55 protein-coding genes, 2 tRNA genes and 1 pseudogene are annotated in these 56420 nt (G+C 53.8%); 36 read left to right on the top strand and 22 right to left on the bottom strand.

Annotated features, from left to right (window positions below; translation table 11 throughout):
- Positions 1-114: 114 nt before the first annotated feature.
- From WGC32_RS12785 to WGC32_RS12765, 5 genes and pseudogenes are all read left to right on the top strand, one after another.
- Positions 115-1974 (top strand): annotated as a pseudogene (locus WGC32_RS12785) (helicase-related protein); the annotation flags it as partial.
- A 1-nt stretch (position 1975) separates the two neighbouring features.
- A complete protein-coding gene (locus tag WGC32_RS12780) occupies positions 1976-2782 on the top strand; it encodes a DUF3848 domain-containing protein (protein ID WP_002578490.1) in 807 nt (268 codons plus the stop codon).
- Positions 2779-3123, top strand: a complete 345-nt coding sequence (locus WGC32_RS12775; RefSeq protein WP_002578491.1) for a plasmid mobilization protein — start codon at positions 2779-2781, stop codon at positions 3121-3123. Before WGC32_RS12780 ends, WGC32_RS12775 begins: the two co-directional genes overlap by 4 nt.
- A gap of 152 nt (positions 3124-3275) precedes the next feature.
- Positions 3276-3581 (top strand): hypothetical protein, encoded by a 306-nt coding sequence (locus WGC32_RS12770; RefSeq protein ID WP_002578492.1) that lies wholly within the window; start codon positions 3276-3278, stop codon positions 3579-3581.
- Complete coding sequence (locus WGC32_RS12765; RefSeq protein WP_002578493.1) at positions 3578-3889, top strand: CD1845 family protein; 312 nt, start codon at positions 3578-3580, stop codon at positions 3887-3889. Before WGC32_RS12770 ends, WGC32_RS12765 begins: the two co-directional genes overlap by 4 nt.
- Before the next feature lie 33 nt (positions 3890-3922).
- Here the strand turns inward: WGC32_RS12765 and WGC32_RS12760 are convergent, their stop codons facing one another.
- Positions 3923-4162, bottom strand: a complete 240-nt coding sequence (locus tag WGC32_RS12760) for a helix-turn-helix domain-containing protein (RefSeq protein WP_002578494.1) — start codon at positions 4160-4162, stop codon at positions 3923-3925.
- A gap of 120 nt (positions 4163-4282) precedes the next feature.
- Here WGC32_RS12760 and WGC32_RS12755 point away from each other — a divergent pair, with 120 nt between their 5' ends.
- From WGC32_RS12755 to WGC32_RS12730, 6 genes are all read left to right on the top strand, one after another.
- Positions 4283-4720: a hypothetical protein gene (locus WGC32_RS12755; protein WP_002578495.1), complete on the top strand. Its 438-nt coding sequence runs from the start codon at positions 4283-4285 to the stop codon at positions 4718-4720.
- Between the two features lie 136 nt (positions 4721-4856).
- A complete protein-coding gene (locus WGC32_RS12750) occupies positions 4857-5450 on the top strand; it encodes a type IV toxin-antitoxin system AbiEi family antitoxin domain-containing protein (protein WP_002578496.1) in 594 nt (197 codons plus the stop codon).
- Complete coding sequence (locus WGC32_RS12745) at positions 5447-6301, top strand: nucleotidyl transferase AbiEii/AbiGii toxin family protein (RefSeq protein WP_002578497.1); 855 nt, start codon at positions 5447-5449, stop codon at positions 6299-6301. The genes WGC32_RS12750 and WGC32_RS12745 overlap by 4 nt, the downstream gene beginning before the upstream one ends.
- Positions 6298-6630 (top strand): hypothetical protein, encoded by a 333-nt coding sequence (locus WGC32_RS12740; protein ID WP_002578498.1) that lies wholly within the window; start codon positions 6298-6300, stop codon positions 6628-6630. Before WGC32_RS12745 ends, WGC32_RS12740 begins: the two co-directional genes overlap by 4 nt.
- A gap of 55 nt (positions 6631-6685) precedes the next feature.
- A complete protein-coding gene (locus WGC32_RS12735) occupies positions 6686-8101 on the top strand; it encodes a relaxase/mobilization nuclease domain-containing protein (RefSeq protein ID WP_002578499.1) in 1416 nt (471 codons plus the stop codon).
- Positions 8102-8385: 284 nt separating this feature from the next.
- A complete protein-coding gene (locus WGC32_RS12730; protein WP_002576327.1) occupies positions 8386-8682 on the top strand; it encodes a hypothetical protein in 297 nt (98 codons plus the stop codon).
- Between the two features lie 80 nt (positions 8683-8762).
- Here WGC32_RS12730 and WGC32_RS12725 read toward each other — a convergent pair whose 3' ends face one another.
- Positions 8763-9122: a helix-turn-helix domain-containing protein gene (locus WGC32_RS12725; protein WP_425330774.1), complete on the bottom strand. Its 360-nt coding sequence runs from the start codon at positions 9120-9122 to the stop codon at positions 8763-8765.
- Positions 9123-9281: 159 nt separating this feature from the next.
- Between WGC32_RS12725 and WGC32_RS12720 the strand changes: the two genes are divergently transcribed.
- From WGC32_RS12720 to WGC32_RS12670, 11 genes are all read left to right on the top strand, one after another.
- Entirely contained in the window at positions 9282-9479 is a 198-nt protein-coding gene (locus WGC32_RS12720) for a helix-turn-helix domain-containing protein (RefSeq protein ID WP_009246557.1), read from the top strand.
- On the top strand, positions 9469-10083 hold the full coding sequence (gene bcrR, locus WGC32_RS12715; protein ID WP_342682413.1) for a bacitracin resistance transcriptional activator BcrR: 615 nt from the start codon (positions 9469-9471) through the stop codon (positions 10081-10083). Before WGC32_RS12720 ends, bcrR begins: the two co-directional genes overlap by 11 nt.
- Before the next feature lie 180 nt (positions 10084-10263).
- On the top strand, positions 10264-11181 hold the full coding sequence (bcrA, locus tag WGC32_RS12710) for a bacitracin ABC transporter ATP-binding protein BcrA (RefSeq protein WP_002576324.1): 918 nt from the start codon (positions 10264-10266) through the stop codon (positions 11179-11181).
- Positions 11174-11923: an ABC transporter permease gene (locus tag WGC32_RS12705; protein ID WP_002576323.1), complete on the top strand. Its 750-nt coding sequence runs from the start codon at positions 11174-11176 to the stop codon at positions 11921-11923. Before bcrA ends, WGC32_RS12705 begins: the two co-directional genes overlap by 8 nt.
- Positions 11923-12750, top strand: coding sequence for a bacitracin resistance undecaprenyl-diphosphatase BcrD (bcrD, locus tag WGC32_RS12700; RefSeq protein ID WP_002576322.1), 828 nt, complete (start codon positions 11923-11925; stop codon positions 12748-12750). Before WGC32_RS12705 ends, bcrD begins: the two co-directional genes overlap by 1 nt.
- Before the next feature lie 166 nt (positions 12751-12916).
- On the top strand, positions 12917-13387 hold the full coding sequence (locus WGC32_RS12695; RefSeq protein ID WP_002576321.1) for an RNA polymerase subunit sigma-73: 471 nt from the start codon (positions 12917-12919) through the stop codon (positions 13385-13387).
- 476 nt (positions 13388-13863) lie between these two features.
- Positions 13864-14094 (top strand): hypothetical protein, encoded by a 231-nt coding sequence (locus WGC32_RS12690; protein ID WP_002576320.1) that lies wholly within the window; start codon positions 13864-13866, stop codon positions 14092-14094.
- A gap of 84 nt (positions 14095-14178) precedes the next feature.
- The gene (locus WGC32_RS12685; protein WP_002576319.1) at positions 14179-15390 is read left to right on the top strand and encodes a tyrosine-type recombinase/integrase; all 1212 of its coding nucleotides are present in this window, start codon (positions 14179-14181) and stop codon (positions 15388-15390) included.
- Positions 15391-15535: 145 nt separating this feature from the next.
- On the top strand, positions 15536-16747 hold the full coding sequence (locus tag WGC32_RS12680) for a tyrosine-type recombinase/integrase (protein ID WP_002576318.1): 1212 nt from the start codon (positions 15536-15538) through the stop codon (positions 16745-16747).
- A gap of 705 nt (positions 16748-17452) precedes the next feature.
- Positions 17453-18034 carry a hypothetical protein gene (locus WGC32_RS12675; RefSeq protein ID WP_342682395.1) on the top strand — a complete coding sequence of 194 codons (582 nt, stop codon included), beginning with the start codon at positions 17453-17455 and terminating at the stop codon, positions 18032-18034.
- A 302-nt stretch (positions 18035-18336) separates the two neighbouring features.
- Positions 18337-19416, top strand: coding sequence for a G5 domain-containing protein (locus WGC32_RS12670; RefSeq protein WP_342682393.1), 1080 nt, complete (start codon positions 18337-18339; stop codon positions 19414-19416).
- A 61-nt stretch (positions 19417-19477) separates the two neighbouring features.
- Here WGC32_RS12670 and nifJ read toward each other — a convergent pair whose 3' ends face one another.
- Both nifJ and WGC32_RS12660 read right to left on the bottom strand, forming a co-directional pair.
- A complete protein-coding gene (gene nifJ / locus WGC32_RS12665) occupies positions 19478-23023 on the bottom strand; it encodes a pyruvate:ferredoxin (flavodoxin) oxidoreductase (RefSeq protein WP_342682392.1) in 3546 nt (1181 codons plus the stop codon).
- 694 nt (positions 23024-23717) lie between these two features.
- Positions 23718-24287, bottom strand: a complete 570-nt coding sequence (locus tag WGC32_RS12660; RefSeq protein ID WP_342682391.1) for an NAD(P)H-dependent oxidoreductase — start codon at positions 24285-24287, stop codon at positions 23718-23720.
- Between the two features lie 893 nt (positions 24288-25180).
- Here WGC32_RS12660 and WGC32_RS12655 point away from each other — a divergent pair.
- Positions 25181-26548, top strand: coding sequence for a CNNM domain-containing protein (locus WGC32_RS12655; RefSeq protein WP_191510366.1), 1368 nt, complete (start codon positions 25181-25183; stop codon positions 26546-26548).
- Positions 26549-26624: 76 nt separating this feature from the next.
- Here the strand turns inward: WGC32_RS12655 and WGC32_RS12650 are convergent, their stop codons facing one another.
- The 9 genes from WGC32_RS12650 to WGC32_RS12610 all read right to left on the bottom strand — a co-directional run bounded on the left by WGC32_RS12650 (position 26625) and on the right by WGC32_RS12610 (position 33860).
- Entirely contained in the window at positions 26625-26855 is a 231-nt protein-coding gene (locus WGC32_RS12650) for a PF20097 family protein (protein ID WP_342682390.1), read from the bottom strand.
- A gap of 24 nt (positions 26856-26879) precedes the next feature.
- Positions 26880-28049: a nitrilase-related carbon-nitrogen hydrolase gene (locus WGC32_RS12645; protein ID WP_342682388.1), complete on the bottom strand. Its 1170-nt coding sequence runs from the start codon at positions 28047-28049 to the stop codon at positions 26880-26882.
- On the bottom strand, positions 28046-28762 hold the full coding sequence (locus tag WGC32_RS12640; protein WP_342682386.1) for a hypothetical protein: 717 nt from the start codon (positions 28760-28762) through the stop codon (positions 28046-28048). The genes WGC32_RS12645 and WGC32_RS12640 overlap by 4 nt, the downstream gene beginning before the upstream one ends.
- A 264-nt stretch (positions 28763-29026) precedes the next feature.
- Positions 29027-29725, bottom strand: coding sequence for a PHP domain-containing protein (locus WGC32_RS12635; protein ID WP_342682421.1), 699 nt, complete (start codon positions 29723-29725; stop codon positions 29027-29029).
- A gap of 442 nt (positions 29726-30167) precedes the next feature.
- On the bottom strand, positions 30168-30515 hold the full coding sequence (locus tag WGC32_RS12630; RefSeq protein WP_342682384.1) for a DRTGG domain-containing protein: 348 nt from the start codon (positions 30513-30515) through the stop codon (positions 30168-30170).
- Entirely contained in the window at positions 30512-31843 is a 1332-nt protein-coding gene (locus WGC32_RS12625; protein WP_191510371.1) for a [Fe-Fe] hydrogenase large subunit C-terminal domain-containing protein, read from the bottom strand. Before WGC32_RS12625 ends, WGC32_RS12630 begins: the two co-directional genes overlap by 4 nt.
- 56 nt (positions 31844-31899) lie before the next feature.
- Positions 31900-32328 (bottom strand): ATP-binding protein, encoded by a 429-nt coding sequence (locus WGC32_RS12620; protein WP_191482939.1) that lies wholly within the window; start codon positions 32326-32328, stop codon positions 31900-31902.
- Positions 32325-32678 carry a DRTGG domain-containing protein gene (locus tag WGC32_RS12615; protein WP_191482938.1) on the bottom strand — a complete coding sequence of 118 codons (354 nt, stop codon included), beginning with the start codon at positions 32676-32678 and terminating at the stop codon, positions 32325-32327. Before WGC32_RS12615 ends, WGC32_RS12620 begins: the two co-directional genes overlap by 4 nt.
- A gap of 282 nt (positions 32679-32960) precedes the next feature.
- A complete protein-coding gene (locus WGC32_RS12610; protein ID WP_342682381.1) occupies positions 32961-33860 on the bottom strand; it encodes a M14 family metallopeptidase in 900 nt (299 codons plus the stop codon).
- A gap of 1566 nt (positions 33861-35426) precedes the next feature.
- On the opposite strand from WGC32_RS12610, the gene WGC32_RS12605 reads away from it, so the two are divergent.
- The 7 genes from WGC32_RS12605 (at position 35427) to WGC32_RS12575 (ending at position 41552) form a co-directional block, all read left to right on the top strand.
- On the top strand, positions 35427-35972 hold the full coding sequence (locus tag WGC32_RS12605; protein WP_191482936.1) for an NUDIX domain-containing protein: 546 nt from the start codon (positions 35427-35429) through the stop codon (positions 35970-35972).
- 20 nt (positions 35973-35992) lie between these two features.
- Positions 35993-36268: an XRE family transcriptional regulator gene (locus WGC32_RS12600; RefSeq protein ID WP_342682378.1), complete on the top strand. Its 276-nt coding sequence runs from the start codon at positions 35993-35995 to the stop codon at positions 36266-36268.
- A gap of 274 nt (positions 36269-36542) precedes the next feature.
- Positions 36543-37040 carry an NAD(P)H-dependent oxidoreductase subunit E gene (locus WGC32_RS12595; protein WP_191482935.1) on the top strand — a complete coding sequence of 166 codons (498 nt, stop codon included), beginning with the start codon at positions 36543-36545 and terminating at the stop codon, positions 37038-37040.
- A gap of 3 nt (positions 37041-37043) precedes the next feature.
- On the top strand, positions 37044-37601 hold the full coding sequence (locus WGC32_RS12590) for an ATP-binding protein (protein WP_191510373.1): 558 nt from the start codon (positions 37044-37046) through the stop codon (positions 37599-37601).
- Positions 37602-37982: a (2Fe-2S) ferredoxin domain-containing protein gene (locus WGC32_RS12585; RefSeq protein WP_191482933.1), complete on the top strand. Its 381-nt coding sequence runs from the start codon at positions 37602-37604 to the stop codon at positions 37980-37982.
- Positions 37983-38000: 18 nt separating this feature from the next.
- Positions 38001-39791: an NADH-quinone oxidoreductase subunit NuoF gene (gene nuoF / locus WGC32_RS12580; RefSeq protein WP_191510374.1), complete on the top strand. Its 1791-nt coding sequence runs from the start codon at positions 38001-38003 to the stop codon at positions 39789-39791.
- A gap of 21 nt (positions 39792-39812) precedes the next feature.
- A complete protein-coding gene (locus WGC32_RS12575; RefSeq protein WP_342682374.1) occupies positions 39813-41552 on the top strand; it encodes an NADH-dependent [FeFe] hydrogenase, group A6 in 1740 nt (579 codons plus the stop codon).
- Positions 41553-42364: 812 nt separating this feature from the next.
- On the opposite strand, the gene WGC32_RS12570 is transcribed toward WGC32_RS12575, so the two are convergent.
- Positions 42365-43321 carry a class B sortase gene (locus tag WGC32_RS12570; RefSeq protein WP_342682372.1) on the bottom strand — a complete coding sequence of 319 codons (957 nt, stop codon included), beginning with the start codon at positions 43319-43321 and terminating at the stop codon, positions 42365-42367.
- 290 nt (positions 43322-43611) lie between these two features.
- On the opposite strand from WGC32_RS12570, the gene WGC32_RS12565 reads away from it, so the two are divergent.
- Positions 43612-43767, top strand: a complete 156-nt coding sequence (locus WGC32_RS12565; protein ID WP_191482929.1) for a hypothetical protein — start codon at positions 43612-43614, stop codon at positions 43765-43767.
- 87 nt (positions 43768-43854) lie between these two features.
- Here WGC32_RS12565 and WGC32_RS12560 read toward each other — a convergent pair whose 3' ends face one another.
- The 7 genes from WGC32_RS12560 to WGC32_RS12530 form a co-directional block, all read right to left on the bottom strand.
- Complete coding sequence (locus tag WGC32_RS12560) at positions 43855-45600, bottom strand: sensor histidine kinase (protein ID WP_342682369.1); 1746 nt, start codon at positions 45598-45600, stop codon at positions 43855-43857.
- A gap of 44 nt (positions 45601-45644) precedes the next feature.
- Entirely contained in the window at positions 45645-46346 is a 702-nt protein-coding gene (locus WGC32_RS12555; RefSeq protein WP_191510649.1) for a winged helix-turn-helix domain-containing protein, read from the bottom strand.
- Between the two features lie 577 nt (positions 46347-46923).
- Positions 46924-47586: a phosphate signaling complex protein PhoU gene (gene phoU / locus WGC32_RS12550; protein ID WP_342682367.1), complete on the bottom strand. Its 663-nt coding sequence runs from the start codon at positions 47584-47586 to the stop codon at positions 46924-46926.
- Between the two features lie 89 nt (positions 47587-47675).
- Positions 47676-48431 carry a phosphate ABC transporter ATP-binding protein PstB gene (pstB, locus tag WGC32_RS12545; protein WP_191483152.1) on the bottom strand — a complete coding sequence of 252 codons (756 nt, stop codon included), beginning with the start codon at positions 48429-48431 and terminating at the stop codon, positions 47676-47678.
- Positions 48432-48716: 285 nt separating this feature from the next.
- Positions 48717-49574: a phosphate ABC transporter permease PstA gene (gene pstA / locus WGC32_RS12540; protein WP_191510648.1), complete on the bottom strand. Its 858-nt coding sequence runs from the start codon at positions 49572-49574 to the stop codon at positions 48717-48719.
- On the bottom strand, positions 49574-50509 hold the full coding sequence (pstC, locus tag WGC32_RS12535) for a phosphate ABC transporter permease subunit PstC (RefSeq protein ID WP_462933641.1): 936 nt from the start codon (positions 50507-50509) through the stop codon (positions 49574-49576). The genes pstA and pstC overlap by 1 nt, the downstream gene beginning before the upstream one ends.
- A 189-nt stretch (positions 50510-50698) precedes the next feature.
- Positions 50699-51580 (bottom strand): phosphate ABC transporter substrate-binding protein PstS family protein, encoded by an 882-nt coding sequence (locus WGC32_RS12530; protein ID WP_191483150.1) that lies wholly within the window; start codon positions 51578-51580, stop codon positions 50699-50701.
- 1420 nt (positions 51581-53000) lie between these two features.
- Between WGC32_RS12530 and WGC32_RS12525 the strand changes: the two genes are divergently transcribed.
- The 5 genes from WGC32_RS12525 to WGC32_RS12505 all read left to right on the top strand — a co-directional run bounded on the left by WGC32_RS12525 (position 53001) and on the right by WGC32_RS12505 (position 56013).
- The gene (locus tag WGC32_RS12525) at positions 53001-53471 is read left to right on the top strand and encodes a PH domain-containing protein (protein ID WP_191483149.1); all 471 of its coding nucleotides are present in this window, start codon (positions 53001-53003) and stop codon (positions 53469-53471) included.
- Positions 53471-55009 carry a PH domain-containing protein gene (locus WGC32_RS12520; RefSeq protein WP_342682364.1) on the top strand — a complete coding sequence of 513 codons (1539 nt, stop codon included), beginning with the start codon at positions 53471-53473 and terminating at the stop codon, positions 55007-55009. Before WGC32_RS12525 ends, WGC32_RS12520 begins: the two co-directional genes overlap by 1 nt.
- Positions 55010-55056: 47 nt before the next feature.
- Positions 55057-55133 (top strand) — tRNA-Met (locus WGC32_RS12515).
- A 27-nt stretch (positions 55134-55160) separates the two neighbouring features.
- A tRNA-Glu gene (locus WGC32_RS12510) sits at positions 55161-55235 on the top strand.
- Between the two features lie 205 nt (positions 55236-55440).
- Positions 55441-56013 (top strand): hypothetical protein, encoded by a 573-nt coding sequence (locus tag WGC32_RS12505; protein WP_191482398.1) that lies wholly within the window; start codon positions 55441-55443, stop codon positions 56011-56013.
- Between the two features lie 137 nt (positions 56014-56150).
- Here WGC32_RS12505 and WGC32_RS12500 read toward each other — a convergent pair.
- Positions 56151-56420: hypothetical protein (locus WGC32_RS12500; RefSeq protein WP_342682363.1), on the bottom strand; the 270-nt coding region annotated here is incomplete at its 5' end.

The raw sequence follows: 56420 nt of genomic DNA, 5'->3' as shown, positions 1-56420 counted from the left end.
TAAACTATGAAAGATGGCGAGCCGTGTACATCGAGAGGTGTAAGCACGGTTCTGGAGGGGGTTACGCCAAGACCACGGACGAAAGGAAGTATGGCGTGGCGTTTCCTACCTTATGAACTTTACACCATGCAGCGGTATCTCCAGTATGACCGCCTGCAAGAGCTGAACATGACCCACTTCGACTGCTGGGCCAGCCGCTTCGGAGAAACCGTCACGGCGCTGGAGCTGGCACCGGAAGGCACCGGCTACCGGGCAAGAACGAGATTCAGCAAGTTTTTCAACCTCCCGGAGCTGATGAACTTGTTCCGTGAAGTTGCCGACATCAAAACCGCCGATCAGCTGAACTTGCCCACCCCGGAGGTGGAATACCACAACATCGTGGCCCAGCCTACTGAACACCAAAAAGAGATGGTGCAGGTTCTCTCCGAGCGCGCCTCCAGGGTACACAGCGGCAGCGTTGACCCCTCAGAGGACAATATGCTCAAGATTACCGGCGATGGCCGCAAGCTGGGTCTGGACCAGCGTATCATCAACCAGCTGCTGCCGGATGAACCCGGCACCAAGGTCAATCAGTGTGTGGGTAATATCATGCAGATCTGGCGGGACGGCGAGGCTGACAAGCTGACCCAGCTGGTATTCTGCGACATTTCCACGCCCCAGGCAGCCCCCTCCAAAAAGGCAGCCAAACAGCTGGATAATCCCACACTTCATGCGCTGGAACAGGCTGTGCCGTTGGATGAGCCTGAGCCTGCCTTTACCATCTATGAGGACATCCGCCAGAAGCTCATCGCCCAGGGAATGCCCGCCGAGCAGATTGCTTTTATCCACGAAGCCAAGACCGAGGTGCAGAAGAAAGAACTGTTTTCCAAGGTTCGCACTGGGCAGGTGCGCGTCCTGCTGGGCAGCACCTCCAAAATGGGCGCTGGCACCAATGTGCAGGACCGGCTTGTGGCGCTCCATGACCTGGATTGTCCGTGGCGTCCGGGAGACCTTGCCCAGCGCAAGGGCCGTATCGAGCGCCAGGGCAACCAGAATCCGCTGGTCCATGTGTACCGCTATGTTACCGAGGGAACTTTCGATGCCTACCTGTGGCAGACGGTGGAGAACAAACAGAAATTCATTTCGCAAATCATGACCAGCAAAAGCCCGGTCCGCTCCTGCGATGATGTGGACGAAACGGCGCTGTCCTTTGCCGAGATCAAGGCCCTGTGCGCCGGAGACCCCCGTATCAAGGAGCGCATGGATTTGGATGTGGAGGTTGCGCGTCTGAAGCTGATGAAAGCTGACCATCAGAGCAAGCAGTACCGCCTGGAGGATCAGTTGCTCAAATACTTCCCCCAGGAAATCGAAACTAACAAGGGGTTTATTAAAGGCTTTGAAGCGGATCTGGAGACCCTGGCCGCCCATCCTCACCCGGAGGATGGCTTTGCTGGAATGGAGATCCGGGGCGATGTGCTGACTGACAAAGAAAACGCCGGTGCAGCCTTGCTAGACGCCTGTAAGGAGGTCAAAGGCTCCGAACCGGTGCAGATCGGCAGCTATCGGGGCTTTACTATGTCCGTGGAGTTTTCCGCTTGGAAACAGGAATATACGCTCCTGTTGAAAGGCCAGATGACCCACCGGGCAAGCCTCGGCACAGACCCGCGCGGAAACCTCACCCGTATCGACAATGCACTGGCTCAAATGCCTCAGCGTTTGGAAGCCGTGAAAAACCAGCTGGACAACCTTTACCAACAGCAGGCCGCAGCCAAAGAGGAAATCGGAAAGCCGTTTCCCTTTGAGGATGATCTGCGAGTCAAGTCCGCCCGTCTGGTGGAACTGGACACGCTGCTGAACATTGACGGCAAGGGCCATGCCCAGCCGGAAACTGTGGTTGCCAAGAGCGCACGGCCTTCGGTGCTGGACAGCTTGAAGCGCCCGGTGCCACCCCGTAGCCCTGAAAAGAAACCGAAACAACATGAGGAGGTGCGATAACATGAATACCAACGATCTGAATACGGCCCTTTATGAGAAGATGGCCGCTGAACAGGACAAATACCGGGACTGGCTGAAAAGCCAGCCCCCGGAGGAAATCCTGCACCATACCTATGAGTACACCGTCCGGGAGGACATTGTGATGGCGATGGAGGACTTGGAGCTGACCGATGCCCAGGCCCAGGCGCTTTTGGATTCGCCTACACCGCTGGCCGATGTGTACCGTCACTTTGAGAAGCTGGAGACCGGCTACATGGATGTGATCCGGGACAGCATTGAAAACCGAGCGGATGATGTGTGTAAGGTTTTGGAAGAACAGCGGTCCATCCCTCTCTATCTCCATTCTGCCGCCTATGCGTCCCAGCATGGGGAGATGGCACAATATAACCGCTCTTATCAGGCAAACTTTGACTGTAAAGAGGCCATTGAACACGCCATCAGCGCCCACTATGCGGATAACCGACTGGATACGGAGTCTGCGGTTAAGGCGGTGCTGGAAAAGTTCGGGTCGGAACGAGTACAGTTCATCCTTGCCAACACCATCCAGCATAAGGACAGCGACGGTCGCGTTTCCCGTGACAACAAAGCCTGGGCAAAGACCATTCCCATGCCGGAGGACAGCGGCACTTCGCGCCACTGTGCTTATCTGGTTGTGGATGAGGTCAATCTTGGTCTGACCGATCTGTTTACACGGCAGGCACGAAAAACGCTTCAGGAACCGGAGAAAGGCTCTGTCTTGCAAAAGCTCAAACAGGAGCCTACCACCCACAAGCCTGCTTTATCGAAGAAACAGGAGCCGGAACGATGAGCGCCAAAAAGCGTAAACGGGATGTGCCGGTCCTGTTTTGGGTTTCCGATGCGGAGATGGAAGCGATCCAGCAGAAAATGGCACAGTTCGGAACAAAAAACCTGAGCGCCTATCTGCGGAAGATGGCTGTGGACGGCTATGTGGTACAGCTGGACTTGCCGGAGCTGAAGGAACTGGTATCCCTGTTGCGCCGAAGCAGCAATAACCTGAACCAGCTCACCCGACGGGTACATGAAACGGGGCGGATTTATGATGCTGACCTGGAGGATATAGCCCAACGGCAGGAGCAGTTATGGGAGGGCGTGAAAGAAATCCTAACCCAGCTTTCCAGGCTTTCGTAACAGGGATATATGCCCCAACTGCGGAGGGAGGAACGGCGTTCTTTTCGCCGCGCCTTCCTCCGTTTTTTCTTTTGCCCATATCCTTGTCTTTTTGAAATGTTGGAAGGATAATATGGGTAGAAAACAGATTGCCGCAAAGGAGTTGAGAATAGATGAAAACCTTTGAGAAGGTGTTGGAGATTTTTCGTGAGTATTTGGACTGTGATCTAGAGGAAGAAGTCCTCCCTTGTCGAGAAGGTTATCTCCGCGTCACATGGAATGGAGATTCCCGCTACTGTGTGGATGGACTTCTCAGCCGGACACCGGACGAACTATTCGAGGTGCTGTTATCTGATTATCGCAGCTATGAGGAACTGCGGCTAACCAAAGGATGCCGAGAAGTGACGGAAGAAGATGAAAGACAGGCAGAAATTCTCTGTCAGAGCTTTCGGGAACGATGGAAGGAGGAAGAAAAATGAGGGCGATCTGGTTCATTCTGAAACTGCCGTTGAAGATTTTAATGGCTCCGGTGATTCTGTCGCTGACCCTGTTCGTCTGGATTTGTGTGGGGATTGTCTATGTCTCCGGTTTGGTGCTGGGGCTTATCAGCATGGTGGTTGCCCTGCTGGGTGTGGCAGTTCTGATTACTTACTCCTTGCAAAACGGCATTATCCTGCTGGTGATAGCATTTCTCATTAGTCCCTATGGTTTGCCAATGGCTGCAATCTGGCTACTGGGCAAGGTACAGGACTTGAAGTTTATCATTCAAGATTTGGTTTATGGATAATATGAAAACCTCCGACGAATTTCGTCGGAGGTTTTATGGTTCTAGGTTATCTTCTTGAAAAAGCGGCGATGCAAAAAAGGTATCTATCCCAATCCCCATTCCTTGGCACATCTCATGAATGATCCGTAGCTTAACCGAATCATACGAGCAGTTGATGACATTTCCAATCGTAGACTTGGGAACACCGCTTTTCATATACAGTTGATATTGTGTCATTTTTCTTTCATCTAGTAATTCTAACAGACGTTTGCTTACCGCCTCGTTTAGCTTCATTCTATACACCGCCCCTGTGACTGTACTATATTTAGTATATGGGCAGTTTTGCTAAAATTGGTCCCTGTACCTGTACTAATAGAGCTATTTGCAGTATGATGGTAATAGGGGTGCCATCGTATGAACGTAACTTTTTGTGGCCATTCGCAAATCACAAAGGCAGACAATATTGCGAATTGGCTTCGCAATGTAACACAAGACCTAATTGAGCAAGGAGCAACAACTTTTTATCTTGGAGGATATGGAGAGTTCGACAGTTTAGCAGCGTCTATTTTACGGGAACAAAAGAAAAAGTATCCGCAAATCGAGCTGGTTCTTGTATTGGCATATTTGAACACTGGCCGGGATGTTTCTGGCTATGACAGTACCGTGTATCCACCGCTGGAAAACGTACCGCGCCGTTTTTCGATTTCTCATAGAAATCGCTGGATGGTAGAGTCCGCCGATGTAGTGGTGGCCTATGTTCTCCATGATTGGGGCGGAGCAGCCACAACGTTACGGTGTGCCAAACAGAAAAAGAAGCAGATTATTTCATATCGTGATGAAATGGGCAGCTGAGGTTGTCTATTTTGCTGCCACTTCATATTTCCAAAACTGTTGAACGTTAAGCTGTCGGTAAAATTATGCCGAATTTTCATCACTTTACTTTTGAACTAATATTGCTTATAATATTAGTGTGAAAGGAAGTGGTACGGTGGGACAATTTGAACAGCTGGATCAGCTGCTGGAAACACAGGATGGGATGCTGCGAACAGCTCAAGTAGTATCTGCTGGTATTTCTAAGCCTGTTTTTTATGATTATGTGCACTCACGGGAATTGGAGCGGGTCGCGCATGGAATTTATCTTTCCAAGGATGCCTGGGTCGATGCCATGTACTTACTTCATCTGCGGGTCGAACAGGCAGTGTTTTCCCATGAGACAGCTTTATTTTTTCACGATCTGACAGACCGCGAGCCGCTGGAATATACGGTCACAGTCAAGACCGGATATAATCCCTCCAAGCTGAAAGCAGAGGGCGTACAGGTATTCACCATTAAGGCGGAACTGCATGGGGTGGGCCTGACAACGGCTCAGACACCATTTGGGCATACAGTTCCTGTCTATGACCTGGAGCGCACCATCTGCGACCTGCTCCGCAGCAGGAACAACATGGAGATGCAGACTTTTCAAGGGGCATTAAAGATGTATGCCAGAAGAAAAGACAAAGACCTGCGGACATTGATGCGGTATGCCGGTATGTTCCGGGTAGAAAAAATTCTGCGGCAGTATTTGGAGGTGCTTTTATGATAAAAACAGCAAGGCAGTTGAAGGATCTGATCCGCAATCTTTCCAGAAAAAAATCTGCGGACGCCCAGCTCTTGATGCGGAACTACATGATGGAGCGTTTTCTGGAGCGTATCTCCCTTTCTGAATATCGTGACAAATTTATTCTGAAAGGCGGTATGCTGGTAGCGGCTATGGTTGGTCTGGATGCCCGTTCCACGATGGATTTGGACGCTACTGTAAAAGGAGCCAATGTCAATGTGGAGGACATAGAGAATTTGATTTCCGCTATTGTGAGTGTCCCGCTTGATGATGGCGTCAAATTCCAGCTGAAAAGTATTTCGGAGATTATGGATGAGGCGGAATATCCGGGGATTCGCGTAAATATGACTACAACCTTTGACGGTGTGGTGACGCCTTTGAAGATTGACATTTCCACAGGGGATGCCATTACCCCCAGGGAGATCCGCTACTCTTTCAAGCTGATGCTGGAAGATCGCTCCATTGATATTTGGGCGTACAATCTGGAAACGGTTCTGGCCGAAAAGCTGGAAACGATCATTACCAGAACTACCACCAACACCCGCATGAGAGATTTCTATGACATTTATATTCTGGAACAGCTGCATGGGAATACATTGGACCCTCAGATTCTCCATGATGCGCTGCGGGCCACTGCTCACAAACGCGGGACAGAACGACATCTTGCAGAAGCTGCCGAAGTTTTTGAGGAAGTGGAGAACAGCTCGGTTATGCAGAAACTTTGGGAATCGTACCGCAAAAAATTTTCCTATGCGGCAGATCTGGAGTGGAACATCATCATGGGGGCGGTGCGCAGTTTATACGCTCTCAGTGAAAAGGAATCGAGCCTATGAAGAAGCACGGCCATTATTGTAAAGTCTGCGGAGAATATAAGGCTAATGAAAAATTTTCCGGCAAAGGTCATGCGGCGCACGTCTGTAAATCCTGTGCTTCTTTGCCGCCGGAGAAGCAAGCGGAGCAAATGACAATAAACCGCTTGCTGAATCTCCCATGGAGATTATCAAAGGAGCAGATTTCCTGGCTGAAGAACCGAATGAAAGATAAGCGCCGGGAAGTTCGTGCGCTGGCAAAAGAACAATACGAGATGAGGTTTCCTCCGAAGCGGTTAGAGGACATCGAGGACAATTTTGATTTTCTCGATGAGGACGATTTAATAGAATAACAAAAGCGGTCTGCACCATGCAGGCCGTTTCTTTTTTGGAAAGGAGGTCTCCCTTATGGCAACCACACGCATCATGCCGCTGCATATCGGCAAGGGTCGGACTGAGAGCCGTGCCATCAGCGATATTATTGACTATGTGGCAAATCCCCAAAAGACCGACAACGGAAAATTGATTACCAGCTATGGATGTGACAGCCGCACTGCTGATGCAGAGTTTCTGTTGGCAAAGCGGCAGTATATTGCCGCCACCGGACGAGTGCGCGGTACAGATGATGTGATCGCCTACCATGTGCGCCAGTCGTTCAGGCCCGGAGAGATCACACCGGAGGAAGCCAACCGGCTGGGCATAGAATTTGCCAGGCGGTTCACCAAAGGCAATCATTCCTTTGTGGTCTGCACCCACATCGACAAATCGCATATTCATAATCACATCATCTGGTCGGCGGTCAATATGGATTGTGACCGGAAGTTCCGTAACTTTTGGGGAAGCACCAGAGCTGTTCGACGTTTAAGTGACACCATTTGTATCGAGAACGGACTATCCATTGTGGAGAACCCCAAGCCCCACGGAAAAAGCTACAACAAGTGGCTGGGCGAACAAGCCAAGCCCTCCCATCGGGAACAGCTACGGGTGATGATTGACCGGGCGCTGGAGCAAAAGCCAGCAGACTTTGACACACTTCTGCAACTGCTTTCCGAGATGGGCTGCGAGGTATCTCGGCGCGGGAAAGCAATCCGCCTTAAAGCTCCCGGCTGGAAGAATGTAGCCCGTATGGATGACAAGCTGGGAGCCGGGTACAGCGAAACAGAAATCCGTGCGGTGCTGGCTGGAGAAAAGCAGCACACGCCCCGCAAGAAATCCACCGTGCAGCCGGAGCCACCCAAGGTCAATTTGCTGGTGGATATTCAGGCAAAATTGCAGGCCGGGAAAGGTGCTGGATATGCACGCTGGGCCAAGGTTTTTAACTTAAAACAGATGGCGCAGACCGTGAATTTTCTTACCGAACATCACCTACTGGACTATACAGAGCTGGAAGAAAAAGCGGTGGCGGCTACCGCCCATCACAATGAGCTGTCAGCGCAGATTAAGGCGACGGAGAAACGCATGGCAGAGATCGCCGTCCTGCGTACCCATATCGTTAATTATGCCAAGACCCGCGAGACCTATGTTGCCTATCGCAAGGCCGGTTATTCCCGAAAATTTCGGGAGGAACATGAGCAAGAAATTCTGCTCCATCAGGCGGCAAAAAATGCCTTTGATGAGATGGGAGTGAAGAAGCTGCCCAAGGTCAAAGACCTGCAATCTGAGTATGCCAAACTGCTGGAGGAAAAGAAGAAAACCTACGCCGAGTACCGGCGTTCCCGTGAGGAAATGCGGGAACTTTTGACGGCAAAGGCCAATGTGGATCGGCTGCTGAAAATGGATGAGGAACAGAAAAAAGAACAAGAAAAAGACCACGGCCAGCGGTAAGCCGGTCATGGTCATAAGCGTCCATCGGACGCGTAGCCGCAGAATGAAATTCTGCGTTCAAAGGGGCTTGGGGGCGCTGCCCTCAACAAGCAAAGCAGAGGGGGAAATCACGTCAGGATTTTTCCCTCTGTGGGCCGAGTGTATTAACACCGGCATTGCTTGCCACTTTTGTTCGCAAACAATATCCGTATCCTTTACACGATGATTTACTTTTATTATCATAGTCGTAATAAGTATATAAACTACTTACATATAAGCACCTAAAATATGAAAGGGCTGATAAAATGATGACCTTTGAAAAGGTTTTAGAAGTATTCAACGATTACCTAAATAAAGATAGTGTTTTGGAGGTGGTGAACACTAAGCGAGGATACACCGTTATGATTTGGGATGAAAAAGATGAGCAATGGTTTGGTGTGGAACATTGCAAAGCCCCCGAGCTTTTACGGGATGCCTTACTTGATGGCTATCGTGATTTTTTAGAGCAACAACTTACTCATAACCGCAGGAGTTTAACCGAAACAGAAATCTTAGATATTCAAAACCGATGTGAACAGCTTTATGATTTGTGTGGAGAATAAAAAAATAACCTAAAAAGTGCGATAGCCTGTGTAGGTGTCGCACTTTTTTCAGTTGGCTTGGCTTACGAAAACAGCGTTAATTATTCCGCAGTTTCTCTTGCCTTTTTCAAGCCTTGAGCCGTAGCTTCCATCACGATAAGCTCCTTTTCTTCCATATCATTCAACAGTACATCAACTTGTTTGCGGCGATTGTTGTCGCCATCTTCATTGCATGGAAAAAAGAACTGGTCTACAGAGATGTCAAGCAAGGTAGTAATGAGATAAAATTTGTTAAGCCTTGGGTGCTGCCCCCTGTTCTCTATATACATAATAGAGCGTGGCGTAAGGTCCACCAGTTGGGCAAGATATTCCTGTGTCCACCCTTTTGCTTCCCGAGCTTTTTTTATCGCTATACCTAACGGCTTAAAATCAAGTTTTCTTTCATCTTGGTACATTTTAATATCATCCTATATCATTGTACATTTCGGGTGATGATATTTGAACGAAGTATGATTTTATGTTTAGTAGTGTATAATTTCGTATTAGTGGAGAGAAACTTGCTATTATTCGTCATTCCGTATATAATAATTATATACTCTTTGCGAAAGGAAGTTGATATTATGAATTACATTTCTGTGAAAGCCGCTTCTGAAAAATGGGGCATATCGGAAAGACGGATACAAAAATTATGTGAGGAAAATCGCATTGACGGAACTGAAAAATTTGGTCGTGCATGGATGATACCAAAAGATGCAGAAAAACCCGTTGATGGACGTATGAAAACAAGGAACAAACAGGAGGAGAATCATGGAATTTAATGAAAAGCTACAACAGCTTAGGACTGGAAAGAACTTAACGCAGGAACAACTTGCGGAGCAATTATATGTATCAAGAACAGCCATTTCAAAATGGGAAAGCGGCAAGGGTTACCCTAACATTGAGTCGCTCAAGTGTATTTCTAAATTCTTTTCTGTGACCATAGATGAACTGCTATCGGGCGAAGAACTGATTACACTTGCCGAAACTGAAAATCGTTCCAACTTGAAAAAAATTTACAGTTTCATTTATGGAATATTAGATATGATGGCGGTTACTTTTATACTTTTGCCGTTGTATGGTAACCTTGTTGACGGATATATTTATTCTGTCAATCTACTTTCATTTACAGACACTACCCCAATATATCTTGCAATCTATTGGATTGTTTTTATTGTTTTGATTGCACTTGGGATAGCGAAACTGATGTGTGTTTGTTTTGAAAAGGAATCATGGAGCAACATAATCACAAAATGCTCTCTCGTGCTGAGTACGCTTTTTATCTGCTTCTTCGCTGTGGCAAGACAACCCTATGTAACCGCCCTTATGTTTCTGCTATTTGTTGCTAAAATATTTGTCTGGATAAAGCAAACCCAAACAAAGTAAAATGCCATAAACCCTTTAAAATAGGCTCTGACACGATAAGTGTCGGAGCTTTTTTCGTGCTGACATCTATTGTGTCGGCATTGTGACGGTAGATTTCTTGGCTTCTATGCAATACTCGTGGATAATAAGATTGTGGTCAGCGAAAACAAGAACAGCAACCCACGGAAAGGAGAATCAAATATGGATTATATCATTGAAACAGAAAATCTTACGAAGCGATACGGAACAGCCACCGTTGTCGATAAGGTAAATCTTCATGTGCCAAAGGGCAAAATTTATGGTTTGCTCGGCAGAAACGGAGCAGGCAAAACCACAGCAATGAAAATGATGTTGCAGCTTGCTTTCCCAACGGAGGGAACGGTACGCTTGTTTGGCACAAACTATAAGGAAAATATCCATACCCTTTATAGCAAAGTAGGCTCTATTATCGAAACACCGGGATTTTACAGTAATTTAACAGGGTATGAGAATTTGCAAATTCTCGCTAAACTGCGAGGGGGAGTATCTAAAAGTGGAGTAGAAAAAGCTCTTGAAGTTGTGGGGCTGCATAAGGAGAAAAGAAAAGTCTTTTCCGATTATTCCCTCGGAATGAAGCAACGGCTTGGTATTGCCGCCGCCATTATGCACGAGCCGGAGCTTTTAATACTTGACGAACCGATTAACGGACTTGACCCCATTGGAATAGTTGAAATACGCTCATTTTTATCTGAACTTAGTCACAATCATGGCATTACCATTTTTATCTCAAGCCATGTTTTAAGCGAGATTGAACAGATAGCAGATATTATCGGCGTTATGCACGAGGGGCATTTAGTAGAGGAAGTGAATATATCCGAGCTTCACAAAAGGAATCGAAAATACATTCAATTTGATTTATCTGACAGTGAGATAGCCGGAAAGATTTTAGAAAACCACTACCACATGACGGATTTTACAGTGCAGGACGGTACGGTGAGAATTTATGACTTTAGCCAAAGTGTTGGAGAAATCAATCGAGAATTTGCACGAAATGGACTGCTCGTGACAAGGATAAATGATAGTGAGGAAAACTTAGAGGACTACTTTTCTAAACTGATTGGAGGTGGCGGTATTGCTTAATCTTATTTCTTGTGAATTATTAAAACTAAAGCGTTCAAAAATGGTGCTAATTAGTGTGGCAGGGGTATTATCTACCCCACTTTTGATGTTAATAGAAGCCTTGCAAACACATTTTGATAAGCCGGAGATTATCTTTACCTTGTCTGACATATACAGCGACAGTGTACTGTATATCATGCTGCTGGTAAACATTATGATATATGTGGCAATTGCAGCTTACTTGTTTAGCAGAGAGTACACAGAAAGCACCCTCAAAACCATATTGCCCATACCCATTTCAAGGACAAAACTATTAATTGGAAAATTTTGCACCCTGCTTCTTTGGATTGTTATGCTAACCCTTGTAACATGGGCAGGTATATTTATCGTTTGTGGGCTATATGACGCTGTCTTTACATTGGAGGGATATAGCTTACTAGTGGCAATAGTATGGCTCCCCAAGTTTTTGTTTGGCAGTATCCTGATGTTTTTAACAGTTTCTCCTTTTGTGTTTGTTGCTATGAAAACAAAAGGATTTGTCGCCCCGATGATTGGCTCTGCCGTGATTGTCATGGGAAGTGCCGCACTTTCAAATCAAGAATGGGGAGCGTTGTATCCGTGGACAGCCACCTATTTCTTGGTGCAGGGTAAACTTCAGAGTACCGGCTATCCTACACTGCTGTCTGTATCTATTATTATTCTTGTATCAGCAGTTGGTTTTCTTATGACCTTTCATCATTTTAAAAAGGAGGATTTGAAATAATGGTACTTGATTTTATAGAAATTTTAAAAGTTATTTTTCTTGGAATTGTTGAGGGTATTACTGAGTGGCTACCTATCAGCAGCACAGGACATATGATTCTTGTGGACGAATTTATCACACTTAATATGAGCGAAGCATTTAAAGAAATGTTTTTTGTTGTTATTCAACTTGGAGCTATACTCGCAGTGGTTGTAATGTTTTGGAACAAGATGTTTCCCTTTCAATTTAAGAACAAAGCACAGTCAATTGTTAAAAAGGATACTTTCTCGTTGTGGTTCAAGGTTGCGGTAGCTTGTGTACCGTCAGCTATTATGGGGATTCTATTTGATGATTATTTGGATGCTTACCTCCAAACCCCCATTGTGATTTCAATCATGTTAATCTTTTATGGTTTGTTATTCATTCTCATAGAAAATTGGAATAAAAAGCGTACTCCTACTACTATGGCACTTTCTGACATCAGCTATAAAACAGCAATCTTGATAGGGGCATTTCAAGTGTTATCACTTATACCCGGCACATCACGGTCGGGAGCAACGATTATAGGTGCTTTACTCATAGGAGTTTCACGAGTGGCAGCAGCAGAGTTTACTTTTTTCCTCGCAGTACCTACTATGCTTGGAGCAAGTGCTTTTAAGCTGTTAAAATTCGGGTTTGAATTTACAAGTGCAGAACTGCTCGCTCTTGTTCTCGGTATGGCTGTGGCATTTGCGGTATCTGTCTTAGTAATTAAATTCCTAATGAACTTTATCAAAAAACATGATTTTAAGGTGTTTGGTTGGTATCGAATTGTGCTTGGTATACTTGTTGTACTTATAAAATCTTAATAATGCGTTTTCTTTGTGCGCGAATAAAATGCCAGTTGGTCCTTAAGATCAGCTGGCATTTTTGTTTCTGGGGATGGAAAACAACCCAGAGATTCTCGTTGTCGATCTCCTCCTGATTTTAGTTTGCATGGTGAATTTTGCAAATTGAATCTACAGGAGGTTAATAATGGGATTTAATTATGGATATGAGAAAAAGAAGTTTGATAGTAGATGGAAGCGTTTAGAAGTTGAGTATTGTGATGCAGGGATGAGCGAAGAACAGATTGCTGCCATGAAAGAATATGACTGGGCATGGTTTTGCAGTCAAAGGGTTTTTCAAAACCATACGCAACCAATACCTTGTGAACAATATGATGAAGTATGTGGTCAATCACAGCTGTTCCGAAAGTTTGCATCGTTATCTTATCAATGGGATGTTGATAAGATTGATCAAACGCGATATGGATGGTTGGCTTCGGTGGAAAACGAACAACTACTGTTGAGATTGAAGAAGCTGTCGAAGAAAGATTTGGAGCTATTGACATTACTTTTTGTGGATGGTTATCGTCAAATTGATGTAGCACGTCTTTGGCATTGTTCCAGAAGTGCTGTTGCACAAAGATTTAAAAAAATAAAAAAATTTTTGAATAACACTTAACAAATGAAGCGTATCAGTGCCTACCCATTGAGGGAAGAACATTCTCCCAATGTGGAGCTTGACAATTTCATAGACGGCATTTCCGGTACATAACCTATGTACGAGCGAATCAGGCACGCCGCGAAGATGGACAGCCCCAGGAGGTGATGAATAGGACTGTTCCGAGCGATCCACGTCAGCCTGATACCCGAAAGTGGCATTTCAGGGCGCGATGACTGCATAGGGGTTAAAGATACTTCCTCACGGCCTCCTAAAGACTTGGGGGGAACTCTGCGGCGCACGAGTAAAACGACGCTGTGGAGTTATGACAGCCGCGCCAGCGGAGACCGGAATGTCCCCATCGCCAGGGGTGCGTGGCAAATGTGGCGAGTAAATTTTTCAAAGTCAGATACCATGCGCTGGCAGCTTCGGTTGCCAGCGCATTCATGTGATTTTGAAAGCAACAACCACATCTTTGACAGAAAGGGGGACCACCTATGGAAAAATTGATTTCGCGGAAAGAGGCTGCCAAATTACTGGGGATTAGCATTGCCACTTTGGATGCAGCTCGAAACAGTGGGCTAATTTCCTATGTTCAGTATGTGCAAAATGGTTGCGTGTACTTTACAGATGCTGGCCTTCAGGAGTATATCGCAAAATGCACCCATCGTGCAAAGCCAGTGGAAAAAAGCGCTACATACCGCAAGCTGCGAAGTGTCCGAGCTTGAGCTGTTCCGTATCCTTGCTGGAACCTAATATGTCTGATAAAACAAAGGTACAGCGCTGGACATTATTCTTAGGAGGTGACGGAATTGGCAAAAAGAAAAAGGGCAATTCCTCAATATGGTACGGTCGTGCTTAACGGCATTGAATATTATAGAACCAGAGTCGAAGATTCGGATGGAAACAGAGTGGCGCTTTATGCAAAGACGCCCGAAAAGCTTTATGACAAGGAACTGGAGGCGTTAGAGCAGATTGACAGTACTACGTTTCGTCGAAGATCGCCTACGGTTGCTGAGTACTGTGAGAAGTGGCTGCTGATGCAGTCCGTCCATGTTCGGGCCACCACCTTGACAGATTATACCTCTAAGGTGCGGCGGCACATTATTGGAGGGCTGGGAGACAAGAGAATGGCTGATGTATCCCTGGATGACATCCAACTTGCCCTCGTACCTGTTTCCAAGAAGTCGGCTTCGGTTTATAAGTCTGTGGTGATTCTCTGCAAGTCCATTTTCCGGGCGGCCAAGGAGAGCCATGTGATTGACGAGGACCCGACCATATACCTGGATGCAAAGGGAGGAGTTCCCCAGGAAGAAAGACAGGCATTGACGGATGAACAGGTTGAGCGGCTTTTGGACACGATCCGGGATTTGCCGCCCTATGTATTTGTGATGATCGGTTTATATGCCGGTCTGCGCCGGGAAGAAATCCTGGCGCTGCAATGGGATTCTGTGTATCTGGATGCAGAGGCTCCGTACTTAACGGTACGGCGGGCATGGCACACAGAACATAACAGGCCGGTCATTCTTACCGAGCTAAAGACCAAAGCGGCACAAAGAAACATTCCTCTCCCGGTCTGTCTGGTTGAATGTCTGAAAGATGCAAAGAAAAAATCCACTTCGGATTATGTGATTGCCAATCGGGACGGTGATCCGCTATCCTATACACAGTTTAAGCGGCTGTGGCAGTATATTGTGACGCGGACTGCAAAGCCGAGAATGGCCAGAAAACTTGTGGACGGAAAGTATGTAAAATATATGCTTTACCCGAAACTTGGAGAAAAAGCCAGGAATAACGGCCATGTGGTATATAGCCTGGATTTTGAAGTGACACCGCATCAGCTGCGGCACACCTACATCACCAATCTGATTCATTCTTCGGTGGACCCCAAAACGGTACAATATTTGGCGGGCCATGAAAGCAGCAAAATCACGATGGACATTTACGCAAAGGTCAAATACAACAGGCCGGATGATCTTGTCAAAGCAATGGGCTGTGCCTTTGACTTATGGGACGCTGTGTAAGTTCCGAACAATTCAGAAAATGAAGTAAGAGCGAGACAAGGATGTCTCGCTCTTAGTTTTTCCTTGGCCGTATCTTTGATTCAATTTGAAATCTCTGATAAAAAGGAGGTGTAGATACATCACCACGCGAGAAAGGAAATTAATTATGGCAAAGAAGAAAAAAAACATACCTCAATATGGAACCGTCACACGAAAGGGTGTCCTGTATTACAGAACCCGGATTCTGGACGCAGACGGCAAGCAGGTGAGCTTGTATGGGACTACCTGCGAGGAACTGTACGATAAAGAGCAGGAGGCGAGACGCCAGGTAGCGGAGATCATCTTCCACCGGGAGCATCCTACTGTGGCCGAGTATTGTGAGAAGTGGCTGTTGATGCAATCCGCAAAAGTGTCGCCGGCTACACTGAAGGGCTACGCCTCCAATATGAAGAACTACATTATCAAGCCTTTGGGAGATATGTATATGGAGGAAGTAACAGCGGATGATATTCGTCTGGCGCTGATCCCATTGTCCAATAAGTCCGAGAGCCTGCACAATACGGTGAATATGCTCCTCAAGTGCATTTTTTACTCGGCAGAGCGGAGCCAGTTGCTGGAATACAATCCGTGTGAGGGGATTTCGGCAAAAGGAGGGAAACCGACCCAAAAGAAAGATTCGCTGACAGACCAGCAGGTGGAAGTGCTGCTGGAAACCGTCAAAGGACTTCCGCCGTATCTGTTTACCATGATCGGCTTATATGCCGGTCTGCGCCGAGAAGAAGCTCTCGCCTTGCAATGGGATTGTGTGTTCCTCGATGCACCCACTCCATATATCTCTGTGCGGCGCGCATGGCGATCAGAGCATAACAGACCGGTTATCTCTACAACGCTTAAGACGAAAGCAGCAAGAAGGGATATTCCCATTCCCAAATGCCTTGTGAATTGTCTGCGGGAAGCCAAGGCTGCCTCCAAATCGGAATATGTGATTGCCGATAGTGAGGGACAGCCCTTGTCATATTCGCAGTTCAAACGTGTCTGGCAGTACATCGTTGTTCGGTCTACCAAGGAGCGTACCTATTATAAGTATGTGAACGGACAGAGCATCAAGTACACTGTTCAGCCGAGTCTGGGAGGACATCAGAAAAACAATCCCAACATTGTGTATAGCCTGGACTTCGATGTGACACCGCACCTGCTGCGGCATACCTACATCACCAATCTTCTGTATGCAGGTGTTGACCCCAAGACGGTCCAGTACCTTGCCGGACATGAGAACAGCAAGACAACTATGGACATCTATGCAAGAGTAAAGTATAATAAACCAGAACAGCTATTCGATGTAGTAAATTCTGCATTTCATCAAGCTGTCCCCTCGTAAAAGTGGCCTGTTTTTTGGTTAAGGAATAGGACAACCGAGGGGCCGAGGCTCAAAAAAGCCCGGAATATCAAGGAAAATCATCGCTCAGACGATTGAAATACGGCCTCAAAGCCGCTCGTCGCGCTCCCCAGTTCTCCAAGAGATAATTACACATGGACATGGAAACAGGCTCCCTCTTTACGGAGCCTGTTTTTTTATGGGCGCGCCTAGCGGCGAGCAAACCGCGCCCTGGGTTTTATTCGAGACTTTGCCGCGACGCCCGCAACTATGTTGCGATTGAAACATCAGCGCGATATCCCCCGGCGGTAGCTGGGCCCCTTCCGGGGCGAGGCGGTGGGGACATCCTTTTGCGCCGTCGGCGCTGTGCCCGCCGCGCTCCCCAGTTCTCCAAGAGATAATTACACATGGACATGGAAACAGGCTCCCTCTCTGCGGAGCCTGTTTTTTTGCAGGCGCGCCTAGCGGCGAGCATGACGCGCCCCAAGTTTTATTCAAGACCTTGGCCGCGTAGCCCGCGAATAGGTCACTGACAGCGTCCATCCGCGGCTTGTTGCGGTGTCCAACCGCGGGGATCCGCCGCGGGGCCGGGAGCCCTGATGACGGGACATTCCCGCCCAAACAGCAGGGCGGCGGAGCTTTCCCCGGCACCGGGCATCACAAAACCGCAACAACCTCGCCCGTATTCTATGAGAAAGGGGTCTTTTCGTGGATAGATTTTTCGGTTCTGATATCGCGGTGCTGGGCTTTATCTTGGCCCTATGCGGGCTGGTCTGCCTCATCCTTGCGGTGACCCGCCGGGCCCATTCGCCCCGGATCGCTCTTTACAGCGGCGTCTTTCTGCTGCTCTTCGGGGGTGTGATATGGCTGTTGCCCCTGCTTGACATCCCCCAGCCGCTCCTCACCCGCCTCAGTTTCTTTTTTATCGGGATCGCCTTTGTGTCGATTGACCTGGTCAACTTTTACAAACGGCTGAAATGCACCGTCCCCTGGCAGGGGCAGTTTCTGGATGTCTCCACCTATGGAATGAGAAAGAGCGGCCTCTGCTATGGTTCCGCTGTCTTCCTCTACCAGGTGGACGACGTTTCCTATCAGCGGGCGAGCTTGGATAAGCGGACCTGGCTTGCTTTCCTCAAGTCCCCCTTCCTGAAAAAATTCGCGGCGGGCAACCAGTACCCCATCTATCTCAACCCAAACAATCCCCGCCACTTCGCCTTGTCCAGGCGGCCCCGCTTTGGCCTCTTCTTCATCTGCGGAGCCGCTCTCCTGGTGGGCTTCCTCTTTTCCTAGGCCGCGTTCCTCTTTTCTTTCCCTTGCGATGCCCTTTGCGGCGCCCCGGCCCTTTTGGACGGTTTTTTTCAATTTTTCCATCCGTAACAGGGGCCCGCCTCGCCGGTGGGAAACTTTTTTCACAACTGCACAAACTTTTCCAAGCCCTTCGACCCAGGTTGACAGAACCTGGGTTTTTTCATTCTTTGGCTTATATTTGACAAAAACTGGAAGCTTGCATATAATGGCAGCTAATCTGGTAAAAATAGAAAATGGACCCCGCAAACCTGGGGGCCGATGAATCTAAGCCAAAGGAGAATGATATGGACCGAATAACCCAAAAGATGCGGAAGGCCTGGGCCTTTGCCCGGGGGCGGCTCTGCGCCCTCTCTCTCTTTTCCGTGGTTTTTTGCTGTGTGCTCTACGCCCTCACCCTGCGGACCAACGCTGTCTATATTTGCGATGGGGAGGAAATCCGCCTCGCCGTCACCCTGCGGAACCACCCCGCCGAAATCCTTCAGGACGAAGGAATCCAAACCCTGCCGGTGGACCAGGTGAGCTTTACCGGCTTTGGCGGGGAAAGCACCCCTCAAATCGAGATCCAGCGGGCCTTCCCCGTCTCGGTGGAAGCGGACGGGCAGGTCCAGCAGCTACAGATGACCGGCGGCGATGTGGCCGACGCCCTGGAGGAGGCGGGGGTTACGCTGGAAGACCAGGATCTGGTCACCCCCCAGCCCCAGACCCCGCTGGAACAGGGGACAAACATCCAGGTCCAGCGGGTGGAAACCAAAACGGTGGAGGTCGCCGAGGAAATCCCCTTTGAGACGGTGGAGAAGGCCACCCCCCTCCTCGCCCCGGGAACGGTCCGGGTGACCCGTCAGGGCGCCCCTGGGGAAAGGGTTTGCACCTATGAAGAGACCTGGGTGGACGGGGCCCTTCAATCCCGGGAAAAGACCGGGGAGGAAGTGACCCTCCAACCGGTGGCCCAGACCGCCATGGTGGGCGCCGACGTGCCGGTGTCCTCCACCCCGGTGGCCACCGACGCCTGGGGACAGCCCTTGGAATACCAATGGGTCATGACCGGGGCGGTGGCCACCGCCTACTCCGCCCCGCCCGGCGCCTGGACCGCCAGCGGCCTGATGGCGGTGGAGGGGACGGTGGCGGTGGACCCGGAAGTGATCCCCTACGGCAGCCGGCTTTACATCGTCTCCTCCGACGGCAGCTTTGTCTACGGCTACGCGGTGGCGGCGGACACCGGTACCGCCATCATGGATGGCATCATCGACGTGGACCTGTTCTTTAACACCTATCTGGAAAGCTGCCTCTTCGGCAAGCGGACGGTGGACATCTATGTGTTGGAAACCCCCGCCCAGGAGGACGCCGCCCCGGAGGAAGCCGGCTGACCACATAAAAAAAGCCCGCGCGTAATGCGCGGGCTTTTTTCTGTATCTTGGGAAAGGGAACTTATTCGGCGTCGTACATTTTCTGGAGTTTGACCAGGTGGTTGTATTTCTCCACCGCGTTCTCCTCTGCTCTCTCGAAGAGGTTCTCTGCACGATCCGGGAAGGCACGGGTCAGGGAGTTGTAACGGACCTCACCCATGATGAAGTCTCTATAAGAAGCAGTGGGAGCCTTGCTATCCAGCTGGAAGGGATTCTTGCCCTCAGCGGACAGACGGGGATCGAAGCGGAACAGATGCCAGTAACCAGCGGCAACCGCTTTCTTCTCCTCGGTCTGGGCAATGCTCATGCCGCCCTTAATACCGTGGTTGATACAGGGAGCGTAGCAGATCAGCAGGGACGGACCATGATAGCTCTCCGCCTCGTGGAAGGCTTTGATGCACTGGTTCATGTCAGCGCCCTGAGCAACCTGAGCTACATAGACATAACCATAGGTCATGGCGATGCCAGCCAGGTCTTTCTTCTTGACCTCTTTACCAGCAGCGGCAAACTGTGCCACAGCGCCGGTGGGGGTGGACTTGGAGGACTGACCGCCGGTGTTGGAATAAACCTCGGTGTCGAAGACCAGGACGTTGACATCCTCGCCGGAAGCAAGGACATGATCCAGGCCGCCGAAGCCGATGTCGTATGCCCAGCCGTCGCCGCCCAGGATCCAGACGGATTTCTTCGCCAGGTAATCCTTGTCGGCCAGGACTGCTTTGCACTTATCGCAGTCGGCTTTCTCCAGCTCTGCAACCAGAGCCTCGGTGGCCGCTGCGTTGGCAGCGCCGTCATTGACGGTGGCCAGATAGTTGTCGCAGGCCTCTTTCAGAGCGCCGTCCACATTGGCGGCAATCTCCTCAACCTTGGCGATGAGGCTGTTGCGGATGGTGGTCTGTGCCAGGTACATGCCATAGCCGTACTCGGCGTTGTCCTCAAACAGGGAGTTGGCCCATGCGGGACCGAAGCCCTTCTTGTTGACAGTGTAAGGAGTGGAGGGAGAGGAACCGCCCCAGATGGAGGAGCATCCAGTTGCGTTGGCGATCATCATTCTGTCGCCGCACAGCTGGGTGGCCAGCTTGGCATAGGGGGTCTCGCCGCATCCTGCGCAGGCGCCGGAGAACTCAAGCAGGGGCTGCTTGAACTGGCTGCCCTTGACGGTGGTATCTTTGAACTTGGCGGCGACTTCCGGTTTCTCCGGCAGGTCGTAGCCGTATGCGAATCTCTCCTGCTCAGGCAGCTGAGAATCCAGGGATTTCATGGTCAGGGCCTTGTTGCCCTTCTTGCCCGGGCAGACGTTGACGCAGCTGCCGCAGCCGGTGCAGTCCAGAGCGGAAACGGTCATGGCGAACTGATAGCCAGGCATACCGGTCATGGCCACAGTCTTCATGCCCTCGGGAGCGTTCTTTGCCTCCTCCTCGGTCATGACAACCGGGCGGATGACCGCATGAGGACAAACATAAGAGCAGAAGTTGCACTGGATACAGTTTTCAGGATTCCACTCGGGTACATCCACAGCGATGCCGCGTTTCTCGTAAGCAGCGGAGCCCTGGGGGAATTCGCCGTTTACATGATCCTTAAAGGCGGAAACAGGCAGCTTGTCGCCTCTCTGGGCGTTGATGGCGTTCTGGATGTTGTTGACATAGTCTACCAGATCCTTGCGGCTGCCGGTAGCAACGTTCTCAACAGCGTCTCCATCCACAGCATTGGCCCAGTCAGCGGGAACGTCGACCTTCTTGACGTCCTGGACACCGCGCTCGATGGCGGCATGGTTCATAGCAACGATCTTCTCACCCTTCTTGGAGTAGGAAGCGGTTGCCGCGTCCTTCATATACTTCACAGCGTCATCGATGGGGATGATGTTGGCCAGTTTGAAGAAGGCTGCCTGCAGGACGGTGTTGATTCTGCCGCCCAGGCCGATCTCACGGCCGATGTCAATACCATCGATGGTGTAGAAGTTGATGTTGTGCTCTGCAATATAGCGTTTCTCTTTGGCGGGCATTCTCTTATTGATCTCGTCCATATCCCAGCCGCAGTTGAGCAGGAAGGTACCGCCGTCCTTCAGATCCTCTACCATATCGTATTTGCCGATGTAGGAAGGATTGTGGCAGGCGACAAAGTTTGCCTTGTTGATGAAGTAGGTGGACTTGATGGGCTTGTGGCCGAAACGCAGGTGAGAAATGGTCACGCCGCCGGATTTCTTGGAGTCATATGCAAAGTATGCCTGTGCATACATATCGGTGTGGTCGCCGATGATCTTGATGGAGTTCTTGTTGGCGCCGACGGTGCCGTCTGCACCCAGACCCCAGAACTTACAGGAGGTAGTGCCCTCCGGAGCGGTGTCGGGGTTCTCCACAACAGGCAGGGACAGGTTGGTGACATCATCCTCAATGCCGATGGTGAAGCGGGGCTTCTCCTGGGTCTCAGCATTTTTGTAAACAGAGATGATGTTGGCCGGAGTGGTGTCCTTGGAGCCCAAGCCGTAACGGCCGGTCATCACAGGGATGGTCTCGAACTTGGAGCCTTTCAGAGCTGCTACGACATCCAGATAGAGAGGCTCGCCGATGGAACCGGGCTCTTTGGTTCTGTCGAGGACGGAGATGTATTTAACCGTCTCAGGAATAGCAGCGATCAGGTGTTTCGCGGAGAAGGGGCGATACAGTCTGACCTTGACCAGGCCGTATTTGCCGCCGTTGGCGTTGAGGTAATCGATGGTCTCCTCGATGGTGTCGTTGACAGAACCCATAGCGATGATGATGTTCTCTGCATCGGGAGCGCCGTAATAGTTAAACAGCTGATAGTTGGTGCCGATCTTCTCGTTGACCTTCTTCATGTAGTCCTCAACGACCTCGGGCAGAGCGTCGTAGTAGGGGTTACATGCTTCTCTGTTCTGGAAGAAGACGTCCGGGTTCTGAGCGGAGCCCCGCAGTGCCGGATGGTTGGGGTTGAGGGCATGCTTTCTGAAGTCGGCGACAGCGTCCATATCCAGCATATCTGCCAGGTCTTCCTGATCCCACATCTCGATCTTCTGGATCTCGTGAGAGGTGCGGAAGCCGTCAAAGAAGTGCAGGAAAGGAACCTTGCCCTTGATGGCGGACAGATGCGCTACAGCGCCCAGGTCCATAACCTCCTGGGGGTTGGTGGAGCACAGCATTGCAAAACCGGTCTGACGGCATGCATAGATGTCGGAATGGTCGCCGAAGATGGACAGAGCGTGGCTGGCCAGCGCACGAGCGGAGCAGTGGATGACGCCGGGCAGCTGCTCACCAGCGATTTTATACATGTTGGGGATCATCAGGAGAAGTCCCTGAGAAGCGGTGTAGGTGGTGGTCAGGGCACCAGCCGCCAAAGAGCCGTGAACGGTACCTGCGGCGCCTGCCTCCGACTGCATCTCAACGACTTTGACCTTCTGGCCGAAGATGTTCTTCTTGCCCTCGGCACTCCATTTATCCGTGACCTCTGCCATAACAGAAGAGGGGGTGATGGGATAAATGGCCGCCAGATCGGTGAACGAATAGGATACGTACGCCGCGGCGTTGTTGCCATCCATGGTCTTCATTTTTCTTGCCATGTTTGTTTTCCTCCCTTTCGGATAGATACAGAATCGCCGGGTGGAAAAACCACCCCGCATCAGTTTAACCCTGTCCCCTGGGCCGGCAATGCCCCAGGACAAGGTCCACATGAAAAAAGCCTGAAAAGGCCCGCTTTCACTTGTGTCTGCTTCCCTCAAATTTTAGCATTTTTGGCCTATAAAGTAAAGTATGAAACTTATAATATTTTCCCCATTTTTGTGAAAACTTTTTCATTCATTGCCCGCGCGCCTGGCGGCGGGCAGGTCGCGCCCCCAGTTTTATTCGCGCCACTGCTGCATTGCTCGCGGCTATGTTGCGATTGACACATCAGCGCGCTCCTGCGGAGAGCAAGCCGCGCCCTAGGTTTTATTCGCGACACTGCTCGCGATGCCCGCGCGCCTGGCGGCGGGCAGGTCGCGCTCCAAGTCTTGTTTGAAACTTTGCCGCGGCACACGCGATTTTGTTGCGGACGACGCCACAGCGCGCTCCTGCGGAGAGCAAGCCGCGCCCTAGGTTTTATTCGCGACACTGCCGCGTTGCCCGCGCGCCTGCGGCGGGCAGGTCGCGCCTCTGGTTTTATTCGCGACATTGCCGCGGCACACGCAAATAGGTCTCGATTGGCGCCACAGCGCGACTTCCCCCACCGGCAGGCGCGATTTAGCTGCGGCGGCTTGCAGCTCTATTCGAAAAGCACTATAGGTCAGCAGCTTTTATCTCTTCCAGCGCCCTTTGAATGATGCTGTTAACATCAACGCCTTTAATATCAAGATTTTCCGCTTTAAAGCACAAGACATTTGATATCCCGTAAAAACTGCTGGCTAGAGTTTTTATGTAATCATATCCTTGCGTTTGGTTTGCAAAGGGGCCTCCTGATGTTGTTACATAAATCATCCTCTTGGCGTTACATGACCCTATCGATATCCCCTCTGGCGTATATTGAAATGTCAATCCAGCTATTGTTACATGTTCAAGATATACCTTCAAAATAGATGGGAAGGCTGAATCCCAGCAAGGTGCGGCAATTAGAATTTCATCTGCCCTTATAAATTGATTTGCATATTTAAATATTGGGGCTGAAAAATCCTTTTGCATAACAAGCTGGTCTCTTTTTTCCAAGTGTTCCCAATCAAGGGGATAAATATTTTCATGACAAAGATTTACTTCTTCTATTTCGCCATCTAACTTTTTTAGCACTTCTCGCGCCAGTAAAAGGGTGCGTGAAAGAGGTCTAATACAAGCGTTGATAAATAATATTTTTTTCATATCAGTCTTCCTTTCTAAGAAAACAATAAAAAGCCCTAATTAGTTTCACGATATACCTAAATATGGTGTATGTCAAGCTATCCGGGAAGGTGTCTAAACTAAGAATTCATGCAGAAATAGCAGGAGATTTTCCATACATTACTTCATACATAGCGCATGAGTCTTTGCCCTAGCGGGCGGCATGCCGCGCCCCGGATTTTATCTGCAACACTGTCGCGGCTCACGCGCGCCTACCGGCGTGGATGACGCGGCCCCTGCCGGGGCGGGACGACGCGCCCCAGGTTTTATCGATGACACTGTCGCGTCACCCGCGCGCCTAGCGGCGGGCAAAACGCGCTTTTGGTCTTGTCCGCGCCATTGCCGCGGCTCACGTGCGCCTACCGGCGTGGATGACGCGCTCACGGCCTAGCTAAAACCACTGTCCGCGATGCCCGCAATTACGTTGCGATTGACACATCAGCGCGACTTCCCCCGGCGGTAGCCGGCACGCCCCGGGTTTTATCTGCAACACTGCCGCGGCTCACGCGCACCTTGCGGCGGGCAAAACGCGCTTTTGGTTTTGTTTAGACGCTGTTCGCGATACACGCAACTAAGTTTACCCATTGCGTCTATCCGCGACTTCCCCCGGCGGTAGCCGGCGCGCCCCGGGTTTTATCTGCAACACTGTCGCGTCTCACGCGCCTTGCGGCGGGCAAAACGCGCCTCCAGTTTTATTCGCGCCATTGCCGCTTCGCTCGCGTTTTTGTCTCGAACGACGCCACAGCGCGGCTTGGGAGCGGGCACTGCCCGCCCACCGGTAGGTGGGGAAATTGACAGAGGTCTTGGGAGGGATGTATAATATAATTAATTGTACCCATAGATTCTTATTATTTTGAACACAAAGGAGTTTTATCATGGACCCCGACGGTAATTTCATGCTCCGCCTGGTCATCCTGCTGGCGGCCCTCTTTCTCAAGGCGTTTATCATGTGCAGCAAGACCTCCATTGTCCTGTTCCCGGACGCCCGGATCCGCAAGCTGTGCGACGAGGGCAACGAAAAGGCAAAGCGGATTGCCAAGCTGACCAGCGAGCCCACCAATTATGGGGACAGCACCCTGCTGCTCTCCCACTTTTTTACGGTGCTCATCACCATCCTCACCACCCTGACCGGATACCAGGCCCTCTGGCCCTGGCTCTCCTCCCTGGGGCTGTCCCAGGGACTTGCCAGCACCCTGCTGGCGGCGGCCATCGCCCTTGTCACCTGCTTTGTCGTCCTGGTGCTGGCCACCTACCTGCCCAAGAATATCGCCGGGAAAAACCCGGAGGGCGTGGCCCTTGCCACGGTGGGCCTGCTCACCCTCATCCTCCACATCGCCCGGCCCTTCCGGTTTGTGACGGTCAAGTTTTCCAACGCCTTCTCCAAGCTGCTGGGCTTTGACCCCAAGGGCCAGGAGGAGCTGGTCACCGAAGAGGAAATCCGGATGATGGTGGATGTGGGCAACGAAAAAGGGGTCATCGAGGAAAGCCAGAAGGAGATGATTAACAACATCTTCGAGTTTGACGACACCACGGCGGAGGAGATCATGACCCACCGCACCGAAATTTCCGCGGTGCCCATAGATTCCTCTCTGGATGAGGTGCTGGATGTGGCCATCACCGAAGGCTATTCCCGAATCCCGGTCTATCAGGAGGATATTGACAACATTGTGGGGGTCATCTATGTCAAAGACCTGCTCAAGCTGATCAGCGGCGGCAGCGCTCCGGAGTTCCACGTGGAACACTACCTGCGCCCCCTCTTCTTTGTCCCCGAATCCACCCGGTTAAAGGAGTTGTTCACCCAGTTCACCGAGCGGAGGATGCAGCTGGCTGTGGTGGTGGACGAATATGGCGGCACCTCCGGCATTGTCACCATGGAGGACGTGCTGGAATCCATTGTGGGCAATATCCAGGACGAGTATGACGACGAGGAGGAAGAGTTCTACCAGATCGACGACCACACCTGGTCCATTGACGGCGGCGCCGACCTGGACGATGTGGAAAAGAAGCTGGGGGTCAAGCTGGTGGAGGAGGACTCCGAGCTGGATGTGGATACCCTGGGCGGCCTGATCATCGACATGCTGGGCCGGATCCCTGGGGAGGAGGAAACCCCCTCGGTGGAGATCGATGGGGTGCGCTTTACCGCCACCAGCATCGCGGAGCGCCGGATCACCCGGGTCAAAGCCGTCCTTCTGCCCCCGCCCCCGCCGGAGGAGGCTCCGGATGAAAAAGAGGACGGGCGCTGATAAAAACAACGAAGGGTGGAGAAACCAAATGGTTTCTCCACCCTTTTCTTCTGCTTTGCACCCGCTGGGGCGGCGGTCAATAGTCGATGATGATCTTTCGGCACTTCCGGCAGCAATGGGCCTGGGGCCAGTTGGGGGGAACCTCCCACCGGTCTGGGGGCAGGAGGACGGCGTTCTTCTTTTCCAGGCTGCTTTTGGGCGGGATGACCGTCCATGGAGGGCGCTCCCCGCTGGGTAAAAAGTAGTTGCAGCCCCGGCTGATCAAACGGCCTTCCTCCATCTCGCCGCCGCAAAAGGGACATTTCATAGGCCAGAACCTCCTCGCGAACTCTTAGAGACTTGCCTCGTTTTCCACCGTCTCCTTCTCTTCCTCTGGGACCTCCTCCGGCAAAGGTTCCTCCTCTGCCGCTGGGGGCTGGGATCCTACCAGAGCGGCGCCGCGCTGGGGCGGGGCCATGGACAGGACCTGATAGCATTTGGGGGCGTTTTTCCGCAGAAGCCCCTCATTGGCGTCGTGGGTATAGATGTCCACCGCATATTCCAGCCGGGCATAGTCGATGGATTCGGTGAGGACCGCGTCATGCATATAGCTGTCGGCCTGGGCCAGCACCCCTGACAGGTCGTTGGTGGAAAGAAAGGGGGCATAGATTCCCGATTTGGCGTAAAGCTTTGTCTCAAAGGGCATCTCCCCTACCAGCACCGACTTGACGCCGTAAGCCCGGGCCTCCTGGACCCGCATCTCCAGCCCCACCTGGGCCGCGTAGGGATTATAGGGTCCCAGGGCCAGGTCGCAGTTGAGCAGGAGCCGGGCCCCCTTCCGGGCGGCGATATCCGCCACCTCAAAGTATTTGGCGTCGTCCCCTACAAGGACGGCCATGGAGCCGATTTCGGTATCCGCCACAGCGGTTTCCCGGCCGGAAGCCAGGCCCATCTTCCGCTCCAGGGCGGATAGAAAGATCTTGTCCTGGGTCAGGACCATGTAGCCGTACCGGTCAAAGAGGGTGGCCCGGTTATAAAGCCTGTCCTCCTCCATACAGAGGATGGAGCCGCCTAGGATATAGATGTCGTGGAGCCTTGCCAGCTCGGAGAATATGGTCAGGTAGACGTCGCCAATGACCCCGGAGAGCTCCTCCATGACGTCGGCGATCATCCCCAGGGCCTCCTCCAGGTCCTGGGCGGCGGCCAGCTCCCGGGACAGAGGTTTCCACACCGGCAGGGCCGACAGGAGCAGCATGCCGGTATACTCGGGGAAGACCACCAGCTGGGCCCCTTCCTCCCGGGCCTTCTGGACATAGGCGTTCATATCGGCGATATAGTCAAACAGCCCGGAATAGGTCTTGGCTGTCACGCTCATCGCCGCTACCTTGATGTCGGCAAGGTCAATATGTTTCAGGTTGCCGCTGGGCATCACTTCCAGGTTGTCAATCATCTCCAGCAGCTTTTTCGCCTTGGTTTTGGAAATAATCTTCTTTCGCGCCATGCGCAGGGAAAATCCCTTCATTCCTTCCCGCCCCCCATCAGATATTCCGCGTTGGTCCGCATAAAGCCGTGGGACAGGAAGCTGGGCAGCGGGGTGTCAAAGACGGCGGGCACAGCGGCCTCCACATCCACCTGGGCCGAGAGGGTCAGGGTGGGGGTGGGATAGACCACAAACCCGCTGCCGTCCTCGGTGGCGGCGCAGGGCGCGGTGACGCAGGCCCGCTTGTTGCTGGCGCTGGCCACCACCAGGCTGTGCTGCTGGGCCGTGTTCCAGGGGCCGGAGAGGATCCGGTTCCGGTTGTAATCCCGGTTCTGGAAGTACTGGGAGGACACCACCAGCTGGGCGCCCATGGCTTTCGCCATCCGCAGCAGATAGGGGTGGTAGATATCCACATCCACGCAGAGGAAGATGTTCCCCAGCTCGGTGGAGAAAATCTTCAGGCTCTCCGCCTTGCGGAAGTGGCCCAGGGCCAGGGAATTGAGATGGGTGGCCCGCTGGGCGCCCAGGATATTCCCCTCCCGGTCGATGATGGTCATGCACAGGTAGTCAAAGGCCGAAAACACCGCCGGCACCAGGTAGGTGCCGTATTTGATGGCATATTCCATGCACTGGGACAGGTAGTCCTTGGTGTCATATTCGGGTACATAGTCCTTCACCGGGGAAAAGACGGTCAAGTCGCTGGCCGGATCCGGTTTCTCAAAGGGCGGGACTATGGATATATGGATATTTTTCATGAAATCACTTCTTTTGTTCCCATGATTCCGGCCGGTTCCGGCCGGATGCCGTTTTGCCCTTTCCTGACTTTCCACGACAAAACGTTACAATGTAAATTATACTTGATTGCCCCCGGTATGGCAATAATTTTCCGGCAATATTTCCCACGCCAAAAGATGGAGTTCCTTCCTTTTTCTGCCACTGCCTCCCTGCCCTGCCCGCAAAAAAAGCCGTCCCCGGCCCAATGGCCGGTGACAGCCTCTTTTCTATGACGTCTCTCTTCTTTAGAGGGAAAATCCCCTTTTTAGCGCCTCAAAAAATTCCCCGGCGGTGAGGCCCCCCAGCTCCACCGAGTTTTCCCGCTCTGCAATGTCCCCCAGATAGTGGGCGTCGGAGCTGGTGACGCTGTTAATCTGCCGCAGGTAGTCGTGCTGTTCCCGCAGGGCGGGAAGCTTGGTCTTATCCTTGACCTCAAACAGGGGGAACTGCCACTCCGGCGGGAGAAAGCCCAGATTGGAGAGGAGGGAATAAGCGCTTTTGTCGATGTGGGCCGGATAAGCCACCCCGCCGAAGGATTCCACCAGCGGCCCCACCTCCATCACCGAAATGGAGGAGGCGTTGATGAGCAGCTTCTCCACATATCCGGTGATCTCGTCGTTTTCATCCATGATCCGCTGTTCCCCAAAGATCTCCGGCCGGTTCTTTACATCCGGGGAGTGGGCGTCTACATATCCATCAAAGGCCATGGCCTTTTCCAGGGTGTCGAACAGGCAGACCACATGAATTTCCTCGCTGGTGCAAAGCTCCATCCCCGGCAGCACAATCAGCGGATACTGGGCCGCCGCCTTCATCAGGGCGCCGCAGTTTTTCGCCGAGTTGTGGTCGGTCAGGGCAATGACATCCAGCTCCTTGAGGGCCGCCATCCCCGCGATGTTGTTGGGGGTCATGTCATTGTCCCCGCAGGGGGACAGGGCTGAATGAATATGCAGGTCATAATAGATCCGGTTGATGGCTTCTCCCTCCTTGCGGGCGGGCAGTGCCCGCTGCCACCGGCTACCGCCGGGGGATATCGCGTTTATGTTTCAATCGCAGCTCAGTTGCGGGCATCGCGGCAGTGTTACAAATTAAAACCCAAGGCGCGTCTTCCCGCCCCGGTAGGGGCCACCACCTACCGGTGGGGGATATCGCGCTGATGTGTCAATCGCAGCATGGTTGCGTGTGACGCGAACAGTGTTGCAAACGAGACTCGGGGCGCGACCTGCTGCCCGCTAGGCGCACCGGCGGGCAGTGCCCGCAGCCAGATCGCGTTGTGGTGTCATCGCAACATGGTTGCGGGCATCGCGGACAGTGGGTTTCCACTAGGCCGTGGGCGCGTCTTGCACGCCGCCAGGCGCGCGGGTAACGCGGCGGTGTTACAAACGTAACTTAGGGCGCGTCATCCCCCTGCGGTAGCTGGCGGTGGATGGTCAAAGCCGCCTCAAAAACGGGCAGTTCGGTGGCCAGCAGGCAGATATCCTGCTGCTGGGCCCGGGTTATACATGCCTCCTCCGGCTGGACCCCTTCGGCAAAGATGATACAGCTGACATCCGCCAGAGCCCCTACCGCCACCGAGTTGACATTGCCCATGACGGTGACCCAGGCGCCGTCCGCCGGGGCCCGCCCCATGGCAATAGAGAGCATATCGCAGCAGTAGACCTTGCTGATCTCCCGCTCAGGATCCCCGGGACAGAGGACCCCAAATCCTGATTGTTCCGTCAGTTCTTTGACTGTCATTCTTTCTCCTCCCTGCCTTTTTTGATGGTAAAGGGCGGCTCAATATAGCTTTTTTGATCCGCCATCTGCTCCAGAAACTCCTCCATCTGCTCCTTCATGTTAAAGATGCAGTCCTCTTCCTGGGCAAACCCCCTGACGACGTCCTCCGCCAGGGCCATACAGGAGGGAGCCCCGCAGGAGCCGCAGTCCAGGCCGTGGAGCCGGGAGACAATCTCCTCCATCTCGTTGAGCTTTTCCATGGCCTTGTTCATATCCTGATCCAGCTGGAGGGCGTTGCTCTTATCCAGCGGGGCGTCCCATTCCAGCTTGCTCATCCGCTCATCCCGCAGATGGTTGCAGGAGACGGGCAGATACTTCCGCAGCCGTTTGAGCTTGGCCTTGGCGATGTAGGGGTTTTCCACCGTCAGCACCCCGCCGACACAGCCGCCGCTGCAGGCGTTGAGCTCTACAAATTCCAGGCCGGAAAACCGCTCGTCCTCCAGATCCTCCAGCACCTTGATTACGTTTTCAATGCCGTCGGCGGCCAGGTAATTCTCGTTGATCAGCGCCGCCGCTTCTCCGCCGGAGCTGGCCCAGCCTACCCCGATCCGGCCGGCGTCCACCACCTTGTCCGACTGGTCCTCATCCTCCAGCTCCTTCATCAGGTGGATGAGCCGGGGATAGACCTCGCTCATGGCCACCGCCCCGTCCACATAGCTTTTCTGGGCGCCCAGGGGGTACCGGATGGCCGACACCTTGGCCGGACAGGGGGAGATGAAGATGGCCCCGATTTTTTCCATGGGCAGCCCGGTGAGGTTGGCCGCCTTTTTCTTGGCGATGCGGGCGGCCAGCTCAATGGGGGCGTGGAGGGGCAGGATGTTGGGGATCAGCTCGTGAAACCGCACCCGGATCAGCCGCACCACCGCCGGGCAGGCGGAACTGATCACCGGCAGCTTCAGCGCTCCCTGCTTCATCAGCTTCCGGGTGGCGTCGGAGACGATCTCCGCCGCGGCCGCCACCTCATACACCGCGTCGAAGCCCATCTTTAACAGGGCGTCCAGCACAATCTCCTTGTCGTCCAGGTTGTTAAACTGCCCGTACAGGGAGGGCGCCGGCAGAGCAATGGTATATTCATAATCGTCGATGATGGAAAGGCTGTCATAGACCGCTTTCTTGGCATGGTTGGGACAGACCCGGATACACTCTCCGCAGTCAATGCACCGCTCGGTGATGATATGGGCCTTTCCATCCCGAACCCGGATCGCTTCGGTGGGACACCGCTTGATGCAGTTGATGCAGCCTTTGCAGGCGTCGGTATCCAGGGTCACCGAATGAAATCTGTTTCCCATTCCTTCATGTCACTCCTCAAAGCCGTCCTGTGGGGACGGCGTAATCCTCCATAATCCTATGGCTGGACATAGACCCGCATGGTCACGGTGGTTCCTACCCCCACCTGGCTTTCCACCTTCATCTCATCGGTGTACTTTTTCATGTTGGGCAGCCCCATGCCGGCGCCAAAGCCCAAAGACCGGACATTGTCCGGCGCGGTGGAATAGCCTTCCTTCATGGCAAGGTCGATATCCGCAATGCCGGGACCGGTGTCCGCCAGCACCATATTCACATATTCCGGGGTGATCTCCACCGTGATCTCCCCGCCGTCGGCGTGGATGACCATGTTGATCTCCCCCTCGTACATGGCGATAGCCACCTTCCGGATGACGTCGGGAGCCACCCCCAGCTTTTTCAGCGCCTTTTTCACCGCGCTGGAGGCCTCTCCCGCCCGGGTAAAGTCATCGCCGGGGACGCTGTATTTCAAAATCACAGGCGCGCTCACGATATATCGCAACCTCCCTTAAGTCCGTTTTCATAGAGCAGGCCGCAGGCGGTGAACATCCGGTAGGGGGTGGCCATGAGGATGATATCCCGCTCTTTGGCCAATTCGATGATGGCGTCATCGGGCTGCTTGCCCCGGACAAAGATGATACATACCATATCCATCATATCAGCGGTGCGCACCACCTGGGGATTGACCAGGCCGGTGAGGAGCACCGACTGATCCTTGACAAAGGCCAAAACATCGCTCATCATATCGCTGCCACAGGCGGTATGCACTTCCCGGGAAAGTTCATCCTCTCCGCAGATGACCTGTGCTTTTAAAATCTTTTGTACATCTGAGACTGTCATAGGGACCCTCCTAGCTTGATAAAGTATCCATGGCGGTTTCCATAGGCAGGGCGCTCTCCCGCAGGCAAAACACCCTATTTTTTTGATTATACCATTTGCGGCGCCGACATAGCAACTATATTTCCTCCAAAGAGAGCCTCTGTTTTTGTATAAACTTTAAAAAACGGCGGAAAATCCGTCTCCTTCCCCCATTTCCCCGCCAACTTTCCGGAGGAGGCGCTTCTCTATGAAAATAAAAAAAGGCGGGAAATATTCCCGCCTCTTTTTTGGGCAAATTTATCCTTATAAAATCATGGCCAGGGTCATCATCTCCCGGATTTTCTCATAAATCGCCGGCGCGTCGGAGGGAGGCAGGGGATTTTTCCCCCGCCCTACCTCGATGGTAAAGCCCGGGCGCCGGTATTTCTGGATAAAGTAGTCCTTGAGCCCTCCGTGGGAGGCGATCCCCTCCGGCTCGGAGAGGGCATAGCCGCTGGAGGAGGCCAGGATCTGGGCCATCAGCTTGGACTGGATGGGGGTATGGGGCCCGTAGTGGTAATAGATCTCCTCCCCCTGGCTGTGGAAGCTGTAAAGGGTCTTGATATCAAAGGAGGAGATGATATGGGCGATGACTTTGACCTCCGGCTCGCTCATAGGCCGGTAGCCGCCAAACCGGGTGGGGGCGGGCTTGAGGATGCCGTAGGAAATCTCCATCTGCCGCAGCTTTTCCCAGCCGGCGTCAAAGTTGTGGTTGAGGTCCACGCCCCGGGCGTTGGCCTGCCATCTTTCAAAATGGCCGTCGCAGAGGTCATAAATCCGCTTGGCCAGGTGCAGACAGCCCCGGGCCCCATGCTGGGCGATTTCCACCCCATCGGGGTTGAGCATGGGGACAATGATCAGCCCCCTGCTCTCCTGCACCCTGCGGGGATCCACCCCGCAGATCTGGGTTCGGTTCTCCAGGGCCTCCATCAGCTCTTCGGCGAACATCATCAGCAGCGCTGAGGTGATGGATTCCAGCCCATGGGTGGCCCCCACCATCAGCGCCGACTGCCGCAGCTGTCCCATCCCCAGGGCGTAGATGCTCCGGCCCAGCACCGATTTGCCCATGACAAAGGCTTTGACAGGGCCCTCCGCCCCCTTGATCTTCTTTATTTTTTCTTCTAAATCCCCGTATCCAAAGGGGCGCGGGCCGTATTCTTCCATGGCTGAACACCTTTTCCTTTTATAGTCAGTATCATTTCTATGAAATCTCTTCCCCTTCTATTCACCCTTTCCCCTTTGTGCTATAATAGACCTAGCGGCCCCTACCGGGGCGCGCCTAGCGGCGGGCAGATCGCGCTCTGGGTTTTGTCGGTGACATTGCCGCGGCACACGCGGCCCTCGCGGGCGGCAAACTGCGCCCCGAGTCTCGTTTGCAACACTGTTTGCGTCACACGCAACCATGCTGCGATTGAAACCACAGCGCGATACCCTCCAGCGGTAGCTGGCTGGCTCTGCGCTCATGCCGCGGACCTGCGGTCAGCAAGTCGCGCCCACAGTTTTATCCGAGACACTGTTCGCGTTGCCCACGACTTTGTCTCGAATGACGCCACAGCGCGGTTTGGCAGCGGGCACTGCCCGCCATCCTTTTCTCTCAAGAAAAGGATGCAAAAGTGATCCAAGGGGTGCTCCCCTTGGATATCCCCCTAATGAGGCTCGCTGCTTTCCCAGCAGTATGGGCGGCCCCTTCCGGGGCGGGACAACGCGCTCACGGCCTAGCCAAAACCACTGCCGCGTCTCACGCGAATAGATCACTGTCAGCGCCCATCCGTGACACCCTCCAGCGGCAGCTGGCCCCGGGATGTTCCAAAAAATCGTCGGCTGCTGCCGAAACCGCCCACGCTCCTGCGGAGGGCATGACGCGCCCTGGGTTTTGTTCGCGGCATTGCCGCGTCACACGCGAATATGTCTCGAACGATGCCACAGCGCGGCTTGGGAGCGGGCACTGCCCGCCAGCGCGGTGTCCCCCACTGGCAGGTGGGTGGCTTCTGCGCTCATGCCGCGCGGGCACATCCTTTTCTCTCAAGAAAAGGATGCAAAAGTGATCCAAGGGGGCACCCCTTGGATATCCCCCTGATGGGGCTCGCTGCTTTCCCGGCAGTATGGGCGGCGATTTTTCTCCCAATCCCGGGGGCCAACACCACTGGATTCCCCCTGGATGTTCCAAAAAATCGTCGGCTACCGCCGAAACCGCCCACGCTCCTGCGGAGGGCAAGACGCGCTCCAATTCTCGTTCGAAACACTGCCGCGTCTCACGCGGCCCTAGCGGGCAGCAGGTCGCGCCCCGAGTCTCGTTTGCGACACTGTTCGCGTCACACGCGTTTTTGTTACCCATTGCGCCACAGCGCGATTTGGCCGCGGCGACTCGCCGCGCCTAGCGGCGGGCAAAACGCGCTCACGGCCTAGCCAAAACCACTGCCGCGTCTCACGCGGCCCTCGCGGGCGGCAAACTGCGCCCCGAGTCTCGTTTGCAACACTGTTCGCGTCACACGCAACTGAGCTGCGATTGACACATCAGCGCGATATCCCCCACCGGCAGGTGGCCCCTACCGGGGCAGGATGACGCACCCTAGGGTTTTGTTCGCGGCATTGCCGCGTCTCACGCGGCCCTCGCGGGCGGCAAACTGCGCCCCGAGTCTCGTTTGCAACACTGTTCGCGACACCCGCAACTGAGCTGCGATTGACACATCAGCGCGATAACCCCCACCGGCAGGTGGAAGGAGGAATATGATGAAAAATTTATATGAAGAAACCATCTCCAGTGAAATGATATATAAAGGAAAGGTCGTCAACCTGCGCCGGGATAAGGCCCGGCTCCAGAACGGGTCGGAGGTAACCCGGGAGGTGGTGGAGCATCCCGGCGGCGTGGCGGTGGCTGCCTTTGTAGGCGATGACCTGCTCATGGTGCGCCAGTTCCGCTACGCTCCGAAGAAGGTGCTGCTGGAGATCCCCGCCGGGAAGCTCAACTACGGGGAGGATCCCCTCCACTGCGGCAGGCGAGAGCTGGAGGAGGAAACCGGCTACCAGGCCGATGAGTTCATCTCCCTGGGAAAGATGCTCCCCACCTGCGCCTATGACGAGGAGGTCATCCATATGTACCTGGCGCGGGGCCTCCACAAGACCCATCAGCACCTGGATGAGGACGAGTTTTTAGATGTGGAACCCATCCCCTTCCAAAAGCTGGTGGACATGGTGCTGGCCAACGAAATCGAGGACGGCAAAACCCAGATCATGATCCTGAAACTGAAGCTGCTCAAGGATATGGGGAAACTGTAAGACAGATAAAGAGGGCTTTCATGTATAAAAACAAAGGGCGGGAGGGTTCCCATAACCTATGCGGTACAAAGGTGAAATACTACCGGAAACGGCTGCCAGGCCATCCCTCCCAGAATGCTTTTGCAAAAATGGCCCAGCTGGAGGGGCTGGATATCGACAAAAATACCGTCCAGCGGGTGGTAAGCGGCCAACGCTTTGTCACCGATATTGATATGAAGCTCTGCTTGATGATGAATAAAGGACGGCTTTGGCCGTCCTTTTTTTGTTCTGCGCTGGGGTCGTGTAAACATTCATAGGCGCCCTTCTTCCAGGGTCTGGAAACCGAAGGCGGCCGGCCCTTGGAAACACCACAAAAAAGATATACCTTTCATGGATTTGTGGGGAAATCTTCCTGGTTTTTGTCTATTTTCCATAGAATTTCGACCGGAGTTTGTGGGGGCGCCATATGGATTTTTATGAACCCCTATGATATAATTTTCATAATGCACCGGGTCTGCCTAAGGGGTTTGGGCCCTTTATCGTTAGGATTTTAACAAACCCGGCTACATCCGCTAAGGAGGTTAAACTTATATGGCTAAAAGCAATACGTCTGTTCCATTTAAGGGGACAAAAGAGCAGGAAGCCCAGCTGATGCAGGTCATCGCCGACCACAAAGAGCAGCCGGGCGCCCTGATGCCTGTGCTCCAGCAGGCCCAGGAAATCTACGGCTATCTTCCCTTGGAAGTCCAGGAGATGATCTCCCTGGGCCTGGATATCCCCCTGGAGGAGGTTTACGGCGTCGTCACCTTCTATTCCCAGTTCTCCCTGTATCCCAAGGGCCAGTACAAGATTTCCGTATGTCTTGGCACCGCCTGCTACGTCAAGGGTTCCGGCGACATCTATGACAAGCTCAGCCGCAGCCTCGGCATCAAAGGCGGAGAATGCACCCCGGACGGCAAGTTCTCCCTGGAGGCCTGCCGGTGCATCGGCGCCTGCGGTCTGGCTCCTGTCATGACCATCAACGACGACGTTTATGGCAGGCTGTCTGTGGACGAAATCGAAGGCATCCTGGCAAAATATCAGGACTAAGCCATGCAGGAATTGTCCTTAAACGTACTTGACATCGCCCAGAATTCGGTGGTGGCCAAGGCCACCCTCATCCGCATTGGGGTGGAGGAGGACACGGCGTCCCACCGGATGGTCATCACCATTGCCGACAACGGCTGCGGCATGGATGAGGAGACGGTGCGCCGGGTCATGGACCCTTTCTACACCACCCGCACCACCCGGAAGGTGGGGCTGGGCATTCCCTTTTACTCCATGCAGGCCAAGATGACCGGCGGCGACTTTTCCATCCAGTCCAAGGTGGGCGAGGGCACCACGGTGACCGCCGCCTTTGTGACAGACCACATCGACTGCCTGCCTCTCGGGGACATCAACGCCACCGTGGTCTCCCTGATCCAGTGCAACCCGGACATCGACTTTGTCTTTGCCCGGCGGATCGATGACCGGGAATTTGAGATGGACACCCGGGTTTTCCGGGAAGTATTGGAGGGGGTCCCCCTGAACACCCCCGAGGTCATCGCCTATATCGGCGAATATCTGGCCGAACAAACACAAATGATCCAAGGCGAAAGGAAGGAAGCGTAGATGAAAAGCTTAGCTGAGCTCAAAGCAATCAGAGATAAAATGCAGAATACCGTCGGCCTGCGCAAAGAAGACGCCGACGAGCAGGCCACCCGCGTGGTGGTGGGCATGGCCACCTGCGGCATCGCAGCCGGCGCCCGTCCGGTACTGGCCGCCTTTACCGACGAGGTTGCCAAGCGCAACCTGCACCATGTCATGGTCACCCAGACCGGCTGCATCGGCATCTGCCAGTACGAGCCTGTGGTGGAAATCATGGAGCCGGGCAAAGAAAAGGTCACCTATGTAAAGATGACCCCGGAGAAAGCGGTCCGGGTGGTCAACGACCATCTGGTCAACGGCAATGTGGTTACCGAGTACACCATCGGCGCCAGCGCCAAGGCATAAGAAGAAGGAGGAAATCAAATGTTTCGTTCTCATGTACTGGTCTGCGGCGGTACCGGCTGTACTTCCTCAGGCTCCGAGCAGATTGTTGCGACCCTGGAAAAGGAAATCGAGCGCAACGGTCTGAAAGATGAAGTCAAGGTCATCAAAACGGGATGCTTCGGCCTGTGCGCTTTAGGTCCCATTATGATCGTCTATCCCGAGGGCTCCTTCTACAGCATGGTCAAGCCCGAGGATATCCCCGAAATCGTCACCGAGCACCTGCTCAAGGGCCGTATTGTCAAACGCCTGCTCTATCAGGAGACGGTCCAGGACGACGACACCATCGAATCCCTCAACAACACCAATTTCTATAAAAAGCAGCACCGTGTAGCCCTGCGCAACTGCGGTGTCATCAACCCCGAGAATATCGACGAGTACATCGGCATGGACGGCTACCAGGCGCTGGGCAAGGTCCTCACCGAGATGACCCCGGAACAGGTCATCCAGGTCATCCTGGACTCCGGCCTGAGAGGCCGGGGCGGCGCCGGTTTCCCCACCGGCCGGAAATGGTCCTTTGCCAGAGCTTCGGTCAACGAGCAGAAATACGTCTGCTGTAACGCCGACGAGGGCGACCCCGGCGCGTTCATGGACCGTTCCGTTCTGGAAGGCGATCCCCATGCGGTTATCGAGGCTATGGCCATCGCCGGCTATGCCATCGGCGCCAACCAGGGTTACATCTATGTCCGGGCCGAGTACCCCATCGCCGTCAAGCGGCTGCAGATCGCCATTGACCAGGCCAGAGAATACGGGCTTTTGGGCAAGAACATCTTTGACACCGGCTTTGACTTCAACCTGGAGCTTCGTCTGGGCGCCGGCGCGTTCGTCTGCGGCGAGGAAACCGCGCTGATGACCTCCATTGAAGGCCACCGGGGCGAGCCCAGATGCCGTCCTCCCTTCCCGGCGGTCAAGGGCCTGTTCGGCAAGCCCACCGTCCTCAACAACGTTGAAACCTACGCCAACATCCCCCAGATCATCCTCAACGGCCCCGAATGGTTCGCCTCTATGGGCACCGAGAAGTCCAAGGGAACCAAGGTCTTCGCCCTGGGCGGCAAGATCAACAACACCGGCCTGGTGGAAGTCCCCATGGGCACCACCCTCAGAGAGATCGTCGAGGAGATCGGCGGCGGTATCCCGGGCGGCAAGAAGTTTAAAGCGGCCCAGACCGGCGGTCCTTCCGGCGGATGTATCCCGGCTGAGCATATTGATATTCCCATCGACTACGACAACCTGCTCTCCATCGGCTCCATGATGGGTTCCGGCGGCCTCATCGTCATGGACGAGGACACCTGTATGGTGGATATCGCCAAGTTCTTCCTGGAGTTTACTGTAGATGAGTCCTGCGGCAAATGTACCCCCTGCCGTGTGGGTACCAAACGGCTCTTAGAGATGCTGGATAAGATCACCAAGGGCAACGCTACCCTGGAGGATCTGGACAAACTGGAAGAGCTGTGCCACTACATCAAAGAAAACGCCCTGTGCGGCCTGGGCCAGACAGCGCCCAACCCGGTGCTCTCCACCCTCCACTATTTCCGGGATGAGTATGTCTCCCACATCGTGGACAAAAAATGTCCGGCCGGCGTCTGCAAGGCCCTCTTGAGCTACGAAATCGATCCCGCCAAGTGCAAAGGCTGTACCCTGTGCTCCAGAATCTGCCCGGCGTCCGCTATTTCCGGCGAGGTCAAGAAAGTACATACCATCGACAAACAGAAGTGCGTCAAGTGCGGCGCTTGTATGGAAAAATGCCGCTTCGGTGCAATCGTCAAGAAGTAAGAAAAGGAGTGTACCCAACCCATGGAGAATGTAAATATTAAAATCAACGGTATGCCCCTGTCCGTGCCCCAGGGCTCTACCATTCTTGAGGCTGCACGGTATGCGGGTATCCATATCCCCACCCTTTGCTATCTGAAGGATATCAACCAGATCGGCGCCTGCCGGATCTGTATGGTAGAGGTCAAAGGCGCCAGAAGCCTGGTGGCCTCCTGTGTCTACCCGGTCAACGAGGGGATGGAGATCTTCACCAACACCCCCAAGGTCCTGGAGTCCCGGAAGATGACCTTGGAGCTGATCCTCTCCACCCACAACAAGAAATGTCTTTCCTGCGTCCGCTCCGGCGACTGCGAGCTGCAGCGTCTCTCCAAGGAGTTCGGATGCGATGAAAACTACTTTATGGGCGAAAACGAAGTCTATCCCATCGATGACTCCGCGGCCCATATGGTGCGCGACAACTCCAAGTGCGTCCTCTGCCGCCGCTGCTCCGCCGCCTGCGCCAACCTGCAGGATATCGCGGTCATCGGCCCCAACGAGCGGGGATTCAAGACCCATATCGGATGCGCCTTTGAGAACAAGCTGGCCGACGTGGCCTGCATCTCCTGCGGACAGTGCATCGTAGCCTGCCCCACCGGCGCTTTGTATGAAAAAGACCAGACCGCCGATGTTTGGAAAGCCCTGGCTGATCCTTCCAAGACGGTCATTGTCAATACCGCTCCTTCCATCCGGGTCACCCTGGGCGAGAGCTTCGGCATGCCGGTAGGCACCAACGTCAAGGGCAAGATGGTAGCCGCTCTCCGGCGGCTGGGCTTTGCCGGTGTCTTTGACTGCGACGTAGGCGCTGACCTGACCATCATCGAGGAGGCAAACGAGCTCATCGAGCGGGTTCAGAACGGCGGAACCCTCCCCATGATTACCTCCTGCTCCCCCGGCTGGGTCAAATACTGTGAGCATTACTTCCCCGAGTTCATCCCCAACCTGTCCTCCTGCAAATCTCCCCAGCAGATGTTCGGCGCTGTGGCCAAGACCTGGTATGCAGAGAAGATGGGCATCGATCCCAAGGACCTGGTGGTTGTCTCCATCATGCCCTGTACCGCCAAGAAGTTTGAAACCGGCCGTGACAACGAGAGCGCCGCAGGCGTTCCCGATGTAGATATTGCCCTGACCACCCGGGAGCTGGCCCGGATGATTCAGCGGGCGGGCCTGGATTTTGCCAACCTGCCTGACGAGGACTTTGACGCGCCTCTGGGCATCACCACCGGCGCCGGCGCCATCTTCGGAGCCACCGGCGGCGTTATGGAAGCTGCCCTGCGCACTGCTGTGGAGAAGCTCACCGGCGAAGAGCTCCAGAAGCTGGAGTTCACCGAGGTCCGCGGCACCGCTGGCATCAAAGAGGCTTCCTACAATGTAGGCGGCATGGATGTGAAGGTGGCTGTTGCCTCCGGCATCAAGAACGCCAGAAAGCTGCTGGAAAGCGTTCGGGACGGCAAGGCGGATTATCAGTTTATCGAGATCATGGCCTGCCCCGGCGGCTGTGTCAACGGCGGCGGCCAGCCCACCCAGCCGGCTTCTGTCCGCAACAATGTGGATCTCAAGGGCCTGCGTGCGGCAGCCCTCTATGCTGAGGACGAAAACCTGCCTCTGCGCAAATCCCACGAGAGCCCGGTTTGCAAGGTCCTCTATGACGAGTACTTCGGCCAGCCCGGCAGCCACAAAGCCCACGAAGTGCTTCATACTTCCTATGTCAAACGCGACAGATTCTAAGCCATATAGAAAAGTTTAACCAAGAAAAGGGCCGGTCCATATGGACCGGCCCTTTTCCAGCCCTAGCGGGCGGCAAGACGCGCCTCTGAGTTTTATTTGTTACACCGTCGCGGCACTCGCGTTTTTGTTTTTCATTGCGCCCATCCGCAACTTCCCCCGGCGGTAGCTGGGCCCCTCCCGGGGCGGGATGACGCGCCTCTGGTTTTGTTTGCGACATTGCCGCGTGGCACGCGCTTATGTTTTGAACGACGCTACAGCGCGGACCTTGCGGTCAGCAAGACGCGGCCTAGATTTTCTTCGCAACACCGTCGCGGCACACGCGACTTAGTTACCCATAGCACCACAGCGCGACTTGGGAGCGGCGACTCGCCGCCCGCGTTGCACGCAACTATGTTGCGATTGACACCACAGCGCGATATCCTCCACCGGAAGGTGGCGGACCTGCGGTCAGCAAGACGCGGCCTAGATTTTCTTCGCAACACCGTCGCGGCACACGCGACTTAGTTACCCATAGCACCACAGCGCGACTTGGGAGCGGCGACTCGCCGCCCGCGTTGCACGCAACTATGTTGTGATTGACGCCACAGCGCGATATCCTCCACCGGAAGGTGGCGGACCTGCGGTCAGCAAGACGCGGCCTAGATTTTCTTCGCAACACCGTCGCGGCACACGCGACTTAGTTACCCATAGCACCACAGCACGACTTGGGAGCGGGCACTGCCCGCCGACTCGCCGCCACATAAACAAAAAAGGGACCGCATAGATTATGCGGTCCCTTTTGGTCTGTAGTCTGTATAATGGTGGGGGGCGCCTTACAGGTTGGGGCGCACTGGATCCGGATTGGCTGTCACCTCGTAGGGAGTGGCCTTTTCCTCCTGGCGCAGCAGGCGTCCCATGACCACAAAGCGCTGCCGGTCGGTGGAGCCGAAGCGGCGGGTGCAGGTGGAAAGGGAGATGAGCTTATCATTTTCATCCACCAGCACGTCGTAGTCGTGCTCGCTGCGCTCCCGGGCGCTGGCCACCATCTCCATCATCTCATCGGTGTTCAGATTGGGATAGTAATAAGGGAAGGTGTCCTCGGTATAGAAGGCGGCGAAGATCTTGAAGGTCATGCTCTGCTCCTGGGTGGTGAAGTGGATGAACAGGTTCTCCTTGGCAAAGTCCAGATGCTGGAAGGCGGTCAGCTGGGCGAACATCTCGTCGCTGGGATCGCCGATCTTAGGATCCGCGCTGTAGTTAGTCCAGTTGTGGCCGTAGATGACGGTGTTGTGGGAAAGCTGAGAGGCGTTGCCCAGCCGGTCCTCATAATCGGCCAAGATGACGCCGTTATAGCTGTAATTTCCGTCGTAACCCAAGGACATATAGGTGCTGTTATCGGTAAATTGCACCACCGGGTAATTGATGTTGGTCCCATCCACTGTCAGCCAGGCTTTGACGTCGCTGTTGACAGCGTTGTATTCCGCGATCTCATCAAAGACCGAATCGTCTACATAGGGGGAGTTCTCCAGATTCCCGGAGCCTGGCAGCATCTCGGCTTCGGTCAGCTCCCGGCTCTCGCTGCTGGAGGAAGAGGACGACGAGGAGGAAGATGAGCTGGAGCTGGAACTGGAGCTGGGCTCTTCCGGAGCTTTCAGCACAATGTGGAAGACAAAGCGGTCCAGCACCGCCGCCAAAAGCAAAAAGAGCACAAAGGCCGTCGCAATCAATACATTTCTATTGCGGAAAAACTTGCAGATCTTCTTCCACAAGCCGGATAATTGTTTACTCACGTTCTGATTCAGCTCCTACCATTTTTTTAATCATTGATCCGCCCCCAACGAGAGCGCAGAATCTTGTCCTATTATAGCATAAATCCTGGGTTCTGTTGTCATTCTGAAAAAAATTTTACAATTTTTTTTGGATTTGCTCCTTTTTTGTCTGGAAATTTTTTCATTTCCTGCACATGGTTTTTACAAAATTCCCGCATCAAATTCATATTCATCGCATATACTAGTAACTAGCCGCTTCAAAGGCCATATTTCACAGAAAGGAGCCCGCTTCGGCGGGGAGAGAAAACGACATGGAATACAACACTGCAAACGCGATGCAAGCGGGAAACCATGATGTAAACGCCCATCAATCCCGATGGTTCTCCGTATCCGGCGATATTGACGATTTCATCTTTTTTGACGAAACCGAGGATGGATATGAACATACTTACATCAGCGAGAAATAATTCCACCATCGCCCCACATCCATAAAACCCGGAAGAAATGAAGCTTTCTTCCGGGTTTTGTTCTGTCTGCTCTGCGAAAAGGATAGGCTATTCCTTTTCCAGGGGGATCCGCACGGCGATGGTGGTGCCCCGGCCCTCCTCGCTGCGCAGGGAAATCTCCCCGCCTAGGTTGGCCGCCACATGCTTGACAATGGAAAGACCCAGGCCGGTGCCGCCGATCTTCCGGCTGCGGCCCTTATCCACCCGGTAGAACCGCTCGAAAATCCGGCCCTGGTGCTCCCTGGCGATGCCGATGCCGTTGTCCTCCACCACGATTTTCCCGTTGATCCCTTCCCTGTGTATCTGCACCTTCACATAGCCGCCGGGGCGGTTATATTTCACCGCGTTGTCCACCAGGTTGGAGATCATCTGGAACACATCCTCCCGGAAAGCAAGGATGGTGACGCTTTCCCCTTGGGCTGTGACGGTGATCCCATTCTTTTGGGCCTCGTGGGAGACCTGATCCACCGCCTCCTTGGCCACCTCCAGCAGATCCACCTGGGTCAGGGGCGGATGATATTCCTCCGCCTCCAGGCTGGAGATCTTCAGGATGTCCTCGATGATGCTGGTCATCCGCTCCGACTCATCCCGGATCCGCAGCAGGTATTCCCGCGACTTCCGCTCGTCCTTGACCAGGCCGCCCGCCAGCAGCTCCGCAAAGCCTTTAATGGAGGTGATGGGGGTCTTCAGCTCATGGGAGGCATTGGCTACAAACTGGCTGCGCATCTGCTCCATCTGGCGGGTCTGGGTCACATCGGTGAGAAGGACAACAGCCCCCAGATGATGCTCCTCGGGGCCGCTGCTGATCCAGCTGGCCCGCACCGGCGAAATATTCACCGACACAATGGCGCCTACCGTCCGCCGCAGATCCATGTCAAAGATACAGGAGCGGCCCTCCTTCACCGCCAGGGTGACGCTGTCATACAGCTTGATGTCCCGGGAAAGGTGGATGAAATCCAGCCCCTCCACCTCCTGGCTCTCCCCCAGGAAGTTGCGGGCGCTGCGGTTGACTAAGAGGATCTTCATCTCCGGGTTGACAAAGACCAGGCCCTGCTCCATATTGTCCAGGATAAACCGGGTCTGGGCCATCTGGACGCTGAGCCGATCCTTGGCCCGGGTGATGTCCTCGCTCATCTCCCCGATGGTCTTGATCAGGGGGGTGATCTCCTCCAGCGCTTTGGTGCTGACCGGCTCTTGCCCCTCTTCCGGGTGGTCGATCTGCCGGCTGAGGGCGTCCACCGTATCGGTCAGAGGCTTCACCGCCCGGCTGGCGCCGTAGCGGGCCAGGATCAGGGCCGCGGCCAGGGCAATGACCACCGCCACCAGGACGATAGGCCAAAGGGATACCAAGGTATCCACCACCTCACCGGTGGAACGGGCCATTCTGAAAACATTGTCCCCCGACCGGATGGCCACATAGAGCATGCTGGTCAGGAAGGTATCCGACTTCCGGCTGGCCATACCGTATCCCGTGGCCAGGGCCTCCTGGATCTCCTCCCGGTCCCCATGGTTCTCCATCTGGGCAGCGTCCTCATCCGAATCCCCCAGCACAGTGCCGTCAGACGCCACGATGGTGATCCGGTTGCCGCTGAGCTCTTTCATCTCGTCGGCGACCGCTTCCATGTCGGTGTTACCATCGATGACCGTGGATACCATAATCTGCAGGCTCTGGTCCATGCTGTCCACAATGTCCTGTTCCTTCACCGAAACGAACATCGCCGCCATCACCGTGCTCACCAGCAGGATCACCACGGCGCTGATGATGAATATCCGTAAAAACAAGCTTTTCTTCATGAAAATCTCCCTTGCCCCCGTGGGAAACAGGGGCGCTTATTCCGTCACGCTTCGCTGGCGCCGATAAACCGGTATCCAACTCCCCGCACCGTCTTGATGTACCGCTGGGTTTCCCCATTGTCCCCCAGCTTTCCCCGCAGGGTGCGCACATGCATATCCAGGGTGCGGGTCTCCCCTACATAGTCATAGCCCCAGATTTCATCCAGCAGGGTCTCCCGGGGCAGGACCCGGTCTTTGTTCTCCATTAAAAGCCGGAGCAGCTCAAATTCTTTCAGGGTCAATTCCACCGGTTCCCCGTTTTTGGTCACCGTCCGCTTGTCCGCGTCCAGGGTGATGCCGCCTAAGGTCAGCACCTCGGATTTCTTTTGGTAGGCCTCGCTTTTGCGCAGGGCCGCCCGGACCCGGGCCGCCAGCTCCAGCACCCCAAAGGGCTTGGTGACATAGTCGTCGGCCCCTTTGTCCAGGCCCGTCACCTTGTCCACCTCGCTGGACTTGGCGGTGAGCATAATCACCGGGATGGACTGGGTCTCCTTCTGGGACTTGAGCTTTTCCAGAGCGGTAATCCCATCCATGCCCGGGAGCATAATGTCCATCAAAATGAGATCCGGCAGATTTTTCTTTGTCTCCTCCAGGCATTCCTCTGCGCTTTCAAAAGCCTGGATTTCATAGGAAAAGGATTCCAGGGTGCATTTGATGACCTCCCGGATATCCTCCTCATCTTCTGTAATAAAAATTCGTTTTGCCATTGCTTTCTTCCTTATTCTTGCCCTAGCGGGCAGCATGACGCGCACTTGGTTTTGTCTGCGACACCGCCGCGTCACCCGCGCGCCTACCGGCGAGGATGACGCGCCCTTGGTCTTGTTTGAGACACTGTACGCGATGCCCGCAAATGGGTCTCGATTGACACATCAGCGCGATTTGGCTGCGGCGACTCGCCGCACGCGCGCCTACCGGCGAGGATGACGCGCCCTTGGTCTTGTTTGAGACACTGTACGCGATGCCCGCAAATGGGTCTCGATTGACACATCAGCGCGACTTGGGAGCGGGCACTGCCCGCCCGCGCGCCTAGCGGCGGGTAGATTGCGCCCACGGCCTAGCTAAAGCCGCTGTCTGCGATGCCCGCATTTTTGTTGCGATTGAAACCACAACGCGCTCCTGCGGAGAGCAAGACGCGGCCCTAGCGGGCAGCAGGTCGCACCTTGAGTTCTGTCTGCAACATTGTTGCGGCTCACGCGCTTATGTCTCGAACGACGCCACAGCGCGATATCCGCCCCGGGAGGGGCGCGGCTTGGCTGCGGCGGCTCGCCGCCCAGCAGCAGCTGGTTAGAGGATCTGGGTCTTTTTGTGCAGGCCGGTGGAGTAGAAAATAACCCACTCGCAGACGTTGACGGCATGGTCGGCAATCCGCTCCAGATACTTGGCTACCATGAGGGTATCGATGGCGTCGTCAGCCAGATCCTTGTTCTCGCCGATCTTGGCGACCAGGTCGTCCTTAACGTCCACAAAGAGCTGATCCACCTCGTCATCCCGCTTGATGATGCCAGCGGCTTTTTCCGGATCGTTCTGGATGTAGCTGTCCACGCTTTCGTGCACCATGGCGCTGGCGATTGAGGCCATCTTCTCCAGATGTCCGGAAACCTGCATGGCGCTCTCCTCCTGGAACCGCATGGACAGGTCCGCGATATCCGCGGCCTGGTCGCCGATCCGCTCCAGGTCGGTGATCATCTTCAGGGTAGTGGAAATGGCCCGCAGGTCCCGGGCCACTGGCTGCTGCCGCATGAGCAGGCGCAGGCTTCTGGATTCAATGGCCTTTTCCATATCGTCCACCTGGCGATCCTGTTCAATGATTTCCCGGGCCATGTCGTGGTTGCTGGTCTTCAGCGCTTCAATGGATTTGGTAATGGCGTCCTCCACCAGGGCGCCCATTTTGATCAGGTCTGTATTGAGCAGTTCCAGCTCATGGTCAAAACTCAGTCTTGCCGACATATTCGTTTCCTCCATTGCAATTATATACTATTATATCATAAGGATGAGGTGTCTTTCCCCACTTTTTTGGGAAAGCTCCCGCTTTTTTATTAACCAAACCGGCCGGTGATGTAATCCTCTGTCCGCTTGTCCGAAGGCATGGAGAACATCTTCTCGGTGTCCGCGTATTCCACCATCTCCCCTACCAGGAAAAAGGCTGTGTAGTCGGAGATACGGGCGGCCTGCTGCATGTTGTGGGTGACAATGGCCACGGTATATTTTTCCTTCAGCTCTACCATCAGGTCCTCGATCTTCATGGTGGAGATGGGGTCCAGGGCGGAGGTTGGCTCATCCATCAGCAGTACCTGGGGGGAAACCGCCAGGGCTCTTGCAATGCACAGACGCTGCTGCTGGCCGCCGGAAAGGCCCATCGCGCTCTTCTTCAGGCGGTCTTTGACCTCGTCCCAAAGGGCCGCGCCTTTCAGGGAGTTCTCCACGATCTCATCCAGCTGCTTTCTGCTTTTGATGCCGTGGATCCTGGGGCCGTAGGCAATGTTGTCATAAATGCTCATGGGGAAGGGATTGGGCTTCTGGAACACCATGCCTACCCGTTTGCGGAGCATGGTCACATCCACCCGGGGATCATAGATATCCTGGCCCTCCAACAGGACCTCCCCTTCGATTTTGACGTTTTCAATCAGGTCGTTCATCCGGTTGAGGGTCTTTAAGTAGGTGGATTTGCCGCAGCCCGACGGACCGATAAGGGCTGTGATCTTGTTTTTCTCAATATTCAGGTTGATGTTCTTCAGGGCGTGATTGTCCCCGTAGTATAAGTTTAGGTTCCGGGTCTCCATGATATTTTCCATCTGTATAATACTCTCCTATCTATCCCATTCTTACCTCGCCGCGCCTACCGGCGGGGATGACGCGCCCACGGCTTTGTTAGCAACATCGCCGCGACACCCGCGATTTTGTTTTTCATTGCGCCCATCCGCGACTTCCTCCAGCGGTAGCTGGCGCGCCCTGGATTTTATTCGTAACACTGTCCGCGATGCCCGCAACGATGTTGCGATTGAAACCACAGCGCGATATCCGCCCCGGGAGGGGCGCGGCTTGTCTGCGGCGACTCGCCGCCCAGCGGTAACTGGTGGCTAGTTTTTGGCGTTGAGGCGGCGTGCCAGCCGCTTGGTGGAAAAGTTGATGATGAGCACAATGATCACCAGCACGGCGGCAATGGCGAAGCTGATGCCCAGATCCTCACCACGCATAGCGTACTGATACAGCTGGACGGTGAGGGTGGCGCCGGAGGTCATAAAGTGCTCAAAGAATCCGGGCAGGGTCATCCGCAGCATCTTGGTGCCGATGCCGGCGGTGAAGATCAGGGCTGCCGACTCGCCTACAATACGTCCGATACTGAGGATGACGGCGGTCATAATGCCCGGCATAGCGCTGGGCAGCAGGACGGTGCGGATCATGTGGACCCGGGTGGCGCCCATGCCCAGGGCTGCCTCACGATAGAGGGGATTGACGGATTTCAACGCCTCCTGGGTGGTGCGGATAATGGTAGGCAGTACCATAATGGCCAGGGTCAATCCGCCGGCAATGATGGAATACTGCAGCTTCATAAACACCACAAAGAACATAAACCCGAACAGGCCGTAGATGATGGAAGGGATGCCGGCCAGGGTCTCGGTGGTGAATTCAATGACCTTAACCAGCTTACTCCTTCCGCCGTACTCGGTCAGATAGATGGCAGAGCCAATACCGATAGGGGTCGCGATGAGCAGGGTGATGATCACGATATACAAAGTGTTAATTATATTAGGGAGTATACCAATAGTACCATGCAGTTCACTAGGCTGGGTGGTCAAAAAGCTCCAGCTGATGGAGGGCAGGCCACGGATCAGGATATAAACGATGATTCCAGCGGTGATGGCGATGGTGATGATAGCACATAGCCAGATGAGCCCCCGGATCAGGGTATCGACAGGTCTTACTTTTTTATACATTATTCCTTAGCCCCCTTCTTCAGCACAGTGTTGAGGATGAAGTTCAAGATCATGATGAAGACGAACAGGACAAGCCCGATGGCGAACAGGGCTTCCCGATGGAGCCCGGAGGAGTAGGACATCTCCTGGACAATACCGGTGGTCATGAGACGGACACTGCCCAGCAGCTCCGGCATGTTGACCACGTTGCCCGCCACCATGATGACGGCCATGGTCTCGCCCACAGCACGCCCGATGCCCAGGACCACGCCGGTCATAATGCCGGAGCGGGCCGCCGGGATCTGGACCTTAAAGATGGTCTGGATCTGGGTGGCGCCCAGGGCCAGGGAGGCCTCGGTCAGCTCCCGGGGCACCGCCTTCAGGCTGGTTTCGGAAATGTTGACGATGGTGGGCAGCACCATGATGGCCAGGATGATGATGGCGGAAAGCAGGCACATGCCCAGGGCCAGGTCAAAAATCTCCGCCACCAGGGGTACAATGACTATCATACCGATGAGGCCGTAGATGACCGACGGGATACCGGCCAGCAGCTCCACCGCCGCCCGCAGGACCTTCCGCATCCGCTTGGGTGCGATCTCCGCGATAAAGACGCTGCTGAGCAATCCGATGGGCACCCCGATGAGGATGGCCCCGAAGGTGCCGTAGATGGAGGACAGGATCATGGGCAGGATTCCGAACTTGGGATCCGAGGCTGTGGGAGCCCATTCCTGCCCCAGAAGGAATTCCTTGATGCCAATTTCCCCGATGGCCGGGCCGCCGGAGATGATCATGTAGGCTGTGATGACGACGACGCTTATCACCGCCACCAGGGCGCAGATAATAAAGATAGCCTCGAAGACTGTCTCTACCATCTTTTTGTTGCGCCGGTTTTTCAGAATGTCCGATGATGCGGCAGAGGCTTTCGCCGGCTGAGCCGCGATTACTTTCTCACTCAAAGGTTGACACCGCCTTTTCCTGCACTTTGGTGTGGGTCTACTTTACATAACGTTAAAATTTTGTTCATTATTGCTTTTTGTATATTTCTCCATTCAGACGGAAAACTCTATGCACAGGGGGTGCATAGAGTTTTCTTGACATGGAGTAAAGGGTATTAAGAAGAGGTTTTATGAAAAAGGGAAGTTTTCTTAGATAACAGGGATGCAGCCCGCGGTTTTGGCAACCTCCTGGCCAGCCTCGCTGAGGACATACTCCAGGAATGCCTGGGCCAGCTCGGTGCCTTCGCCCTTGGTCACCATGATGAAGGGACGCTGCAGGGTGTAGCTGCCGTCTTTGATGGTCTCCTCAGAGGGGGATACGCCTCCGACTTTCAAAGCTTTGACGGTGTCGTCTACATAGTCCAGGGAGATGTAGCCGATGGCGTTCTCATTGGTGGCGACCAGGTTCTTGACTTGGCCGGTCTCGTTGAGCTCGCTGTCGTACTGAGCCTCATCTTTGACTCCGACAATTTCCTCAAAGCCGTCGCGGGTACCGGAACCAGCCTCACGGCCGACAACGACGATCTCAGCGTCAGAACCGCCCAGCTCGGACCAGTTGGTGATGTTGCCCAGGAAGATATCTTTGATCTGGTCAATGGTCAGGTCCTCAACACCGTTGGCGGGGTTGACTGCTACCGCGATGCCGTCGAGAGCTACGGTGTTCTCGGTCAGGCCTTCTTTTTCCTCGTCCTTCAGCGCACGGCTCAGGTTGCCGATATCAGAAACGCCGTCGTTTACATTGGTAACTGCCGCACCGGAACCGCCCAGCTGGACGTCAACGGTTACATCGGGATTCTCAGCGGTGAACGCTTCGCCCCAAGCTTTTGCAACCTTCTCCATAGAGGTGGAGCCGGACAGCTTCAGGATACCGGACAGTGCTGCATCGCTCTGGGATTCGCTTCCGCTCTGGGATTCGCTCTGAGAGCTGCTGTTGTTGTCAGCTGCGGAACTGCTGTCATCGCTGGAAGCGCAGCCTGCAAAAGCGGTGGTGATCATTGCAGCGGCCAAGAGTGCTGCGAGTAACTTTTTCATCTTTAACAATCTCCTTGTTGTGAAATTTCCGGCAAATTTACATTGCCTTTACATGGGTATTTTCTCTTTTTGGGAACAATGCTATATTACAACACCCTGTTTTTGTGTAAAATCTAGGTTACCTATAGCTTTTGTAAAGTTTATGTAAACCGCCCGCACGCCTACCGGCGAGGATGACGCGGCCCTAGCGGGCAGCAAATCGCGCCCGGAGTTTTGTCGGTGACATTGTTCGCGATGCCCGCAGCTGAGTTGCGATTGACACATAAACGCGGTTTGGCTGCGGCGACTCGCCGCCCGCGTCTCACGCGAATAGGTCACCCATTGCGCCACAGCGCGCTCCTGCGGAGAGCATGACGCGCCCACAGTCTGGTGAAAACCGCTGTCCGCGATGCCCGCAGCTGAGTTGCGATTGACACCACAGCGCGATGTCCCCCACCGGCAGGTGGGTGGCTTCTGCGCTCATGCCGCGCGGGCACATCCTTTTCTCTCAAGAAAAGGATGCAAAAGTGATCCAAGGGGGCGGCGGCTGGCTGCCGCATAGCCTTTCCTTTATGGCCATGTCCTTTCTTCCAACACAGCCCTCCTGGGAATACGCCTCAGTCGCCCCATGGCCGCCTCTCCCCCTTGGAAAACCCCCTGTTTGTAGGGTGCGTCTAGCGGTAGCCGGCGCGCCTACCGGCGAGGAAGACGCGGCCACGGCTTAGCTAAAACCACTGCCGCGACACACGCGAATGTGTCTCGAACGACGCCACAGTGCGGCTTGGCAGCGGGCACTGTCCGCGATGCCCGCAGCTGAGTTGCGATTGACACCACAGCGCGATGTCTCCCACCGGCAGGTGGGTGGCTTCTGCGCTCATGCCGCGCGGGCACATCCTTTTCTCTCAAGAAAAGGATGCAAAAGTGATCCAAGGGGGCGGCGGCTGGCTGCCGCATAGCCTTTCCTTTATGGCCATGTCCTTTCTTCCAACACAGCCCTCCTGGGAATACGCCTCAGTCGCCCCATGGCCGCCTCTCCCCCTTGGAAAACCCCCTGTTTGTAGGGTGCGTCTAGCGGTAGCCGGCGCGCCTGCCGGCGAGGAAGACGCGGCCACGGCTTAGCTAAAACCACTGCCGCGACACACGCGAATGTGTCTCGAACGACGCCACAGCGCGGCTTGGGAGCGGGCAGGTCGCGCCCTGGGTTTTATTCGAGATACTGTCCGCGTTACCCGCATTTTTGTTTCGAATGGTACTACAGTGCGGCTTGGCAGCGGGCACTGTCCGCTCGCGTTGCCCGCAACTGGGTGCGATTGACACATAAACGCGGTTTGGCTGCGGCGACTCGCCGCCCGCCGGTAGGTGGCAAAATGGCGGTTTTTTCTCGGGAGTAGCTGTGTTATAATGAGGAAAAAGAAACATGTGACTGAAAGGAGGAAGCTTCATGGCAGAATACACCATGGTCAAGCCGCCCCGCCGCGCTTTGGCTGTCTGGCGGATCCGGGCGCTGCTGCTGACCTTTTTCCCGGGATTCCTCTGCTCCTTGATTTTCTCCTTTCTCTCCCTGGGCTGGCTCATTGCCACCGGCATCTGGATCGCTGTTTTCCTCTATTTTTATTGCTGCTGGTACCCTATCAAATGGAAAAAGCTCAGCTTTTGCCTGACAAACTCTATCCTATATATAAATAATGGAGTGATTTATACCCATCGTAGATTTATTTCCCTGGAAAATATCCAGTATGTGGAGACCTACCAGTCCCCCCTAATGAAGCTGGCCGGCCTGACCTCGGTGGTCATCCGGGCGCCTGGGGTAGCCATGTATCTGCCCTCCCTCCAGAAGGAGGACGCTATGGCCCTTTATGAAAACCTCAACGGATTCCTCCTGGACGGCCGTCTGGAAGGAGGCGGCAGCTGATGGAGAAACATTGGTGCCATCCCGTTTTTATCCTTCACAGTATGGGCCGCTACCTCTATCTGTTATTGATCCCCCTGGTCCGCGGCTTCCTCTCCTCCCTCCAGGGCGGAATTACCGCCTGGCTTTCCGGCGCTTGGTTTGACATCCTGGTGGTTCTTTTTATTGTGGCCATCGGCGTCCTGGTGTGGCACAGCGTTATGTATTCCTATGACGCCTCAGGCGTCACCATCCACTCCGGGCTTTTTATCCGCCGGCAGACCTATCTTCCCGCCTCCCGGCTCTCCACCCTGTCGGTAACCCGGCCCTACTGGCTCAAGCCTGTAGGCGCTGTGGTCCTCCGGGCGGATACCTTGGCTGGAGGAAAGCGCACTGCCGACCTCTCCCTCATCCTCCGGCGGGCCGACGCACAGCAGATGTTCTCCCTCCTCCGGCAGGACGCCCCCTCTTCCACCTTCACCATCCGGGAATATGTGCCCCGGCAGCTTTATGTCACCGCCCTTTCCGCCATCCTCTCCAACTCCTTTGCCGGCGTGGTCTTTATGGCCACCTTGATCTCCACCTCCGGCCAGATCCTGGGCAAGGAGATCCAGGACCGGATCGTCGGCACCTTTGAACAGGTGGCCAAGGACTTTGCCTTCGGCATCCCTCCCTTTGCCGCCGCTGTCACCTATGTCATTTTGGGCGGATGGCTGGTGGCGTTTATCCTCAATCTCATCCGGCATAAGAACTTCTATGTCCGCCGTTTTAATAACAATCTGTATATTCATAGCGGTATCTTTACAAACCGTAGTTACAGTTTGGACATAAAATCGGTCAATTACCTGGAAATCCGCCAGAGTGTCCTGACCAAAATCCTAGGGCTGCACACGGCCTTCCTCCACTGCGCCGGATTCGGCAAGGATAAAACCGATGTATCCGCCGTGATCCCCGCTGTGACCCGCCGGGAATTCCGCCGTACCCAGGAGATGCTGCTCCCAGAGTTCACCATCTCCCCCCGGCAGGCAAAGCCCAACCTGGGCTCCATCTTTAAGTTTATCATTGATCCCTTTTGGCCCTGTCTCCTGCTGCCTCTGGCCACCTGGTGGCTTTGCCGGCTTTATCCGGATTGGGACAGCCTTATCGGCTTTATCGGGCTGATGGTCTCCCTCCCCGCCTATTGGTGGATGATCCTGCGCATTGCGGATTTCTCCACCTCCGGCATTGGTTTTGATGGATCTTGTTATACTCTCCGTTATTCTACCGGGTTTTATCTACACACTGTAGTTATTCCAAAGGACAAGATCGTCTCTTTGCGGGTACGGCAGAGCATTTTGCAGCGTCCGGATGACCGGTGTGATGTGATCATCCACACCCGGGCGGAGGGGTGGCAGCGGCATCACTGCAAGAACCTGCTCCGCCAAGAGGTGGTGGAGCTTTTCGGCACTGTGGACCCCTACTGCCCCCAGTTTGTGAAGACCGGATTTCTCAGCCAGTTTTCCTGGTTCCGCCGTTTTTGCAATTTTTTTCAAAAAGAGAAGAAAAGTGTTGACAAACTATAAAATGTATAGTAAAATATAATTCGCTCAGTAACTTTACGGGCGTTTATGGCGGCATAGCTCAGTTGGCTAGAGCATTCGGTTCATACCCGAAGTGTCGATGGTTCAAATCCATTTGCCGCTACCATATCTTTTCCCCTTCGGGGGAACAAACGGCCCGTTGGTCAAGTGGTTAAGACACCGCCCTTTCACGGCGGCTACACGAGTTCGAATCTCGTACGGGTCACCAAAACACACACAGTCCGAACAATGCTGTTGTTTATATTTTTGTTGATGGTTTGTTCGGCTGTATCTTTAGCAGGGATTAAGTCCCTGCTTTTTTATTTTGTCATGCGCTACAAATCTTCTTCTCCTTTTTCTACACAAATATTTCGATAAAAGGTTGGTTTTAAATCCAAATACTAGTATAATCTAAGAAAAAGGAGGGTATTTTTATGAAAAAAATTGTCTTAATCCTGATTAGTTTTGTGTTGTTGTTCTCCTGCACCAGTTGTGCTTCAGAAAACGAAGACTATTTACCGGAAATAATGGAAAGTTTAGAAAAAAACGTCGTCTCCATTAAGGAGAAAAGTGAAGAAGTAATGCAAGATGATGGTTCTTTGGTAGATAAGATGAATAAGTTTGACCAAGAGCTATATACAAAGGATTTTAATGGTGGCGATGTTTCATTGACCGTAAGTCAATCTTATGATGGAATTGATATTGTCATAACTGCGCTCTTAAATGGAGATGAGGACGATGCAAAACAGCGTGCAATTGACACATACTTTGAAATTTATGACTACTTCAATGAAAACGGGATTGAACTTGGATGGTTCTATTTTCCCCAGCGTACAGATCCGGAGGAGACAGCAAAATTATATGCAGATGGTAATTTTGATGATAAAAAACTCCACTCCTGTGTGGCATCAGTAGGTAACATGGACGACGGTATGACTTTCGAAGTATATCTTATGGGAGATTTGGTTAATCCGGCGGAATCGGAAGTGATCAGTTTGTATCGATAGTATAAAATGTACCCGGCTTTTAGCCGATATTCTTTTACTCATTCTCCATTTATCTTCAACGAGAAAAGCAAAATATAAACACAAAAAAAGCCCTGCTCCTTCCCTCTATTACAGAGGTGGGAACAGGGCTCTTTTCATTACCGTATGAAGAATGTAACGCAGGCTACCAGGATGGCGCTGGCGATGCCCCACAGGGCTTTGGTCAGCGCCGACATGGACTTGGTCAGATTATCTACGTTTGTCTCTGTCTTGGTGATCCTCTGCCCGTATTCGTCATGCTTTCTCTCTGCTTCGTCTTTCCACGCTTCTAAGCCGTCCAAGCGGTGGGTGTTGCTCCTGGCACGGGCCTCAATCTCCATGATCTTTTCTCTCGCCTTCTGGATCAGGTCTTGCTCGTCCATCTTTCC

Source organism: Zongyangia acetica, assembly GCF_038739695.1.
Taxonomy (GTDB): domain Bacteria; phylum Bacillota; class Clostridia; order Oscillospirales; family Ruminococcaceae; genus Zongyangia; species Zongyangia gallinarum.
Note: the sequence above shows the minus strand (reverse complement) of the source record. Positions and strands in the feature narration are given on the sequence as shown.

Excerpts from the sequence above, each read along its gene's own strand:
- WGC32_RS12780 (WP_002578490.1), top strand. The coding sequence starts at position 1,976 with ATGAATACCAACGATCTGAATACGGCCCTTTATGAGAAGATGGCCGCT.
- WGC32_RS12645 (WP_342682388.1), bottom strand. The coding sequence starts at position 28,049 with ATGAAGGGATTTTCCCTGCGCATGGCGCGAAAGAAGATTATTTCCAAA.
- WGC32_RS12560 (WP_342682369.1), bottom strand. The coding sequence starts at position 45,600 with ATGAAGAAAAGCTTGTTTTTACGGATATTCATCATCAGCGCCGTGGTG.
- bcrD (WP_002576322.1), top strand. The coding sequence starts at position 11,923 with ATGGTACTTGATTTTATAGAAATTTTAAAAGTTATTTTTCTTGGAATT.
- pstB (WP_191483152.1), bottom strand. The coding sequence starts at position 48,431 with ATGGAAAATATCATGGAGACCCGGAACCTAAACTTATACTACGGGGAC.
- WGC32_RS12575 (WP_342682374.1), top strand. The coding sequence starts at position 39,813 with ATGGAGAATGTAAATATTAAAATCAACGGTATGCCCCTGTCCGTGCCC.
- WGC32_RS12730 (WP_002576327.1), top strand. The coding sequence starts at position 8,386 with ATGATGACCTTTGAAAAGGTTTTAGAAGTATTCAACGATTACCTAAAT.
- WGC32_RS12765 (WP_002578493.1), top strand. The coding sequence starts at position 3,578 with ATGAGGGCGATCTGGTTCATTCTGAAACTGCCGTTGAAGATTTTAATG.
- WGC32_RS12555 (WP_191510649.1), bottom strand. The coding sequence starts at position 46,346 with ATGGCAAAACGAATTTTTATTACAGAAGATGAGGAGGATATCCGGGAG.
- WGC32_RS12520 (WP_342682364.1), top strand. The coding sequence starts at position 53,471 with ATGGAGAAACATTGGTGCCATCCCGTTTTTATCCTTCACAGTATGGGC.
- WGC32_RS12680 (WP_002576318.1), top strand. The coding sequence starts at position 15,536 with ATGGCAAAGAAGAAAAAAAACATACCTCAATATGGAACCGTCACACGA.
- WGC32_RS12585 (WP_191482933.1), top strand. The coding sequence starts at position 37,602 with ATGAAAAGCTTAGCTGAGCTCAAAGCAATCAGAGATAAAATGCAGAAT.
- WGC32_RS12615 (WP_191482938.1), bottom strand. The coding sequence starts at position 32,678 with ATGACAGTCTCAGATGTACAAAAGATTTTAAAAGCACAGGTCATCTGC.
- nifJ (WP_342682392.1), bottom strand. The coding sequence starts at position 23,023 with ATGGCAAGAAAAATGAAGACCATGGATGGCAACAACGCCGCGGCGTAC.
- WGC32_RS12505 (WP_191482398.1), top strand. The coding sequence starts at position 55,441 with ATGAAAAAAATTGTCTTAATCCTGATTAGTTTTGTGTTGTTGTTCTCC.
- WGC32_RS12670 (WP_342682393.1), top strand. The coding sequence starts at position 18,337 with ATGGACCGAATAACCCAAAAGATGCGGAAGGCCTGGGCCTTTGCCCGG.
- nuoF (WP_191510374.1), top strand. The coding sequence starts at position 38,001 with ATGTTTCGTTCTCATGTACTGGTCTGCGGCGGTACCGGCTGTACTTCC.
- WGC32_RS12605 (WP_191482936.1), top strand. The coding sequence starts at position 35,427 with ATGAAAAATTTATATGAAGAAACCATCTCCAGTGAAATGATATATAAA.
- bcrR (WP_342682413.1), top strand. The coding sequence starts at position 9,469 with ATGGAATTTAATGAAAAGCTACAACAGCTTAGGACTGGAAAGAACTTA.
- pstA (WP_191510648.1), bottom strand. The coding sequence starts at position 49,574 with ATGTATAAAAAAGTAAGACCTGTCGATACCCTGATCCGGGGGCTCATC.
- WGC32_RS12600 (WP_342682378.1), top strand. The coding sequence starts at position 35,993 with ATGTATAAAAACAAAGGGCGGGAGGGTTCCCATAACCTATGCGGTACA.
- WGC32_RS12745 (WP_002578497.1), top strand. The coding sequence starts at position 5,447 with ATGATAAAAACAGCAAGGCAGTTGAAGGATCTGATCCGCAATCTTTCC.
- WGC32_RS12760 (WP_002578494.1), bottom strand. The coding sequence starts at position 4,162 with ATGAAGCTAAACGAGGCGGTAAGCAAACGTCTGTTAGAATTACTAGAT.
- WGC32_RS12740 (WP_002578498.1), top strand. The coding sequence starts at position 6,298 with ATGAAGAAGCACGGCCATTATTGTAAAGTCTGCGGAGAATATAAGGCT.
- WGC32_RS12565 (WP_191482929.1), top strand. The coding sequence starts at position 43,612 with ATGGAATACAACACTGCAAACGCGATGCAAGCGGGAAACCATGATGTA.
- WGC32_RS12595 (WP_191482935.1), top strand. The coding sequence starts at position 36,543 with ATGGCTAAAAGCAATACGTCTGTTCCATTTAAGGGGACAAAAGAGCAG.
- WGC32_RS12640 (WP_342682386.1), bottom strand. The coding sequence starts at position 28,762 with ATGAAAAATATCCATATATCCATAGTCCCGCCCTTTGAGAAACCGGAT.
- WGC32_RS12650 (WP_342682390.1), bottom strand. The coding sequence starts at position 26,855 with ATGAAATGTCCCTTTTGCGGCGGCGAGATGGAGGAAGGCCGTTTGATC.
- phoU (WP_342682367.1), bottom strand. The coding sequence starts at position 47,586 with ATGTCGGCAAGACTGAGTTTTGACCATGAGCTGGAACTGCTCAATACA.
- WGC32_RS12655 (WP_191510366.1), top strand. The coding sequence starts at position 25,181 with ATGGACCCCGACGGTAATTTCATGCTCCGCCTGGTCATCCTGCTGGCG.
- WGC32_RS12720 (WP_009246557.1), top strand. The coding sequence starts at position 9,282 with ATGAATTACATTTCTGTGAAAGCCGCTTCTGAAAAATGGGGCATATCG.
- WGC32_RS12770 (WP_002578492.1), top strand. The coding sequence starts at position 3,276 with ATGAAAACCTTTGAGAAGGTGTTGGAGATTTTTCGTGAGTATTTGGAC.
- WGC32_RS12525 (WP_191483149.1), top strand. The coding sequence starts at position 53,001 with ATGGCAGAATACACCATGGTCAAGCCGCCCCGCCGCGCTTTGGCTGTC.
- WGC32_RS12610 (WP_342682381.1), bottom strand. The coding sequence starts at position 33,860 with ATGGAAGAATACGGCCCGCGCCCCTTTGGATACGGGGATTTAGAAGAA.
- WGC32_RS12755 (WP_002578495.1), top strand. The coding sequence starts at position 4,283 with ATGAACGTAACTTTTTGTGGCCATTCGCAAATCACAAAGGCAGACAAT.
- WGC32_RS12735 (WP_002578499.1), top strand. The coding sequence starts at position 6,686 with ATGGCAACCACACGCATCATGCCGCTGCATATCGGCAAGGGTCGGACT.
- WGC32_RS12775 (WP_002578491.1), top strand. The coding sequence starts at position 2,779 with ATGAGCGCCAAAAAGCGTAAACGGGATGTGCCGGTCCTGTTTTGGGTT.
- WGC32_RS12630 (WP_342682384.1), bottom strand. The coding sequence starts at position 30,515 with ATGACAGTCAAAGAACTGACGGAACAATCAGGATTTGGGGTCCTCTGT.
- bcrA (WP_002576324.1), top strand. The coding sequence starts at position 10,264 with ATGGATTATATCATTGAAACAGAAAATCTTACGAAGCGATACGGAACA.
- WGC32_RS12695 (WP_002576321.1), top strand. The coding sequence starts at position 12,917 with ATGGGATTTAATTATGGATATGAGAAAAAGAAGTTTGATAGTAGATGG.
- WGC32_RS12625 (WP_191510371.1), bottom strand. The coding sequence starts at position 31,843 with ATGGGAAACAGATTTCATTCGGTGACCCTGGATACCGACGCCTGCAAA.
- WGC32_RS12690 (WP_002576320.1), top strand. The coding sequence starts at position 13,864 with ATGGAAAAATTGATTTCGCGGAAAGAGGCTGCCAAATTACTGGGGATT.
- WGC32_RS12530 (WP_191483150.1), bottom strand. The coding sequence starts at position 51,580 with ATGAAAAAGTTACTCGCAGCACTCTTGGCCGCTGCAATGATCACCACC.
- WGC32_RS12590 (WP_191510373.1), top strand. The coding sequence starts at position 37,044 with ATGCAGGAATTGTCCTTAAACGTACTTGACATCGCCCAGAATTCGGTG.
- WGC32_RS12660 (WP_342682391.1), bottom strand. The coding sequence starts at position 24,287 with ATGAAAAAAATATTATTTATCAACGCTTGTATTAGACCTCTTTCACGC.